Origin of the sequence: Thiomicrorhabdus sediminis (assembly GCF_005885815.1) — a bacterium.
Taxonomy (GTDB): Bacteria; Pseudomonadota; Gammaproteobacteria; order Thiomicrospirales; family Thiomicrospiraceae; genus Thiomicrorhabdus; species Thiomicrorhabdus sediminis.
Map to the genome: position 1 here is coordinate 1,038,089 of NZ_CP040602.1, position 57,671 is coordinate 1,095,759.

The window sequence follows — 57,671 nt, forward strand, 5'->3', positions numbered from 1 at the left end:
GCAAGGATTCGCAATCGATTATCAAGGCATAGATTTATCGGCGGATATGGTACAAAGCGCCAAGTTCCAGCATAAAACCATCAAGGTCGAGCAGGGCGACCTATTCGATTTCAATCCTGCAGAGCAAAGTTACGATTATATATTGCTATCCGGTGCTTTGAATGAGGTGGTTGAATCCACAACTGAACAAGAGACCGAATCAAGCGGTGAATATGCCAAAGCGGTGATTAAGCGAATGTACCAGAGCTGTCGCAAAGCGGTAGCGTTTAATCTGTTGGATGCTCGCCATGAATGGATTAGGTCACGCGTTGATCTACAAAGTTTTAAACCGGAAGAAATTGTCGAGTATTGCCGGATTTTTGCTGATAAAGTCACTTGGCAGGACGATTATCTGGATAATGATTTTACGGTATTTCTTTATAAGGATTGAATCACTATGATACGTTTGGGTGTGGATTTAGGCGGCACTAAAATAGAAATCATCGCTTTATTAGTCGATGAATCGCAGCCATTGCACAAAGCCCAAGAGGTGTATCGCAAACGTATCGATACGCCGCAAGGTGATTATCGGGCAACGCTGAACGCCATTACTCAACTGGTTTTGCAAGCCGAACGTGATCTGCATAACCATGATGAGTTCGATATGAAAGGGATGCAGACGCGAATCGGTATCGGTATTCCCGGAGCCATCTCATCGAAAACCGGTCTGATTAAAAACGCCAACTCGGTCTGTTTGATTGGTCAGGATTTACAGGGCGATTTGCAACGAAGTTTGCGCCAGACGGTACGCCTGGCGAATGATGCCAACTGTTTTACCCTATCAGAGGCCACCGATGGTGCCGCGCAAGGGTTTAATAGTGTATTCGGTGTCATTATAGGTACCGGTTGCGGTGGTGGCATGGTGCTCAATGGTGAGATTCTCAATGGTGCCAATGCCATCGGTGGAGAATGGGGGCATAACCCGTTGCCTTGGGCAACAGCAGACGATACTCCTTTAGAGTGTTACTGTGGGCTCAAGGGCTGTTTGGAGACCTATGTGTCCGGCTCGGGTTTGCAACGTCATTACCAACAGCGTCAAAACCAGTCTTTAAATGCCAAGCAGATCGAGCAATTGGCTCTGGATGGTGATGAGCACGCCAATCAGCTGTTAGAGGACTATTGCGTTTGGCTGGCAAAAGGTCTGGCGAGCGTGGTCAATATTTATGATCCGGAAGTTATTGTACTTGGCGGCGGCATGTCGAATCTGGATCTGATTTATCAGCGTGTGCCGCATATCTGGCAGCAGTGGATATTTAGTGATGAGGTCAATACTTTATTGAAGCCGCCGATGTATGGCGACTCCAGTGGTGTCAGGGGAGCCGCCTGGTTGTAGAGCGGATTACTGTTTTTCGCTATCGGCAGTATTATCACTGCGCTTGTAACCGTAAATCATCGCTCTGGGCAGGTTCTGTTTTTCATGTACGCTGCTAAATAGCACTCCAGCAATATGCAGCAATACCAGAAATACGCTGAAGTTGGCAAACAACTCGTGGATTTCTTCGAGCCATTCGTTTTCATCGTCTTCTTTGCCCTTATGTTCTTCATGCTCATCGTCATCCGCTTGCGCATCGCTGATCAGGTTCGGCGCTTGTAATTCGAGAGTTTTAATCGAAGCCAAAGGCCCGTGACCTTGTTCTCCGTAAACCATTAACCCGGTCACCCCCGTTACGCTAATGCTGCTTAATAGAGCAATGACCATCCAACCCCCCAGCGGGTTATGTCCTATGTAGTGTTTGGCTGTGCCCCCAAGTACACTTTTGGCGTAATTGATGGTGGTTGTTGGAGAATAGATAAATTGACTGAAACGGGCATATTTCGAACCGATGAGCCCCCAAATAAGCCGTAATGTGATTAAGCTCAAAATCACATAACCGGAATAAGCATGAATCTCGTCCCATTCGTCACCACTGAGGTAGGAGATTACAAAAAATGTCACTAGGGACCAGTGAAAGGTTCTCACAAATAGATCCCAAACCTTAACTTGATTGTCAGCTGTCATTTCAGTTCTCCTTTTAACAAAGACGGTTGGCCTAACCCGCAGATAATAGATAGTTTTGTAGAACATAGCCGGTTAAAAAAGCCAAGCTGGCAGCACTGCCACCGGTCAGCAAGGTTTTGATACCGGATTTGAAGATTGGTTGGTGGACATAAAAGCCTTTGACGCTGCCAATCATAAAAAACATCATTGCCGCCAATAAGGAGCTGTAGAGAAATTGCATATGGATATTTAAACTGGTGATAAACAGCGGTATAAGTGGAATGGTTCCGACCATGACAAACGCGATGAAAGTCGCCAGGGCGGCTTGTCTGGGGGATTTATCAACGGCTTGTAAGCCATACTCTTCGCGCAGCATGGTTTCGATCCAAAGGTTATCATCGGCGGTAATGGTTGCGACAATTTCTTCCAATTGATTGCCACTAAAACCTTTTTGCGCGTAAATCTGGCGAACCTCTTCTTTTTCGCCTTCGGGAATCAGTTTGATGTGTTGGGCTTCGGTTTTTTTCAGATGTTCACGGTATTGCTGTTTGGCCTGATGGGCCTCATAGTTACTGACCGCCATACTAAAGCCATCGGCGATTAAATTGGCAAAACCGAGGATAATCGCGACTGTTGCGGAAAACCCGGCACCCACGGCTGCGGAAACTATGGCGAAAGTGGTGACACAGCCGTCAATCCCACCTAATACCGCATCAGAAAACACATTGTCCGCAGAGGTGTTTTGCAGACGTTGAGCCACCGCTTCGGGTTTGTGGCTATGTTCCAATTCGGGTGTTCGTTTTTTATCATTCATAAAATACGCTCACGGATAATGAGTTGTCTTTAAACCGATAACACATAAGGTTTCGTGTCAGTTTATATAAAAAACGTTTAAAAAACCCGACAACCTAATTTATTAAATTGCGTTTAATCAATAAAACCGGTTTTTGTTTCGTAACTTTAGCGCGATTGTTAGAATACGGCTTTAATTTTTGAATCGGTCGAGAATAGATATGAAAGACGTGCATACGCTGGAAGAGCTGGAAACGCTTAAATATGAGCAGGACGCTTTATTGGTGTTATATGGCGGTAAAGAGTGCGGTGTTTGCCACACGATTAAGCCCAAGTTGATTGAGTTGGTCAGTGAGCATTATCCGAAGATTCAGATGGTCTATATCGACTGTCATGCCGATACCGGTATCTGTTCTCAGAATTCAGTTTTCACCTTGCCGGTGGTGCAGGTGTTTTTTGGCGGGCAGCGTTTTATTGAAGAAGTGCGAAGCTTTAGCGTGCAGAAATTGGTCGATGATATCCAACGACCTTATTCTATGATGTTCGATTAAAGCCTTTTGACGATTTAGCGTTTGCCATCACCACCGGCTTTGATTAATAAAGTATCCAGCCAGCGGGTCGGTAATATACGCTTGAGAACAGCAAAGACTTTGGTGGGGACGGTGACTCTGTAACGGATTTTCGCTTTGGGTTTTTGCAGTCCGTGTATTAAGCAATCACATACCGCATCGGGACCGAGGGTAAAAGGAGCGCTCGGGCCAACCGTTTCCAAGCGCTCAATCATCGTCTGATAATTGTTGGCGTGAGCTGACTTGCGCCAGCTAATCCACTGTTTGAATTGCGCATAGGCGTTTTTTCTAAAATCTGACAGTATCGGACCCGGTTCAATCAAACTTACCTGGATATTGTCTTGTTTCACCTCTATTCGTAAGGTGTCGGCAAAGCCTTCAATGGCAAATTTACTGGCATTATAAGCACCGCGATACTGCATGGCGGCAAAGCCGAGAATGGACGAGTTATAAAAAATCTTACCGAAGCCTTGTTCGCGCATTTGCGCCACCGCCAGATTGGTCAGCTCCTGAGTACCGAATACATTGGTTTCAAATTGGTGGCGCATCGCATCACGGCTTAAATCTTCCACGGCACCGGGCAAGCCGAAAGCGCCATTATTGAAGAGCGCATCTAAGTGTCCATCGGCCAATGCTAAAGCGGCTTGAAAACCCTGCTGAATCGAATCGCTACTGGCCAGATTAATCTCTACCGCTTGCAGGCCTTGTTGCTGAAGTTTTTCTACATCCGCCGGACGGCGACAGCTGGCTATGACTTGATAACCGAGTGTTTGCAGGTGCTGGGCGCAATACAATCCAATCCCCGAAGAGCAGCCAGTGATTAAAATGGAACTGGGCGGCATTAAGCGGTGATTGATCTGGCTCATATAAAATCCTGTCTACAAAGTGATAAATGAATGACTGAGATTATAACTTAGTTGCTGGAATACTGAGTTAAACAGCGCTGTAAATTTGCAGTAGGAATAAAATTGATGGGTAAGGGCAGAGGGGGATTCGCTTCAAACCTTTGTCAGAAGTGACGGCTAAGGTATTGAAGCGAAAAGAAATGGTATCAAATCAGCCGTTGAATTAGCTTTGTTGTTCAGCTTGAGCGGCAGCTAGATCCGCGTGAACTTTTTCCATATCCAGTTTGATTAATTCGCCAATTGCTTCTTCAAATGCATTGCCAGGAATTGCGCCTGGGTTTGAGAAAACCACGACTTTTTCACGCATAAATACCAAGGTAGGAATTGAACGAACCTGGAACATATTGGCCAGTTGTTCTTCTTCTTCAACATTGACTTTGCAGAACGCAATCTCTGGGAATTTTTCTGAAACTTCTTCAAAGACTGGGCCAAACTGTTTACAAGGACCACACCATTCAGCCCAAAAGTCGAAAATGACGATGTCATTGTTGTTAATTGTATCTTCGAATTGTTCAGTTTTTAGATTGATGACAGCCATTTGTCTTCCTTTGTTGATTTTTGGGTTGTTGGTTTATTGCACTGCTATTGCCGGGATAACGGCAGGCTTCCAATGATTTTATCGAAAGCCTGTGAGATAGATATCAGACCGAAGGATTGCCGCCTTCGGTTAATAGCGCCGGGTTCAGGTATTGTTTTAGGGTATCTTCATCAAGATCGGTCATCTCCAATGCCACCTCTAAAACAGGTCGACCACTGGCATAGGCCTCTTTGGCAATGGCAGCGCCTTTCTCATAGCCTACCACAGTGTTAAGGGCGGTTACCAATATTGGGTTAACATCAAGTGCTTTTTTGATATTGTCCTGATTGACGCTAAAGCCTTTGATTGCCAAGTCGGCCAGCTGAACCGCGCTGGTTGAGGCAATGTGCAGGCTTTGCGACAGGTTATAAGCAACCATTGGCAGCATAACATTCAACTGGAAGTTACCCGCCTGAGCACCCACCGTGATTGCGGTGTGGTTACCCATGATCTGTGCCGCAACCATGGCAACCGCTTCCGGAATTACCGGATTGACTTTACCGGGCATAATCGAGCTGCCAGGCTGTAGTGCCGGTAATTGAATTTCACCAAGACCGGCAAGCGGGCCAGAATTCATCCAACGCAGATCGTTGGCGATTTTCATTAAGCTGGCAGCCAAGACATTTAATTGTCCACTTAATTCCAAAGCGCTGTCTTGCGAGCTTAAACCGATATAGAGGTTATTCATCGGTTTAAAATCGATATCGGTGGCCTGTTTCAAGAATTCGGCAACCTTCGGTCCAAACTCGGCTTCAGCATTGATGCCGGTACCGACGGCGGTTCCACCCTGCGGTAGCTTTTGAATACGTTTCTGACACTCCAGCAGGCGCTCGATATTGTCATCGATTTGCGCGCGCCAAGCGGAAAGTTCCTGGCTGAATTGAATCGGCATCGCATCCATCAGGTGGGTACGTCCGGTTTTCACAATGCCTGCCAGTTCCTGTTCTTTATCAGCCAGGGTAGAGCTCAGATGTTTTAGTGCCGGAAGCAATTGATTTTCTATCGCCAGTGCCGACGCCACGTGAATCGCCGTTGGAATGACATCATTCGAACTTTGGCTCATATTGATGTCGTCATTCGGGTGCACTTTGGTGCCGGTAAGCTGTTCGGCCAGATGAGACAGCACTTCATTGGCATTCATATTGGTACTGGTACCGGAACCGGTTTGAAACACATCGACAGGGAAGTGTTTCAGGTAATCACCATCAATCACCGCCTGCGACGCTTTTTCTATGGCCTCGGCCCGATCCTCGGACATTAGGCCTAATGCTTGGTTGGCTTGGGCGCAGGCTTTTTTAACATGACATAACGCCTTGATAAAACTTTCCGGCATCGGCATGCCGCTGATGGGAAAGTTATTGACCGCTCTTTGGGTTTGCGCGCCATATAAAGCATCGGCAGGTACTTCCAAGGTGCCCATGCTGTCTTTTTCAATTCTAAATTCTGTAGCTGTATTTTGAGACATAACCGCTGTATTCTTTTAATTGTGTCCGTCGAGTCAATCGAGGAAAGGAGTGCTAAATACGCCTGTGCAGAGTTAAATCATGGTTAAATAAACTCAGGCAAAAATTTTAGAGATATTTTACGCACTTTTGGGATAAAAATACAGGGATCAATCCAACCTATCAGCTATGAGAATTCCACGTAATATTTTGGCAAATCAGGTGTTTCACCATAGTTACTGGTGGACCTATTGTGTTCGAGACGGTAAGGAAGAGTTTGAAGTCTCTGAGCCGTTCACCGCTCTGATTCAGCAAAAGCCGCATACTTTAGAGCAGTTTTTCAATGTCTTGGAATGGCCGATGGTGCGCCATAAATTAAGCGAAGCCTTGCAAAAAAAGAATAAAAGCGAACTAGATATTCGTTTTATGACCACCTTCGATATTGGGGTTGAGCAGCGATTTTTCCAGAATTCCTTGCATATTATCGAGCAGAATGGTGTCGATGTGATTTGGGCGCAAGCCGTGGAAATCACCGAAATGGCGCGTTTTGAGAAAGAGATGGTTGATGCGCAGGGACGCTTGAGTGTGCAGCAGATTCAAGAGCAGCAAAACTTCCTGCAAGAGCAGAACAACCTGATCAGTTCATCTTACGATAAGCAGTCGCGTTTTTTAGGTTTACTCAGTCATGAATTGCGTTCTCCATTGTTAGGAATTCGCAGCCTGGTTAAACGTATCAAAGACAATCATCAGGTTTCCGATGACGTTCTTTTGATGCTTGCAACCATCAATATGACCGCCGAGCAGGCAAATTATCTGGTCAATGATATTTTGACCTATTCACAGACCCAGTTCGGCGCGGTAAGTCTCAGGCCTGTGAAAACCTCACTGGCGGAGTTGTTAAGCAATGTTAAGCGCCTGACCCAATCAATCGGTGCGGATAAGGGACTGATGATTGCATTGACGCAAATCAATCGTCACAACTGGGTCTATGTTGATAGTGTGCGCTTGACTCAGGTACTTATCAATCTGATTATCAATGCGATTAAATTCACCCAGTATGGCGGCGTCAATATCGAAGTCAGTGAACCGCATACAGGTGTGTTCCATTTTAAAGTGACCGACTCGGGAGAGGGGATCTCCGCAGAGGTTCAGCAGTCTATTTTTGAGCCTTTTGCGCAGATAGAAAGCAATGTCGGAGAAAGCAATACACGCTCTCTTGGCGCCGGTTTGGGGTTGTTTGTGGTCAAAGAGCTGGTTGCTTTGATGGGAGGGGATATTCGCGTTTCCTCAAAACCGGAAGTCGGCACCAGTTTCGAATTTGACCTAAAACTCGAATTGATGGATTCAGCCGAAATCGAATTGTTAGAGCAAGCCGAGCAAGATAAGCCGGTTGAGACTGAAACCTTGTCTGCTAAAGTGAAACCGATTGCGGCTTTCAAGCCACAGCAAAGTTCGGCGCAATCGCCATCTGAACCAACCGGCAAACAACAAAGGCCTCCCAAGACAAAAATCCTGATTGCCGATGATTCCGGTATCAACCGCATGGTATTGGCAGGTTATCTACACGATCTGCATTGTGATGTTTATGAAGCGGCCGATGGACGTCAGGCTTGGGATCTGTTCCAGCAAGGTGAGTTTGATTATGTGTTGTTGGATATTCAAATGCCGATTATGGACGGTTTACAGGTCGGGCAAAAAATTCTCCATGCAGATAAATCACTGAAAAAACGTCTCAAAGGGGTTTTTGCGATTACAGCAGGTGGCGAGACATCGGCTTTTGGCGATGAAGCCAAAAGCCCAAGTGAATACGGGTTTGACCGATGGTTAATCAAGCCGGTAGGAAAAGAACAGATCATTGAATTGATCAGCGAGAATTTCCGTAAAAAAGGTTCCAAGACAATCATCAAGCGGAGTGACTCTGAACTTAAAGCTTCTGGAGCATCTAATCAAGACTTGATTTATCACCCTAGCGATATTCCGCGGCAGTTTGAAAGCCTGATTCCTCGATTTATTGATGAGATGAAGCAAAGCCTTGAATTGCTATTGCAGTATAACGCGCAGAACGAAACAGAAAGCATAAAAAAAATGGCGCACTACCTGAAGGGTAATTGCATGCTGTTTCAGCTGGAAAACTGGAGTATGCAATTAAAAACATTAGAAAATTTGCAATCAAAGCAAGCAAAAACGCGGGTAAAAACAGGTGAAGAAATTATCACTAATCTGCTTGAAGCGGTGAAATTTCTTGAGAAGTCGTTATGAATTAGTCATAATATGTGTAGGGATAAATTACAACTCCTTATTTTATAAGTAAAATTAACAGGTTAGGTGGCGACGAATATGTCAGAAAAAATCACTGTACTATTGGCTGAAGACCATGCGCTTGTTCGCGCAGGTTTCAAATCTATTCTTGAAAATGATAGCGACTTTGAAGTTGTTGCTGAAGCAGAAGATGGCCTTGAGTGTTTAGAGCTTATTCGTGCTAAGTCGCCAAATGTGGTGTTACTTGACTTGTCTATGCCCAAGCTAAGTGGCCTAAACGCCATTACGCACATTCAAAAACGTTATTCTGAAACCAAGGTTATTGTTTTAACCGCGGCGGAAACTTTGAATGTTTGGCGAGAAGTGTTGGATATGGGAATTGATGGTCTAGCAATGAAATCGGTTTCACCAGATGAGTTGGTAGCCGGTATTAAAAAGGTCATGGCTGGTGAGACCTTTATCCACTCTGAAATCAAACCGATTTTGGATGCGGAAAGCGATCTTAATAGCAAACGTCTGTCTGTTCGTGAAAAGCAGGTGGTGAAGCTGGTCGCGGAAGGTTATAAGACCAAAGAGATTGCAGAAATGCTCGATATTAGTGATCGTACCGTTTCAAAACACCGTGAAAACCTAATGACCAAAATGGGCATTACTTCAACAGCTGAGTTGACCAACTATGCGAATGAGTCTGGTTTAACTAAGGTAGGATTGGAAGAGATTGAATAACTCTTAAAGTTCAGAGTCAGAAAAAGGCGCCAATTGGCGCCTTTTTTGTTTTTAATCCACTCTGTCTTAAGCAATGACTAGGATTTATCTTCCGTTGTTGCAACCGATTCTGTTTCAGTCGCTACGGTTGTCTCTGCACTATTGTCTAGTGTGGGTTCAATTCCTAAAAACTGGTTTCTAAAAATCGTCAATCGATCCTGTAGTAAGCCATAGGTTCTGTCGATATTATTGGCGACTTCGCCTTCGAGTACATTTAAGTCTCCGAGAATATCACGTGCTTCGTCAAACCCGGAGGTTAGGCCGCCACCGACCACATCCAAAAAGTGGTTGATCAACTCTTCTCCTTCCAGTTCCGGGTTGGCTCTTTGAAAGCCCGGTAAAAACGCAATCGCACCATCGGCGATACGCTTAGCGGTATTTTCCGGAGTCCAGTAATCCAAGCCACCCTGTGACTTCAAGGCCTCTTCACTAATAGGAGCCGGTTGATTTTCATTCGGTGTAATCTGCATCTGTTCGGAAAGAATTTCATTAAGCTTTTCAATGGCTGCTTGATAGGTAATCTTTAAGGTGTTTTGCTGGGTTAGCGTGCCATCTCCGAATAAATGGGCAACCAAGCTGGCTTGACGCTCATTGCGAATTTCCATCTGACTGGCTTTGATTGAGGCCTGTTCAGGCAGTTCGCGGTTTTGCTGGGCATTACTGTGAATAGCCGCTTGCTCACTGCGTTTGTTGAGAGCATGTTGCGATGGGTGAGAATAATCGTTTTGATTTTTCAGGGCGTTTAACACCCCCAATGCTTTGTTATCAATAGCCATCATCAATTCCTTTTGCTGGTCGTTATGCTCTAGCGCATTGATATTTATAGTTTTATGCTAACATGTTTAACACTGTTTTTTTCATTGTTAAAGCAAATATAGAGCTGGTAATGAGTTTATCGGCAGGATGACTGAAAAGTTAATAGCTGGATTGAAAATAATTTTCGCCTAATTTGACGACGATAGATTCAGTGCTCTTAAATACTGTCGTTTTGCCTGCCCAATAAAGCCTGTTTTTATTAGATAAATTAAGCAGAAATGGACGTTTCCTGTTATTATGCGCACTAAATTTTTTAAGCTTAACAAACGGATGGTTAGATGGAACTGAATCCAATTTACAGTCGTATTGAAGATTACCAGGCACGCAGTGATGTGCTTAGGGGGTATCTTTGACTATGAGAGCAAGGCAGAACGTTTAGAAGAGGTCTCCAAGGAGCTTGAAGACCCAAATATCTGGAACGATCCAGAAAAAGCCCAAGCTTTGGGTAAAGAGAAGTCTCAGCTGGAAAATATCGTCAATACTCTGCAAGAGTTGGCCGACGGTACCGAAGCCACCAAAGAGTTGTTGGAAATGGCAGAGATGGACGAAGACCAGGAAATGGTCGATGAAGTGGTTTCTGAATTGGACCGTTTGGGTGAAAGCCTCGATAAACTTGAGTTCCAGCGTATGTTCTCTGGCGAAATGGATGCCAATAACGCCTACTTGGAAATTCAGTCCGGTTCAGGTGGAACCGAGGCGCAAGACTGGGCCAATATGATCCTGCGTATGTATTTACGTTGGGCGGACGGTCACGGTTTTAAAGCGGAAATCACTGAAATTTCGGATGGTGATGTCGCCGGTATCAAAGGGGCAACCATCCATGTTCAGGGGGATTACGCCTATGGTTGGTTAAGAACCGAATTGGGTGTGCATCGTCTGGTGCGTAAATCGCCGTTTGATTCCAATGCCAAACGCCATACTTCGTTTGCATCGGTGTTTGTTTCGCCGGAAATCGATGACAGTTTCGAAATCGATATCAACCCGGCCGATTTGCGAATCGATGTGTACCGCGCCAGTGGTGCCGGTGGTCAGCACGTTAACCGAACCGAGTCAGCGGTGCGTATTACCCACTTGCCGACCAATACGGTTACTCAGTGTCAGAACGGTCGTTCCCAGCATCAGAACAAAGCCGAGGCGATGAAACAGTTACGCGCCAAGCTTTATGAGTTGGAAATGTTAAACCGCAGTGCGGAAAAACAAGCGTTGGAAGATTCCAAGTCGGATATCGGTTGGGGCAGTCAGATTCGTTCTTATGTATTGGATTCAGGACGAATCAAGGATTTGCGTACCGGTGTCGAAACCGGTAATACTCAGGCGGTGCTTGATGGTGCTTTGGACCAGTTTATTGTCGCCAGTCTAAAAGCCGGTATTTAATTGGCTTTTAGGCTAGAGTTTCACTAGCGAAAGCCGTAAAATATCGGCTTTAATTTCAACCGTTGGTCAGCTCAAAAAGCCAGCGGTGTGCTACAAAATTTACAGAATTTAAGAGAGAAAGTTCATGTCGGAAACACAAAATACTGTGCCTGAAGTTGATGAGAATAAAATTATTGCCGAACGTCGGGCGAAATTGACTTCACTAAGAGAAGAAGGGCACTCTTACCCTAACAGTTTCCGTCGTGAGAACAGTGCCGCCGATTTACAGGCTGAATACAGTGGTTTTGAGAAAGAGGCGTTGGCTGAGATGGAGCCGGTACGTGTTAAGGTTGCCGGTCGTATGATGTTGCGTCGTATTATGGGTAAGGCCAGTTTTGCGACTTTGCAAGACCACACAGGCCGTATCCAGGTCTATGTGACTCGTGATGAATTGCCGGAAGGTTTCTATAACACTCAATTCAAGAAATGGGATTTGGGTGATATTATCGGTGCCGAAGGTTACCTGTTCAAAACCAATACTGGTGAGCTGTCTATCCATGTTGAAAGCATCGAGTTGATTACCAAATCGATCCGTCCATTACCGGATAAGTTTCACGGTCTGCAAGACCAGGAAATGCGATACCGCCAGCGTTATGTGGATTTGATCGTTAACCAGGAAAGCCGCGAAACGTTCATGCTGCGTTCAAAAATCGTCCAGCACGTGCGTAACTTCCTAATCCGTAAAGAGTTTATGGAAGTGGAAACGCCGATGATGCATGTTATCCCCGGGGGGGCCACAGCCAAGCCGTTTGCCACACACCACAATGCTTTGGATATGCCATTGTTCTTGCGTATCGCGCCGGAACTTTATCTAAAGCGTCTGGTTGTTGGTGGCTTTGAGCGTGTTTTCGAAATCAACCGTTCTTTCCGTAACGAAGGGCTATCGACGCGTCACAATCCGGAGTTCACTATGGTTGAATTCTACGCGGCCTATACCGATTACCACCAGTTGATGGACTACACCGAAGAACTGTTGAAAGAATTGGCAGAACTGGCTCTGGGTTCAACCAAGGTGCCATACCAAGGTCAGGAGTTCGATTTCGGTAAGCCGTTCGCACGTTTAACCATGAAAGATGCGATCATGCAGTACAACCCAGATATCACTGCTGAGCAGTTGGATTCACTTGAGTCTGCAACGGCAATCGCACAGTCTTTGCATATTAAGCTACCGGAAGGTGCTGGCCTTGGCAAGGTAATGACCGAGATCTTTGAGGAGACCGTTGAAGAAAAACTGATGGATCCGACTTTCATTACCGAGTATCCGGCGGAAGTTTCTCCATTGGCGCGTCGTAATGATGAAAACCCGTTTATCACCGACCGTTTCGAACTGTTTATCGGAGGTCGTGAATTGGCTAACGGTTTCAACGAGTTGAACGATGCTGAAGATCAGGCAGAGCGTTTCAAGGCTCAGGTAGAAGCTAAAGATGCCGGTGATGATGAAGCGATGCACTTCGATGAAGACTACATCACCGCGCTAGAGCACGGTATGCCACCAACAGCGGGTGAAGGTATCGGTATCGACCGTTTGGTGATGCTATTCACCGATTCGGCCTCTATCCGTGATGTTCTATTGTTCCCGCATATGCGTCAAAACTAATTTCCTCGCCGATTTAGTTTACACAAAAGCCACTTTCTTAAAGTTAGGAAAGTGGCTTTTTTATTTGTAAATGCAGAGAGTTATAAGAGCTTGTTATGTTGCAGATTGTATTAACCGATTATCAAGAACCGAATCGTTCATTGATGAATCAAATCCGCTTTACGGTTTTCTGTGACGAGCAGGGCGTTGATCCGGCTTTAGAGTTGGATGAGTTTGATGAAGTGTCTATTCATGCCTTGGCTTTTGTCGATGGTAAGCCAGTCGCTACAGGGCGAATGCAAGACGACGGACATATAGGTCGTATTGCGGTATTGAAGGCGTATCGTGGTCAGAACATTGGTTCGGCGGTGATGAATGCTTTAATTGATCAGGCTAAGAAAAAAGGACTTGATAGAGTCTATCTTGGTTCGCAATTAACTGCCATACCATTTTACCAAAAGCTTGGTTTTGCAGAGTATGGTGATATTTTTCTGGATGCGGATATTGAGCATAAGCATATGGAACTGGTTTTCTAAAGCCAATAAAAAACCCGCATTAAGCGGGTTTTTTATTTATCTGTTGAAAAAGAATTATTCTTCTTCTGTCACCAGATAAGGTAAGGGTTCAATACTGACTTTAGCGCCGTTTTCGCTTGTTAAGTCACCGGTCGCACCTTCCAGTGATTTTAAGGTGCCAACCGCCAAGCATAGGGTGCCGGTGAAGATGTCGCTGCTGGCGTTTAAAACGGTCAGCTTGTGAGTCTTGTCGGCTTCATCCTTAAGCTCCAAGCTATCGCCCGGATTTAGGTCTAGGTTTTCTGCCAGATGAAGGCGTAAAGTACGTTTGGTGACCTTGCCGCGGTAGTGAATACGGGCAATAATCTCTTGTCCCGGGAAACAGCCTTTCTGGAAGTTGATGGCATCCAATTTATCCAGGTTGAGGAACTGTGCAGTGAATTGCCCTGTAGTGGCTTCGGTGATGTGAGCGACACCGCTGGCGATATCGAGTAAACGCCAGTCATAGCTATTGGTGACATCACTGTTATCGCGGATTTTTTTCCACGCTTCTTTCATCTGCTCAGCAGGGCCGAATAGCGCATATTTGTGGTAAGGACCCGGTACCTTGATAACCAAAACATCTTTCATATGACGGCTTGAGATAAAGCCGGATTCGAAGTCGTGCTTAACCTTGGTGTTTAAGCGGCGCTGGATATCCAGGTCACCAAACTCTCCGGCAAAACCGATGTGGATCAGCTCCTGTGAAACTTCAGTCAGTTGCACATCGGAACGCAAGACAAACATCTGCAGGCGCTTGAGAATCGGTTCACGCAAAGAGCCGTCAAAGCTTAGATAAAAATCACCTTGGTATTTAAATACCAAAAAGTCTGCCAGCACATTACCTTGCGGATCGCAGTAAGCGGAAATCTGTGCGTGGTGATCATCGACCTTGTTAATGTCACTGGTTAACTGCGCCTGCAAAAACTGTTGCGCTTCAGAACCTGCCACCTTGATCAAGGCTTGGTGGGTCAGGCTGGTAACCACAGGCCCGTTTTTAATGAGAATACGCTCTAGTTCGGCATGACCAAAAGTGGTGATTTTGCCGTGTTCGTCAAATTGTGCATTTTGTTCGGCCAGATGTTCTGCCCAGATTGGATCTAGTTGCGTATTTGCTGTCATGTTTGTAGACCTTTTGAAGACCATTAGGATTACGATTTTTTAATTTGTGCGTGATGATACCTAACTGACGTTAAATAACAAGTTATCTATCTTTAAGTCGTTGCCGTTTCATCATTTTGTAGAATTTTTTATAGGGATAAAATATTTTTTCTCAAGAGTTTGAAGGCATTTAGTTGTCATGTCGGTTTAAATTTCATTGAATTTAATGGGTGTACTCAGTAATATGGATAAATATTATTTGACGGCTTTGCCAAACAGAAAACTAGCCCTAGGCTTAATTGGACAATAGTGGCGTCAAGTTCTGGTTTTATTATGGAGAATGCTTGTGGCAACGACTAAGCAAGAGTTTTTGACCTTTATCTTGGGTAAAGAAGAGTTCGGTGTAGAGATTCAGCGAGTTCAGGAAATCCGTGGCTGGGAAAAGCCGAGACCTTTACCTAATGTACCGGTTTATGTAAAAGGGGTGATCGACCTGCGCGGTACGGTTGTTCCGATTATCGATTTGCGTGAACGTTTTAAGTTACCTGCCAGTTATGGCGGTACCACGGTTGTTATCGTTGTCCATGTGATTACCTCTTTGGGAGAGCGTATTGTCGGTTTGGTGGTTGATGCCGTTTCTGATGTGCACAGCTTCGATATGAGCAGTCTGCAGCCGCCACCGGATATCTCAGCGTCATTGGATAACCAGTTTATGTTGGGGTTAACCTCGATTAAGCCGGAAGAAGCGCAAAGTGCCGCCGGCAATGTCAATTCCAATGCCGAAGATAAGCCGACCAAGTCAAGAATGGTGATTCTGGTTGATTTGGATAAGTTGGCATCGGATGGTCTGATTGAAAAGATCGACGAGAATGAAGAGGATGAGAATCTGCCGGTTAGAAACGGCTAAAGTTGTTTTCTTATTCAATACAAAAAAACCGGCTTATGCCGGTTTTTTTGTCTGTCGATTGGCTTGTTGCCTAATCGTTTGAGTAGGTAACGCAGTTACGGTCGTTTTCCCAAACGGTAATGCTGTGCATGGCAACCGCGTCTGTACTGATGCGTTTATTGATTTCATCAAACAGGTAAACCGCGATGTTCTCAGCGGTAGGGTTAACTTCTTGGAAGTGCTCATGATCATTTAAAAAGCTATGATCGAGTTCTTTGATCACTTCTTTGGCGTGGCGTTTGATCTCTTTAAAATCGATAACCATACCGATCTCGTTCAGTTTTTCACCTCTGACCTGAACTTCGATTTTCCAGTTATGTCCATGCAGTTTTGCACAATCACCCGGATAACCTCTTAGGCTATGGGCGGAAGCAAAATCTAACAAGGTTTTTAAAACAAAGCGTTGAGCCATAACTGTTTCTATCTCTTAAGTAAGTCAAGCAAGCCGATTAATTTGCCAGCTTAGAATATTTAGCGCCTTATTCAACGGTTTTGCAAATGTATTGATTGGCAAGCTCTCGTCGATTGGAGTACTAAAGCATGTGTTGTCATTAAAGGCCACGGATTATAATGAAATCCACGGGGGATGCAAGTTTAAACTCCCTAAGTGGCTGAAAAATTTATTGTTTTATCGTGGTTTTTACGCTTTATTTCAAGCATCTAGCCGATCAATGATCGCGCGAGCCGATATAGTCGATCAGATCGGCAATAAATGGATGTTTGAAAGCGCTGTTGCTCAATAAGTTTTTCGCTTCATTAAGCAGCTCATCACGATACTGCTTGGCCTTGTCTAAGCCCATCAGTTTTGGATAGGTCGATTTATCGTTGAGCTGGTCGCTGCCTTGCGGTTTGCCAAGGGTTTCGGTGCTTGATTCAATGTCGATAATATCGTCGTGTACCTGAAAGGCCAGACCAATCAGCTCGCCGAGCTGCCATAAAGCCGGTTTCAGGGTCGCATAATCTTGATGATGAATGGCACCAATCAGTAAAGCACACTGGATGAGGCGGGCGGTTTTCAAAATATGCAGCGTTTTCAGCTGCTGCAGATCAACAGGCTGTTCTTCGGCACGAAGATCGAGCATCTGCCCGCCAATCATACCTAAGGGGCCACTGGTCGCGCTGAGTAGATGCAGGATTTCAACCTTGTGTTCCGCATCGAGTGTTTCATCCTCGCTGACCAATTGGAAAGCCAGGCTCTGCTGCGCATCACCAACCAATATCGCCGTGGCTTCGTCAAACTGAATATGGCAGGTTGGTTGACCTCTGCGCAGATCATCGTCATCCATCGCCGGCAAGTCGTCATGAACCAAAGAGTAGCTATGAATCAGTTCCAAAGCGGCGGCGGCACTATCGATGTATTGCAATTCAATCTGTAAAGCGTCGGCAATAGCATAAGCCAAAGCGGGTCTGACACGTTTACCATTGTTCATGGTGGCGTAACGAATCGCATCAAACAGCGGGTGTCGGTCACCGATTTGGCGTTCTGAGAATTGGCTGATGGCTCTTTCCAGAACCAGATTGATACGCATTTGATAGGCGCTTAATTGTGTTTGCAACGCTAAACTCCATTTACAATAAAAAAGGCCGTCAAAGACGGCCTTTTAAATCCAGTCAGCAATGCTGACCTGTGGGCAGATAGCATTATTTTAGCCTTTAAAGCGAGCTAAATAAATAGCCGTGGGTTGAGCGCATTGATGTAAGCTTTATAGCGCGGTTTGTGTCAGGGTTTAAAAAACAAATTTGACTATCAAGTTATTCGACTATCATTATGAAAATTAAAGCTTTAGCATTTTCTAGCCGATAATACTAATATGGTATGGTGAATATATGGGTTATCGAACGTTTTTCGATGAACGCTCTATAACCGTTGCTAAAATTGGTCATTTATTTCGGCAGGTAAGCGAATGTTTATGGTTTATAGCCCAGAAGGGCAAAGCTTTATTGGCGCAGCGCAAAATCTGCCGGTATTGAAGGTGGATCCCGCTAAGCGCATTAACCGGGTGGAAGACACTGAACTGGGGGGCGTCAAGGTCGATGTTAAGGGTTCTAATAGCAGCCAGAAAAAAGAAGCCTTGAACGCCTATAAAAAGAATCAGCAAAACAGCGGTGAGCGCCGTGTCATTGTCAGAGTGGCTGAGATCATGAGCACGCCTGTCATTAGCGTTCAATCCAATGCTAGCCTGGAGAATGCTTGGGCATTGATGCAAAAGCACAATATTAAACATTTACCGGTATTGGATGTCGATTCACTGGTCGGGATTTGTTCGCAGACCGATTTGCTGGCGCGTATGCTGGTCGATCGAGACGGGCAGATAGAAGGGGTCAAACGAGAGACGGTGGCGCAGGTTATGCATCCGCAGGTCATTACCACCACTGCAGAAACCGAAATTCGCCATGTCGCCCAGGTGTTGACCGAGTTTGATGTCGATTCACTGGTGATTTTGAATGACTATCAAAAGTTACTGGGAATTGTCACCGAAAAGGATTTGATCACCCGACTGGCACAAGAACCACCCATTGAAATCTATACCTAGGATGACGCCAAAGCGCCAATATCAGCGTGCGGAGTTGTTCTTTAAAATGGTTGGGCGAGGGTTTTTCTGCAGGTGCGGATAATCCAGGTTGTAGTGTAAACCACGGCTTTCTTTACGGCGTTGTGCACTCATTACCATTAATTCGGCAACCAATACCAGGTTACGCAGTTCGAGAAGGTCACGGGTCAAGGTGTGCTGGCGAAAATATTCGTGTACTTCCTTGTGCAGGTTGCGGATACGCTGACGCGCTCTTTTCAAACGGGTATTGGTTCTGACAATACCAACATAGTCCCACATCACACGGCGCAACTCATCCCAGTCGTGGCTAACCAGAATCTTTTCCCGCGGATCGGTGATTCGGCTGGTATCCCAGGCACGAATGGGCAGGTGTTTATATTGGTTTTCCGCCAAGTCGTTATGCGCCAAGGTGTTTTCAATGCTTTTGTGCGCCATTTTGGCAAACACCAAGCCTTCGGCCAACGAGTTGCTTGCCAAACGGTTGGCACCGTGTAAACCGGTGTAAGCCGCTTCACCGATTGCATAAAGGCCGTCTAAAGTGGTTTTGCCTTCCAGGTCGGTAAGAATGCCCCCACAGGTGTAGTGCGCGGCTGGCACTACCGGGATCTGCTCTTTACTGATGTCGATGCCAACGTTTTTACAGCGCTGATAGATGGTCGGAAAGTGTGCTTTAATGAATTTGGCAGGTTTATGGCTGATATCCAAATAGACGCAGTCGATACCGTGCTTTTTCATTTCCTGGTCAATCGCGCGGGCCACAATGTCTCTCGGTGCCAAATCGGCACGTTCATCATAATCCTGCATAAAGGCGTAGCCGTTTGGTAAGCGCAAGATACCGCCTTCGCCGCGCACCGCTTCACTGATCAAAAAGGAACGGTCTTTTGGGTGAAATAGACAGGTCGGGTGGAATTGATTGAATTCCATATTGGCGACACTACAACCGGCACGCCATGCCATGGCAATACCATCACCGGTAGAGGTGTCCGGGTTGCTGGTATAAAGATAGGCCTTACTGGCGCCACCGGTTGCCAAAACGGTAAACAGAGATGAAATGGCATAGACCTGTTTTTCAGTCTGGTTCAGTGCATAGGCGCCAATACAACGGTTGCCTTTGGCGTTTTTAACCAAATCGATGCTGATATGATCGGGTAATAGGGTGATGTTTGGGTGTTCACTGACGCGTTGCACCAGTGTGCTCAGTACCGATTGGCCGGTATGATCGGCTGCGTGGATAATGCGTCGGTGACTGTGACCGCCTTCCTTGGTCAAGTGAAACGGGAATTTTTCGGCATTATCTTCATTGTATTCTTTACTGAAAGGCACACCCAGTTCAATCAGCTCTTGAATGGTCTCGGCGGCATGAGAGGCCACTACTGCAACCGCTTTCGGGTCGCACAGGCCTGCCCCGGCGGTTTGCGTATCGTCGATATGCGCTTCGATACTGTCGAACGGATCGAGCACTCCGGCAATACCGCCTTGTGCATAATTGGTGCTGCCATCGGTCAAAGAGCCTTTAGCAAGGATGGTGATTTGATGGTTTTTGGCCAATTTCAGGGCGATCGATAAGCCGGCAATGCCACTGCCAATAACAAGAATATCGGTCTGAATATGGTGCTGGTTATCTTTCAAGGTGGTGTCCTAAAATGCTAAGTCAATGAATTAGAAGAATTTGCGTGAGTGAATATCGGGTTGCCGTCTGCTGTGCAGCTGACTATCGTCAAACTTTATTCAGGTTTTTTCAATATCTATTCAGCTTCTTGGCTTGAAACTTCGTCTGAATAGTACCATATTATAAGCCATATTTAATGAAATCCCCCTGATAAATAAAGGGCTGTTGCTTTAAATTCGACCGTTTTAGCGCCAGCGGCTAACAAAACTTAACTGGAGATGACTTTGTCAGAATTGGATTCCAAAAACAGCCCAGAGTCTGCTGCGGAAAATCACGCCAATCTTTTGATTGAATCGGGCGTTGTGCTTGCGGTCGATGAAAGCCATGTTTGGGTGCAGACGCAAAGAGCCTCGGCGTGCGGCGGTTGTGCCAATAAATCTTGCGGCACTTCGGCGCTTTCACAGCTGTTTGGCGGTACAACCAAACCGATTCAGGTGGAAAAAAACACGGCTTGCCATGTGGGTGACCGAGTAGAGTTGATCCTGGATGAATCACAACTGCTTAAACATACCTTTATGGCTTATGGTTTGCCATTATTGGGAATGTTTGTCGGGGCTATATTGTTAAGTTGGATTTTTAAACAGCAGTTCAGTGAAGACCTGTTGGCGGTTGTGGGCGGCGGAGCAGGTTTGTTAGTAGGCTGGTGGTTTACCCGCAGGTTCTATCGGCCGGCTCGACCTAAACTGGGTCGGGTTTGGCCAGCAGGTGAGTAAAGGCTCGGTGACCGTGTAGAGCATTGCCTTGAATTGAAATGTGCAAAACCCTATAAACCGATACAAATCGATACAAATTCTGATCAAGTTTATAAAGCGATAGTTATTCATAATATATCTAAATATCTAAGGAGTAGACGACCATGAAAAAAGCGGTGTTAATTACAAGCTTGTTGCTAAGTGCTTGGCTGTTGTATCCGCTCAATGCCTATGCGGCTCAGCCTAATAAGTATGGCTTGCCCGATTTCAGCGCGCTGGTGGAACAGACCAATCCGATTGTCGTCAATATCAGTACTACCAAAAACATTGATGCACAACAGCAGATTCCGCCGCAGTTCAGAGGCATGCCGGAAGAGATGTTGCGTTACTTCTTCGGCATTCCGCAACCTCGGAGTGGTGAAGGCGAAACTAAGCAACAGCACTCGCTTGGCTCGGGGTTCATTATCAGTGAGGACGGGTATATTTTGACTAATAACCACGTGGTTGAAGGCGCTGATGAAGTGATTGTGCGTTTACGCAATCGCAAAGAAATGGTCGCCCAAGTGGTTGGTTCGGACAAAAGAACCGATGTCGCTCTATTGAAGATTGACGGTGAAGATTTACCCTATGCCAAAATCGGCAGTTCCGCTGATTTAAAGGTCGGGCAGTGGGTATTGGCAATCGGGGAACCTTTCGGACTCGATTTTACCGCGACCCACGGCATTATCTCCGCACTGGGGCGTGCTTTGCCGGATGATACCTATGTCCCGTTTATCCAATCGGATGTGCCGATCAATCCGGGGAATTCGGGGGGGCCTTTGTTTAACCTAGATGGTGAAGTGGTTGGTATCAACTCGCAGATTTACAGCAAAAGCGGTGGCTCAATGGGCTTGTCGTTCTCGATTCCAATCGATATCGCCATGACCGTTGCCAACCAGATCAAGGCCGACGGTAAGGTGACCCGTGGTTATCTAGGGGTACAGATTCAAGAGGTGACTAGCGATTTGGCGCAGTCGTTTGGTTTGGATAAGCCTTATGGTGCGTTGGTGGGGGAAACCTATCCCGATACGGCTGCACAGGAGGCGGGCATTGAAGCCGGTGATATTATTCTTGAATTCAATGGTCAAAAAGTCGAGAAGTCGACCGACTTACCGCCAATGGTAGGGGTTGCGCCAATTGATAAGCCCATCGCGTTGAAGATTCTTCGTCAAGGCAAAACCAAGCGTATCAAGGTGCGTTTGAAGTCACTGGATGAAGCCAATCAAGTAGCCAGCTCAGGTGGTTCGGATAGTGGCTCGGCTGGCAACCGTTTAGGTGCTTATGTGCAGACCTTGGACAAGGAGGCTCTGCAAGCGCTTGATCTACCATTTGGTGTGGCGATTACCAAAGTGTTTGGCGGACCGGCTAAAAAGGCCGGTTTGAGACAGGGGGATGTCATCGTCAGTATCGATTTCAAACCGGTGAAGGATGTCGCCAGTTTGAAAAAGCTATTGAAGAAGTTACCCGAAGGGCGTTCGTTACCGCTGCGAATTATTCGTAATAAACGTTCCATGTTTATACCGATTACTTTGGAAGATTAAATTGTTCGCTGAATGGGGCGGATTCAATGCTTTTAAAATCACTAATTTGCAATGCGAAATCTGACAAATTAGCGTAGAATAAGCGCCATTCATTGATAACCAATACAACTTGCTATGCAGGTGAGCGAAAACGCCGCAAAGAAAGTCAAAAACAAGTTGTATAAAAAGGGGCAGTGGCCCCTTTTTTTATGGTGGTTTTTTGACTACTTTTTTGCAGCAGATTGCCGGAAAAAAGCAAGCCAAATACCACCAAACTGCTAACGGATTTGGAGCTGAAATGTCAGACAGTTTAAAAAATATTCGAAATTTTTCGATTATTGCCCACATCGACCATGGTAAATCGACTATTGCCGACCGCTTTATTCAACACTGCGGTGGTTTGACCGACCGAGAAATGGCCGCACAGGTTTTGGATTCAATGGATCTGGAACGTGAGCGTGGTATTACCATCAAGGCGCAAAGTGTGACTTTGAACTATAAGGCTGACGACGGTGAAACCTACCAGCTGAACTTTATCGATACTCCGGGACATGTTGACTTCTCCTATGAAGTCTCTCGTTCTTTGGCGGCTTGTGAAGGGGCGCTATTAGTAGTCGATGCGTCTCAGGGGGTTGAGGCGCAAACGGTTGCTAACTGTTATACCGCGATCGAGCAGGGGCTCGAAGTCTTGGCTGTCTTGAACAAGATCGACCTGCCGGCGGCGGATCCGGAGCGCGTTATCGAAGAAGTCGAAGATATTATCGGTATCGAAGCCACCGATGCGGTGCGCGCTTCGGCCAAATCGGGTATCGGTATCAAAGAGACCTTGGAAGATATCGTGAATAAGATTCCACCACCAGAAGGTGATCCGGATGCGCCGTTAAAAGCCCTGATTATCGACTCATGGTTCGATAATTACCTGGGTGTTGTCTCGTTGGTACGAGTGATAGACGGTAAAATCGGCAAAAAGACCAAAATGAAAGTGATGTCGACCAAGGAAGAATATTTGGTTGACGATGTAGGGATCTTCTCGCCAAAGCGTACCTCCAAGCCGTTTTTGCAAGCCGGTGAAGTCGGGTATGTTATTTCCGGTATCAAAGATATTGACGGTGCGCCGGTTGGTGATACCTTGGCCGATGCAACCAAACCTGAAATCGAGGCTTTGCCAGGATTCAAGCCGGCACAACCGCGCGTATTTGCCGGGTTATTCCCAATCTCCTCGGAAGACTATGAAGATCTGCGTGAGTCATTACGTAAACTGCGTCTGAACGATGCGGCGCTGCATTTTGAGCCGGAAACTTCGGAAGCCTTAGGTTTCGGTTTCCGTTGTGGTTTCCTGGGTATGTTGCATATGGAAATCATTCAGGAGCGTCTTGAGCGTGAATACAATCTGGACTTGATCACCACTGCACCGACCGTTGTCTATGAGGTGGAAACCAAGGCCGGTGATGTGATTAAGATCGACAACCCTTCGGAATTGCCCGATCCGGCGACCATTGCAGAGGTGCGTGAGCCGATTATTCAGGCCAATATCCTAGTGCCGAACGAGTATGTCGGTGCGGTAATGAAGCTGTGTATTGAAAAGCGCGGTGTGCAAAAAGATATGCAGTATTCCGGTGGTCAGGTTTCAATCAACTATGAAATGCCGCTTAACGAAGTGGTATTGGACTTCTTCGACCGTCTGAAATCTTGCAGTCGTGGTTATGCATCGATGGATTATGAGTTCAAACGTTTCCAGGCTGATGATTTGATTCGCGTCGACTTCTTGGTCAACGGTGAAAAAGTCGATGCATTGGCGTTGATTGTGCACAGAAGTTTTGCGGTACAGCGTGCTAAGGTGATTATCGAAAAATTGCGAGAAGTCATTCCTCGCCAAATGTTTGATGTTGCCATTCAGGCCGCTATCGGTGGTAAGATTATCGGACGTTCGAATGTCAAAGCCTTGCGTAAGAACGTAACAGCCAAATGTTACGGTGGTGACGTTTCTCGTAAGAAGAAACTGTTGCAGAAACAGAAAGAAGGTAAAAAGCGTATGAAGTCGATTGGTAGCGTTGAACTGCCGCAAGAGGCTTTCTTGGCAATTCTAGATACAGGAGAGTCCTAATCCATGAGTTTTGAATTAATCTTGGTAATGGTCACCGCTATTACCGGTGTGATTTATTTTGTTGACCGCATTGTTTGGCGCCCAAAACGTGAAGCCGCGATGATGCCGGATAAAGAACCGATCATTATCGAATATGCGCGCTCGTTGTTTCCGGTTTTTCTGGTGGTTTTGATTCTACGTTCGTTTATTATCGAACCCTTTAGAATCCCATCGGGATCGATGTATCCGACTTTGGAAATCGGTGATTTCATCGCCGTAAACAAGTTCTCATACGGGGTCAAGCTGCCGGTAACACAAACCAAGATTCTGCCGATCTCGTTACCGCAACGCGGTGATGTCGTTGTATTCAAATATCCTGATGATCCGGATGTCGATTATATTAAACGTGTTGTCGGTTTACCGGGGGACCGTATCACCTATATCGGCCGTACCCTGTTTATCAACGACAAGCCTGTTAGCCAGACTTATCTGGGTAAATATAAGGGCGTTGAGTCCGGTGCCATTATGAATGGTGCTTCGGTGGTAGAAGAGACTTTCCCGGATGGTCAGGCTCATCAGGTTTTACTGGATATGGAAAAAGGTTCTAAAGACATGGATACGGTCGTGGTTCCGGATGGCCACTATTTTATGATGGGTGATAACCGAGACCACAGTAATGACAGCCGTTTTTGGGGCTTTGTGCCGGAGCGTAACCTGAAAGGTAAAGCATTCGGTATCTGGATGAACTGGGACAATGGTTTACATTTTGATCGAATCGGAAAAGGGATCGATTAGTCATGGCTAAGGCGACTAAATTGACACAGGAACGTATCGCAAAACTGCAACAGTTGGCTAACAAACTGGGTTATCAATATCAGGATATCGGTTTTCTGCAGCACGCTTTAACGCACCGCAGTATGGGGGCGAGAAACAATGAGCGTCTTGAATTCCTCGGCGATAGCCTGGTTAACTTCGTGATTGCCGATGTCCTGTTCCATCAGTTTGCCAAGTTGCCCGAAGGTGATATGAGCCGTGTTCGCGCCCATTTGGTCAAGGGTGATACGCTGGCGGTAATCGGCCGAGAATATGATTTAAGCGATTATTTGGTATTGGGGCCGGGCGAGCTGAAAAGCGGTGGTTACCGTCGTGATTCCATTATTGCCGATGCGGTCGAAGCGATTATCGCCTCGGTTTATGAAGACGGTGGTCTGGAAGCTTGCCGTGCCATGGTTATGCGTTTTTACGATAAACGCTTGCAAGAGCTTGATCCGAAAAAAGTCGGTAAGGACCCTAAAACCCGTTTGCAGGAGTTCCTACAATCGCGCAATGAGGCTTTACCGGAATACTCCATTATCAGTGTCAATGGTGCCGCACATGCGCAGGAGTTTACCGTGTCATGTTTTGTCGCCAAATTAAACAGTAAGTTTGAAGCGGTTGCTTCAAGCCGTCGTAAAGCCGAACAAAAAGCCGCCGAAATTGCCTTGGAAGCATTGGACCAGTTATAAAAGCGGTCAGTCGCACTTGTGCTCGACAGGGCTTGTTCGGCATATGCAATTAAGAGAAATCTATGTCAGATAAAGAATTATCATTAGAAGAGATTCTAGCTGCCGGGCAAGACGAACAGTCTGCTGTCAGTAGCGATTACCAATCCGGTTTTGCGGCGGTTATCGGTCGCCCCAATGTCGGTAAATCCACCATTATGAATGAGATGCTTGGGCAGAAGCTGAGCATCACCTCGCCTAAACCGCAAACCACTCGTCACCGTATTCACGGTATTCATACCACCGACAGTCATCAGATTATTTTTGTCGATACACCGGGTATGCACCTGGGAGGACAGAAATCCATCAACACCTATATGAACCGTACTGCCAACAGCGCTTTTGCCGATGTCGATGTGGTGTTGTTTGTGGTGGAAGCCGGGCGTTGGACCAAAGAAGATCAGGCGGTTGCCAAAAAACTGCAGCACCTTGAGCTGCCGGTGATTGTTTTGGTCAATAAGGTGGATAAGTTCAAAGACAAGCAGGAGCTGTTTCCGTTTATTCAACAGCTTTCCGAAGAAGTTAAAATGGATGCGTTAATTCCGGTTTCCGCCTATAAGAAAATCGGCCTGAGCGATATTGAAGCCGAAGTACTGAAGTACCTGCCAAAGCAGCCGCCGATTTTCGCCGATGATTATATTACCGACCGTTCGACCCGTTTTCTGGCGGCGGAAATCATTCGTGAAAAATTGATGCGTACCTTGGGTGAAGAAGTGCCTTACGGCTCTACCGTTGAAATCGAACGCTTCGAGTTTGATGAAGAAGAAGGGCGTTGGTTGATCAACGCTTTGATTTTGGTTGAACGCGCTGGTCAAAAACAGATCGTCATCGGTAAAAAAGGCGAATTGATTAAAAAAATGGGGACGCAGGCACGTAAAGACCTGATCCATCTATTGGATGCCCGTGTTCACCTTGAACTTTGGGTTAAGGTCAAAGAAAACTGGTCGGATGATGCACGTGCTTTAGCCAGTCTGGGATATGACGACAACCATAGCCGTTAATTTTATGGCCATGCTGGATTAGCGCCGGCAAACGCCAATGAAACGCTGTGTAAAGTCGAAAAGAGGTGACAGGTTTTTTAGCTATGCAGATACAACAAAGCGCCTATGTATTGCATTCACGACCTTATAAGGAAACCAGTGCCTTGGTGACTTTTTTGACCGAGGACTACGGCAAAATCAATGCGGTGGTTCGCGGTGTTCGCGGCGGACGCAAGCCGAGCGCTCAGAAAATGGCGATGTTACAACCGTTTCAGCAAGTCGTGATTCAGTGGCGCGAGCGTAATCAAGCCAGTGACCTTTTCAGTATCCAAGAGTTGGAAATGGCGGCACTGCGTTTTCCCCTGCAGGGCGAAGCCAATATCTGCGGACTCTATCTGAATGAACTGTTATATCGTTTATTGTTTCCGCAAGTGGCTATTGAGGGACTGGTTGATGATTATCAGCAGGCGCTTTACCAATTGAGCCGTACACCGCAACGCGAACAGCAGGCCTGGGCGTTACGCCAGTTTGAATATCAATTATTGCAGTATATGGGTGAAGGTTTGCAGTGTGAACTGGATTACTATCAACAGCCTATAGATGAAGATTCAGAATATTTTTATTATCCTCAACAGGGTGCGATTTTGGCGTCGCAAGATAAATTAAGAAACGGCATAGCGCTGCAGGGCAAATGTTTATTGGCGCTGGCGCGAATGCATTATGAACCGGACTGTTTAAGCAGTCTGAAACGCCTTTTTCGTCAGGTTTTGGCGCTATATTTAGGCAATAAACCGATTATGGCCAGAGAGTTATTTGCAAAAGGTCGTTAAACCCTCACGGTGAAACGACTATTTTGTGAAGACTTTCATTAAACATTAATTTGCTTTTATCACTAAAGGACACAAGCAATGAATCCGATTTTTTTAGGTTTGAATATTGATCACGTCGCCACTTTACGTCAGGCTCGCGGAACACGTTATCCGGATCCGATCAAAGCGGCGTTGGATGCTGAAATGGCCGGAGCCGACAGCATTACCTTGCACTTGCGAGAAGATCGTCGTCATATTCAGGATGAAGATGTGCTGCGTATCGCACAGGTTCGTCAAACCAAAGTGAATCTGGAAATGGCCGCCACTGAAGAGATGGTGCAGATTGCTTGTGCGGTTCAGCCGGAAGATATCTGCCTGGTGCCGGAAAAACGAGAAGAGCTGACCACCGAAGGCGGTTTGGATGTACTAGGACAAAAAGAGTGGTTGACCAAGGTTTGTGCACGATTGGCAGAAGCTGGATGTCGAGTCTCTTTGTTTATTGATCCGGATGAAGCGCAGATTGAAGCGGCCAAAGAAGTTGGGGCGCCTGTGATTGAGTTGCATACCGGTACCTATGCCGAATTGGAAAAGCCAGCTGAAGTGGCCGCCGAGCTTGAACGCATTCGTCATGCGGCCGAATATGCTCATCGTTTGGGACTTGTGGTCAATGCCGGTCACGGTCTGCATTATCACAATGTACAGCCGATTGCCGCGATTAAGGTAATCGAAGAGCTCAATATCGGTCATGCCATTATCGCGCAAGCCATCTATTCCGGACTGCCGGAAGCGGTCAAAGAGATGAAACGTCTAATGGTTGAAGCGCGTCAGCAGGCCTATCTGCAAGATTGCTGTTCGACGCAATCTGAGGATTGTTGTTCAACAGATAAATCATCTTGTTGCTGAGGTAGTCGATATGATTGTCGGTATCGGTACGGATATTGTCGATGTCGAGCGCATCGCCAAAGTTTATCAAAAGCAATCACAAGCCTTTGCAGAACGTTTGCTGTCCGAAACGGAATTGCTGGAATTTCAACACCAGTTGCATCCGGAAAATTATCTCTCGAAGCGTTGGGCGTTAAAAGAAGCGGTTTCCAAAGCTTTGGGTACCGGTATTGCTCAAGGCGTGCGGTTTAAAGATATGACCATCGCCCATAAAGACAGTGGTCAACCCTATCTGGTTTTAGCCGGCACCACCCTGGATAAGTCCAATGAACTGGGCATTAGCGACTGGGCGATAAGTGTCAGTGATGAGAAACACCACACGGTAGCATTCGTAATCGCTGAGTCTCGATAGGGCTACTGCGAAACTCTGCAGCGTTGTTAAAACCTTGTTCAAAGGAATCATTTACTATCAGTAAATTCATCCTTTTCACAAGCTTTTTGCCTAGCTACCGAACTTCTCGCTACGCTCTGAAATATCAACAAAATGAGGCACGTAAGCTGTTTTTAACTTTCATGGATTAAAAAAATGAATAAATCTCAATTAACGAATCTTTTATCTCTGGCTCTATTGGCAGTTGGTGTTGCGATAGAAAACGATATTGTTTTAATGGTTGGTCTATTCGCGTTATCCGGTGCCTTAACCAACTGGCTGGCCGTGCACATGTTGTTTGAAAAGGTGCCGGGCCTGGTCGGTTCCGGTGTGATTCCTGCGCGTTTTGAAGAATTCAAAAATGCGATTCAAAACTTGATGATGGAACAGTTTTTCAATCAGGAAAATATCGACCGGTTTGTTGCCAATTCTACCGAAAAATCGCATTTTAATTTGCAGCCTGTGATTGAAAAGGTCGATCTGTCTCCGGCTTATGACCGTTTGGTGGAAGTGATTATGAACTCTTCTTTCGGTTCCATGCTCGGTATGTTTGGTGGTGCCGGGGCGTTGGAGCCTTTAAAAGAGCCGTTTATCGAGAATATGCAGGCCTCATTGATTGAAATGACGCAGCAGGATTCTTTTCATCAATTGTTGCAGGATGAAATCGACCAGCCGGATGTGATGGCGGATATTCGATCTCAAGTCGAACAGATTGTCGAAGCTCGTTTAGAGGAATTGACACCGCAATTGGTCAAGCAAATGGTACAACAGATGATCAGTGAGCATTTGGGCTGGCTGGTCGTCTGGGGTGGTGTATTCGGTGGTTTGATCGGTCTGATTTCCGCTCTAGTCATTCCTCTGGTGTAACTCGACTTTATGCTTATTGTGCGCAGTTTTCCCATTTTAGCGTTGCTTGCTGCGGTGCTCGGTTTTTGGTTTGCCGAACTGTTTGCCGCTTTAAAGTCTTGGATTGTACCATTGCTGACGCTGGTCATGCTCGGCATGGGGCTAAGTCTGAAATGGCACGACTTTGTCGCCGTCTGGCAGAAAAAACAGCTGGTTGCAATCGGTGTCGGTTTGCAGTTTGTGATTATGCCTTTATCCGCTTGGTTGTTGTCGCTAGCGTTCAATCTATCGACTGAATGGATGATCGGCATGATTCTGGTCGGTGCGACAGCAGGCGGCACCGCATCCAATGTGATGGCGTATCTGGCCAAAGGTGATGTCGCCTTATCGGTGAGTATGACCTTGATTTCCACTTTGGCCGCAGTGGTATTGTTACCTATGCTGACATGGCTTTATCTCGATCAGACGGTCGATGTTCCGGCAGGTTCGATGCTCTGGATGATGGTGAAAATCGTATTGTTGCCACTGATTATCGGTATGATCATCAACCGCTTTTTCCATAGGCAGAGTGAAGTCGCCTTGAAGCTGTTCCCCTTGATTTCGGTGGCAACGATCCTATTGATCATCGCCATAGTCGTGGCATTGAATGCCAACAATATGGCGAATATCGGTATCGCTCTGCTATTGGCGGTAATGCTGCATAATCTGATCGGTTTGGCAGCGGGGTATTTTGTCAGTATCCAACTAGGCTATGATTCGGTGGTTGCCAGAACCGTGGCGATAGAAGTGGCAATGCAAAACTCCGGTTTAAGTGTCGCGCTAGCGATTAAATATTTCGGTGCCGCCAGTGCCTTGCCGGGAGCAATATTCAGCGTTTGGCACAATATCTCAGGTTCGATTTTTGCCGCCTTTTGGCAAAGGTACTCGCAAAGGCACTCGCAAAACCCTTAGCAAGATTTAGCGACTCGTTCCAAATAACGCAAGCAAAGGATTCTTTATGTTCTTCAACCGTGCTTTCCGTTCGTTTTTCTTAGCAGGTGGCCTGTTCTCGGCTTTGGCAATGTTTTTCTGGTGGCTGAGTTATCAGCAGCAGGTGAGTTTTTCCGGTATCGACAGCATGATTTGGCATGGTCATGAAATGATTTATGGTTATGCATTAGCGACCATCACAGGTTTTTTACTGACCGCAGTGATGAATTGGACCGGATTAAACTCTGCCTCGGGAATCAGATTGGCAGCACTGTTTCTGCTTTGGCTGGCTGCTCGTATAGGCTATTTTTTCGATGTTGATTTGTTTGCGCTCATGCTGATTGATATCGCTTTCAATATCGGTCTTTGGCTACACTTCTCCATACCGATTATTAAAACCAAGCAATGGCAGCAGAGCGGCTTGTCGATTAAGTTTTTGTTATTGATTCTGACCAATGCTCTGTTCTATGGCAGTGCCTTGGGTTATTTGCAGATTGATGTGTTGACTAGCCTAGTTGCCGGACTGTTTTTGATTTTAGCCATTAACCTGACGATGATGCGCCGTCTGATGCCATTTTTTACCGAAAAGGCCTTTGCTCTAGCAGAGTTTAAAAACCCGAAATGGTTGGATCGTTTGGCGATTGCCGGTTTTCTTTTATTGATGGTTGCGTTGTTACTGCAAAGCTGGCTGCCTGCTTGGATGGTTTCTGTAATTGCGTTTCCGTTGGCTGTCTTTCATTCACTGCGCTGGTATAACTGGTATCACGCTAAAATTTGGACGGTATTGCTGATCTGGCCGTTGTATCTGTCCTATGGTTTTATGATTATCGGCATGCTGTTATTCGGTTTCTATGGCTTAGGTATGGTTACCTTGTCATTAGCGATTCACGCGCTGGCGGCAGGAGGCATCGGTTTGCTATGCTCATCCATTATGGCCAGAATCTCTTTAGGCCATACCAACCGTAATGTGTTTGAACCGCCGCGCGCTTTGTTGCTCGTATTTGTGTTGTTGGTTGTTGCTGCCCTTTTTAGAGTGTTGTTGCCATTGCTAGATGCTGCGAATTATTCACTCTGGATTCAGGTTAGCCAGTGGGGTTGGATACTGGGCTTCTTGTTACTGTCGGTAATTTATTGGCCGATTCTAACTCGAGTTAATCCGCTTAAAGACCACGGCATTCGTTTATGATTTTGCCGCGCTAGGGATCGAGAGTGTCTCGATTAAGAGCTACAGCAACTGGTTTTCATTTGTGATTTAGTATTTTTCGCTTCTGCCAGAATTCTAAAGCCACCGCGAATTACCAGCGCGGCGATAATGCCGCCGATAATCAAATCCGGATAACGGCTGGCAAACAGGGCCACCAATGCACCGGAAACCATGACGCCCAGGTTGGCGATGACATCGTTGGTGGAGAATATCCATGAAGCACGCATATGCACCTCGCCATTGCGATGTTTGGCAATCAATGCCATACAAGTAAGGTTGGCAAGTAGGGCGATAAAGGCGACAATCATAATCAGGTCGCTTTGCGGCTCGCTACCAAACCACCAGCGGCGCAATACTTCTAATATCACTCCAAGGCCCAATAATATTTGCAGATAACCGCTGAGTTGTGCTGCATTGGCTTTCATGGTCAGGCTTTTGCCGACAGCATAGAGCGACAGGCCATAGACCATGGCATCGGCAAGCATATCCAAGGAGTCGGCGATCAAACCGGTAGATTGGGCATACCAGCCCAAACCCAGTTCAACGACAAACATGACGGCGTTGATAGCCAATAACCACAGTAAAGTGTGGCGTTCCAAACTATCCGATTGTTCACTGCCGCAATTGCAAGACATAATCATTCCTCAGAGTTTTGTCCTCTTTAATCGATGCGTATTAATTCGTTAATCTGATCTGGATAGCCGTACCGTCTTCGATGGCTTCACTTGGGTGGTTGATAATGGTTTGATTTTCATTTAAGCCCTCAAGTATTTGCACACTTAAGCCATTACGTTGACCAATGCTGACAACTTGGCGTTTTGCCGTATTGTTATCGATGGCAAATACCGCCCAACCGTCTTGGTAACGGAACAGGGCGCTTGATGGCACCTGTAAAACTTCATCATCCTGCCAAAGAATGAATTTAGCCTCGACACTGTAGCCATCACCCAAACTTTGCCATTGTTCGGCAGGCGAGATGAAATCGGAAATCACCAACACGCGCTGCTCTTCAACACCCAAAGCGGAGACTTTGGTGAAGCCGATCGGTTCTACCTGACGAACTACCGCTTCAAGTGTATTCTCTCCTCCCCAGCGTTCCAGTAATACTTTCATGCCCGGATGAATTTTCACCGCATCGGCGGATAAAACATCGACGACGATTTCCAATGCTTGCGGATTGCCGACTTCAAGCAAGGCTTCACCTGTGGCAACCGGACCTTCGCATTCACGTGAGACCTTCAAAATCTTGCCGTTAATCGGTGATTTGATTGCCAGCTTTTCATTGCTATCGGTGGTTTTGTTGCTGCCTGAATATTGCAATGAGGTCAACGCCGATTGCAATTCGTAATTAGCAACCTCTACCTGAAAATCTGCCGAGCGCTGTTGTGCCTGAGCGGTTTGCGATTGGGTCTTGGCGCGATCAAAGCTGTCTTGAGAGACCAGACCTTTTTGTAATAAAGACTGATAACGTTGAAATTCGGCAAACGCCAATTCGGCATTGGCTTTGGCGGCTTGGGCTTGCTGTTTGCTGGATTTTAAGGCCGCTTTTGCCGCCGCCACCTGAGCCTCGGCCTGAGCGCGACTGCGTGAATCCAATACCGGTGATTCCAATGGGGTGATATTGAGCAATGTCTGCTCACTTTGTACCGTATCACCTACATTTAAGTGCATGCGACAGGTCATGCCGGCAACCGGTGCGCGAATGATATAACGGTCAATAACACGGGTTTGTCCGTCTTCCTCGATATTGACTTGTAAAGGCGCGGTTTTCACATGAACACTTTCCACCAGCACCGGTTTAGGCCAGAAGCCCCAAACCAACAAGCCGATAATCAGTAGACTGGTCCAAAAAATGCCAGGATGATTTTTTAAGGTGGTAAACATCGCTTTGCCTTTGTTTAACGATAACCCTAGGGTTATTCTTTTGCCTTTAATACCGCTACCATATCAAGATGCGCCAGATTGCGCCATATCATGACAGCAGAAACCATTGAAGAAACTATCACTACCGATGCGGCGAATGCGTAGACCTCTTTTTCGAGAATAAGAGGGATGCGATAAAGATCGCTATCAAAACTGACCGCGAGATAACCACATAGACCATAGCCGACCACAAAGCCGAGTGGAATGGCGATGAGCGTCAATAAGGCCTGCTCGCCGAGCAAGATATAGGCAACCTCACTACGATGCAGCCCTAAAACCCGCAAACTTGCCAATTCGCGGTTACGTTCCGATAGGGCTATGCGCAGACTGTTATAGATGACCCCAAAGGCGATACTGGCACCGAGCAGGGTGCTGATAAACGAAAAGAACAGAATAGTGTCTTCCATGGTCTCGTAGAAACCTTCTATGGCCGATTGTTGCACCACGACCCCGGCTATACGCGGCATCTCCTTGAGCTTGGCGTAAGCCGATTTATGGTGCAGTTTATCTACCTTGAGATAAGCGCCGGAGATGACATTGCCTTCTTTTAAGAGACGGTTAAGGGTAGAGCGGCGCAGATAGACATTGATTCCCAGATACTGTTTGGCGGTGCCGACAACCGGTATCTGCAAAATCTGACGGCGACCTTCAAGCACCTCAATGGTGAGCATGTCACCGGGCTTTATCTGTAGAAGCTTGGCGAGATAGTTGGTGATAATGACACCTTCTTCGGGCAGGGTGATGCTATTGAGCTCATTATCGAGCAGACGGGTAAGCTTGGCATTATCGGGCATACCGTTGACATTGGTGCGGTATTCTCGATGCTCAAAGCGGATATTGGCATTAACACTACGGAACCCTTCGGCATAATCGATGCCTTGCAAGGCTTGTAGTGAATGCAGCGAATTCTGGCTGGCCGGCTCGGAATAAAGCACCATAAAGTCTTCGCGCTGACTGAGTTTATATTGCACATCGATCATTTCGTTGATGGCGCTCTCCTGAAAATGGCTGACCATCATAATGCCGCACGCCATACTGATGCCGATAGTGGTCAATAAGGCTTTCACAGGGCGGCGTTCGAGATGACGCAACACCATACGAGTCGGTTGTGATAAGCGTTTTTGCAAGCCTAAACGTTCGATGATCGTCGGTTTATAGTCTGCCGGCTGTTCCGGACGCATCGCTTGCGCAGGTGGCATTTGCGAGGCATTTTTAACCGCATAGAGGGTGCCGATAATGCCGAGTGCAAAACTGATGAAGGCCGCCCAGGCAATAATGTCGGCATTGAGTTGGTAATGCATAAACGGTAGGCTGTAGATATCTTGATACAGCTGGCTTAAGCCTTTGCCCATCCAGATGCCGACCATCACCCCCAGTACAACCCCCATAGCGACAATCATCATCACCAGTTTGCTGTAATGCAGACCGACTTCGAAATTGGAATAACCGAAAGCTTTCAAGGTGGCGATCTGTTCACGTTCAAGTGCAATCAGGCGACTGATCACGACATTCAATAAAAACGCGGCAACGGCAAAAAAGATGATTGGAAACATGGTCGCCATATTTTTCAGCTGCTTCAGCTCTTCGCTGAGGAAACGGTTGGAGAGTTGGTCTCTGCGCGCATAGGCGCCGATACCGCCGTAATCGGCAAGCAGATTATCGAGACGGTCAATGACATCTTGGGGATTGGTGCCACGAGTCAGCGTCAGCGAGACATTGTTAAAAGCGCCTTGCATATCGTAGGCGCTTGCCAGCGGTTTGCGATTCATCCACATGACGCCATAGCTTTTATAGTCGGGAAACATCGCACCGGGAGCAATCTGGTAGATATATTCCGGTGACAGGGCGGTACCTACCAAGTTGAGTGACTTTTGCCGTCCATTGATGGTGGCACGAATTTTATCGCCTTGTTTGAGTTTATGGGCGGCGGCGAATTCTTCGCTGACGATTATTTCGTTGTCACGACCCTGTTCGGTAAGGCGTCCATCACGCAGATAAATGCGATTAAGTTTGCCGCGACTTTGTGCCGGAATGGAAATCAAATGGCCGCTGACCGGTTCATCATAGCCATCGATCTGTAGATTGACATAGGTGACCACACGGGTTTCCACCTTGTCCACACCGGGGATTTCGGCAATGCGTTTTTCCAGCGATTGTGGCGCACGTTTGAGCGAGGCGAAGACTTCGGCGAAGTTGTGTTGCTGATAATAATTGGCGCGCGTTTCATAGAGCGAGTCATAGGTGCTCAGCGACATAATGAAAATCGATACGCCACTGATTATAACCATAACAATGGCGATCGCTTGCATGCGCATATTCCAAAGTTGTCGCCATAATTTAATGTCTATCGCCTGCATGCGCTCACCAACTCAACTCTTTGGCCGCCAAACGATGGTCATTGCTTTGAATATGGGTGATTTGCCCGTCGGACAACTGAATCACTCGGTTTGCCATTTGGGCAATGCCGGCATTATGGGTAATGATGGCGGTGGTGGTACCAAGCTCGTGATTGACGTGTTCAAGAGCTTCCAAGACCTTGATGCCGGTTTGTGAGTCCAAGGCACCGGTGGGTTCATCACAAAGCAAAACATCGGGGTTTTTAGCAATGGCGCGGGCAATCGCCACGCGTTGTTGCTCACCACCGGAGAGTTGTGCCGGGAAGTGATCGAGTCGCTCGCTTAGGCCCACCAATGACAGCGCTTGTTCCGGTGTCATCGGTTGTTTGGCGATTTCGGTGACGATGGCGACGTTCTCGCGCGCGGTCAGGCTGGGAATCAGATTATAGAACTGAAACACAAAACCGACATTGAAACGGCGGTATTCGGTAAGTTCGTACTCGCTCGCTTGTGTCAGTTCAATGCTTTGCGCCGGGGTGGTTTGATTGTTGTAATAGCACACTTCACCCGATGTCGGTGTATCCAAACCACCGAGAATATTCAATAGTGTCGATTTGCCGCTACCGGATGCGCCTAATAATACCGCCAGTTCACCTTGGTATAGGGATAAATCAATACCACGCAGCGCGTGTACCTGCACTTCACCCATCTGATAGATTTTGGTGACGGCCTGCATTTGAAAGACTGTTGCCGCTGTATCTGTCATACCACTCCAACCTAGCTTTGTCTGCTTTCAGTATAGCGAAACAGGCTAAAAAAACCATAGTTTATGTGGTGTTGGTCAGGGCTTAGAGCGACAAATCAAAAAGGCTTCATAAATTAAGTGTTGAATAAAACCTTTAAAAGATGATATTTATTAGAAAGTATTCAGCAATCGCCGCACTTTGCGATGATTGCTGAAAGCTGTTCAGGTTGGAGGCAGGCGAAATAGACAAAAGAGTGCCTATACCACCAGATCGATTTGTTGAATGGAGCCGACTTTACCATCTTCCTGCAGATAGATGCCAGTGTCGGTGACTCGGCCATGTTGTTGGTTGTTTTCATCCTTTAAAGCAAACGGGGTGGCGGCGTGCTCCAAGGAGATGGCACCAATATTCAGTTCCAGCAACCCGGAGAGTTGCTTGTAACCCTGTGTGGTTTGATGCCAAATCTGCAGTTGTGAGAAAACCGCATCGTTTTCATCAATCCAGCCGTTATTATCATCATCATAAGCGGACAGTTCTTCAAACCCCTGACCGCTTAAGGCACCAAACAGCTCGGCACCGTTATTGATTTGACCATCTTGGTTTTTATCCAAAGCCAAAAAACCGGACTCCTTAGCGACAAAAGAGACGGCTTCACTGTTGCCGTCCGCATCGATATCAAATGCGAATTTGTCAACGGTAAGTTGCGCCGGTTGACCGCCGAAGTTGACCACTAAAGGGTCTTTAAAAACCACGCCTTGTTCGATAGTGAGGGATTGTTTATCGATAAATTGGCGCTGCATCAGCATGTCCATATTAAAATCGATTTGACGTCCATCGGCGGTGGTAACATGGCCTTTTGCTTGAAAACGACTGGTTTCCAGTTCTTGATAGGTCTGTTGAAATTGCAGGCGCTGCCCCGAGGTCGTTGCGAGCTGTCGTTGTCCATTGATGTCGAAATTCTGATCCAGCTTTTGCGCTGCTTGCTTAAATTGCGCATAAAACTCGCGACTGCCTATCCATGAGTGTTTGTGATTTGATTGCGCACTGTCACTGCGTTCATAGCCATATACCGAAATTTTAAAAGGTTTACCGGTAAAACGTTCCATCATCGCCTCAACCACCTCAAGCATTTTTACCAGATGTGCTGGAAGACGAGGTTTGTCGGTGTCCGTTTTTTCGCTTGTATGGTTTGTGCTCTGCAGTGTCAGATGAGTGCTGGACTGAGTCTGATCACGTTGAATGCGCAGCCCGGCACTGTTTAGGTTATCAAAGCGGTTTTCTTTGCCGGCAAACCATTCTGGCTGCTTCTCTTTGAGCCAACGCCACTCGGGGATGCTGTCGCTGAGCTTTTGCGTGCCTTGGCTTTTTGACAAGGCACTTTGTTGCGCCGCGTTTTGCTGTTGTTGTAATTCGTTTCTCTCAACAAGTTGGCCGTTAATAAAACGCTCGCGGCTGACATGCTGATAGAGTTGTTGTGATGCTGAGTGCTGGGCACTCATATTGAGGTTCTGGTCGAGAATTTTCATAAGAAACCATCCGTTTTTAATAAGATTAAAAAAGAATAATTTCCCTAGTGGTCGATGCTTGTTTTATTGTTTTTATCTGTTTTTATTTTTTGCGATACTGAATTTGGCGAGAGAGTTGATTCGCTAAATTCATTTACATATAGGGTTAACGACCGATTTGACAAAAAATGAATATTGATAATTATTTAGAGGGCGAATTTGTTTTTATTTCGAACTGGCATCGTCTTTTAATTGTTGCAGCTTGACCATGATTTGGCTTTTGTATTTGTGCCATAGTTTTTTGCCCAGTACCCAGATCGCTATATAAAAAAGCACCTCGGCGACAACGATCAAAGTCGCGATAATCCAGGCGCTGTCGGTCAAGCTGTAGTCGAGAAATGGAATCGCTAAGGCGATCAGCCAAAGTAGGGTGGATAAAGCCATTAGGCCAAAAGCGATAATTTTATGGCGTTTATCCGTCTGTTCTGTAGAGTCGGTCATGGAGTGTTTGCCTTAAGTCTGAAAATGAAAGTGTTTAACTGGATTGAGCGCTATTCTAAGGAATTTATCGGCCGTTTGCAGAAACTAAATCGTGCATACTCAATGCTATCTACATAATGTTTTCGGTGTTGGGCTTGCCAGTGCTTGGAAAGGGTCTTAAACTGGAAGCGTACAATTTTAAGGAAAGTTGTTAGTAATCTTAGCAATTGACCTGATTTGCTACGAGCTTTAAAGATAACTGATATGTAATCTGGCGCTGTGATCCATGCCTTTATTATGTTTGTGCAATAGGCGCAAATCAAAAGGGGTTGCCTATTCGGGGACAGCTTAAAATATTTTGCCATGACTGGTGATTGGCCGGGTGAAGATCGGACTCCAATATGAATCACTTAATCAAGTTGATTAGCATGAATGATTAAAAAAGGATACGACATGAAAACGCGTTTTAATGTAACAGCAGGTTCTACACTGGCAATGCTTCTGCTTAGCGGAAGTTTAGTTTTAAGCGGTTGCTCTGGCGACAATGACGATGCACAAAAAGCGGCAGAAACCTCACAAAGTTCACAAAACACCATGGCCGTCAAACAGCCTGAACCTGAGGCAACCCCTAAAGCGACATTAGAGCCTGAAGTGGTTATCGAAAAGGTTGAAGAGCAAGTCAAACAAGCTGAAGAAGCGGTAGCGGAAACGGTCGAAAAAGCCGAAGCCATGACCAAAGAAGTGGTTGAAGATGCGCAAGCGGCTGTTGAAGCTTCAACCGAAACGGCTTCTGCTGGTGTCAATGGACAGCAAGCCTATTCAACTTGTATCGGTTGTCATGGTGCTAATGGCGAAGGTGGTGTTGGGCCGCAACTGAATAATCAGGCTCCGGCAGATATTGTCGCGAAACTGGAAAAGTATAAAGCCGGTGAGCAAATGGGGCCTATGACAGGAATGATGGCACCAATGGCTCAAGGTTTGAGTTCGGAGCAGATGGAAGCGATTGCCGCTTTTATCGGTGCGAAATAAAACGATTATAATAATTACACAAAGCCCAAAGTGGTTTTATAAAATGCAGTCGGTTTGACTGTGTGCAGTGAAAAGGCCGTTTTATGCGGCCTTTTTCATATACGACTTTTATAGACAAGCTAAATGGAATATTTTGCATCCAATAGATCACCGTTAATGTGGTCAGGTTTTTAAGGCGTTTTTCGCTTCAATCCATTGCGCCATGTACTGCGTGCTTTTGTGATGGTGATGATTGAGCATGGCACCAATGAAATTGGCTTGTCGGTGTTGTTGCAGGTTGCTTTGGATACTTGTCAGCTGCTGCCAGAATTGTTCACTGGGTGTTTTATCTAAAAAACGTTGGCTGAAGAGTTGATAGCCATTACTTTGCGACTTGTGCCATAGTGTTTTGTCGCCATAAAGCGCAATGGCTTTTTGGGCAAAATCCTCCGCCTGGTTGGCAATGGCGCCCGGCCAAGAGATGTCATGAGATTGCATCGCTTCGCTGCCGATCAAGGTGGTCACAGAAGGCGTTCCGCAACGCATGGCATCAGCCAGTTTGCCTTTTATGCCGGCGCCAAAGCGCAGCGGTGCCACACAGACACGAGCTTGGCGCATCACTTTTTCGGCATCTTTGACCCAGCCTTTAATCAAGAACCCTTGTTGGTCATTATGTAATGCACTTGCTTTGGGCGGTAAATAGGCGCCATAGATATGCAGTTGCGCTTGCGGCAGCTGTTGACGAATCAATGGCCAGATTTCCTGCTTGAGCCAGAGTACCGCATCCCAGTTAGGCGCATGGCGAAAATTACCGATACTGATAAAGTGATCGCGCTGTTCAAAACCGTCATTGACACGGCTAGTCGAACTGCCTTTGGCAAATTGAAAAGGCAGGTAATTGAGAAACGGTTCAGCTACGCCAAAACGTTGTAGCAATAACTGCAGTTCAAATTCTGAAATCATCAGCGTTAAATCACTGCGATAAATCGCGGCGATTTCTCGCTTTGCCAAGTCACTTGTGGCAAATAGAGGCATCAGTTGGTCAGGGGTGTCTAATCCCAGTGTCGATAAATCGATATTGAGATTCGGGGCGGTCTGCGCTGATAACCGCTTTTTTAGCAGTTTATGGCGAATGTCGCGCAAACTGTGCAGGTCTTCCGTATTGAGAATTCGTATTGCTTTCGGACAATGTTCGGCAACACGCCAGCCAAATTGCTCTTCCATCATAAAACGATCGAAAATGACTACGTCGGGTTTTAGGTCTTTGATGAAATCATCAAAGGCACTGTCGTTGACGGTTATTTGCTGTTCCGTTATGTCAAGGGCGCCTAAATCATGGCGGTGCTCGCCTAGGTTGGCCGGGCTGGCGAAAATAATCTGCCACTGGTTTTGCTGAAACAGTTCTATTAGCTGCATCATACGTTTGCCGGCGGCGGAAGAGTTCGGTTCAGGCCAAACATAACCGATAATCAGTAGCTTATTATTGTGACTCAAAGTATTCTCGAATGTTTTGATAAAAATTAACGATGTCAAAGTACATTAAAAGGTATGTATGACAATGCTCCCTCCAATGGCTTATTGTAACGGTGTTTTAAAACTTGATGGCTTGTTAATTTGCTCTTATGGGGTAAGATAAAACCATTGTTTTGTAGCGCTAGGAGCAAATAATGGCTGTTAAACAGAAACCATTTGATAAAAAAATAAAGTCTTTCAAAAGCTTGTCGGCAGTAATGCTGTTGGGCCTATGTTTGGTACCGACCGCACAGGCGGATTGGTGGGATAAAACCAAGGAAGTGGCAGCTGACGCTTGGAGTGCGACCAAAGAGGGCGCTTCCGATGCCTGGGATGCTACTAAGGATGCCGCCTCTGATGGATCACAAAGCGTTAAACAGGAATGGAATAGAGAAGATAACCCTGATGAAGCGCAATTGTCTGATGTGAAAAAATTGGCCGATAAAGAGACTTATGTCAAAGCCTGGGAAGATATCAAACAAAGCGCGAAAAACCCCGAACAACCGTCATCGGATGAACACGGTATTCCAGATTAATGAATGAATCGGTTCTATTGCGTTATAGAGTTGCCGCCGATAATTGGAGCGAATTTATGAAATCTCAAAAGGCTTTAGCAAACCCTTTTTTACAAACAGCGCTGGTCCTTACGGCCTTAATTTCGGTATCGTTATTAAGTGGTTGTGAGAAGGTTGCCAATAGTGCGAAAAACATCCAATCCGACTGGGTTGGCCTAGATCGAAGCGTTGAGCTTTATAGCTGTATGACCGGACAATTGATCAAGGTCTATCGTGGTGATGTGCGTTTGAATATCGAGGATGTTAACGGTACGTCATTTTTGGTCGATGGCAAGAAAGTGCATACCAATCTTTGTTATGTGATTGCCGAAATCGGCACCAAAGAAGAGAAAATTCTCAAAAGCAAATAATACCCTTTGAATTCGCATTTTGAATTAGCATCGGGTGCCAATTCTGCTATGATTAAGGCCGCTAGTGAATATAGTTAGCTTAATATGGCTGGCTTAGCCTGTATTGAACAGTGCGATTAACAATATCAAACCAATAAAGAGTGTCTAAATGCTAACCAACACTTTAAAAACTGGAATTCTTATCAGTCTTTTTTCAGGTGCAGCACTGAGTTTAAGTGCTTGTTCAACCGTTACCAGCGGTATTGATTCAGTCGGGCATGGTGTCGTTTCCGTGGGGGAATCGATGCAACGAAAAATTGCCGATGTCGAGGTTAAGCAGTTAAAGCAGGATCAGTTTTTCCTAGCGCAAAGTTTTGATGAACCGGTTAATAGTCTGGACAGTTGGGCACTGCGTATCGAGTCACGTGAAGTCTGTCCGCAGGGCTATATCTACCTTTCAAGAAATGCGCGTAAAATGGGCAAATTTGCCTACTCCGCCGAGCAATGTTATGGCGAGATGAACTGTAGCTATAAGTTGGAATGGCAAATTCAATGCGCCGATGTGCCGGAAGAGCCATTCAGTCTTTTCGGTAAAAGCTAATTCACCTTGACGATGTCGATAAGCGCTATAGATCAATGTGACAGCCTTGTCGACAATGTTTGTGTTTCGATTGGTTGTAAAGAGATCCGCTTATTAATATTCTAACTCGCCACTATCTTTGGATGGTTTTGCTCAGTGGTCTAGCCATTTGGCAAAGTTTCGCCATGCTCAAATGGCCACAAACCTGGCTGTCTTTAATTGAATTCGCTCCCTATGCAATGATTTTCGTTGCCGCTTTTATCAGTATCTGGCTTAACCGAATGCAGCCGTTATTGATACTGCTGTCCTTATTGGCCTTGCACACGCTATTTACTCTATTCAACCTGAGTGAGCCGACATCAATCGGGCAAACTCTGATGTTGGCCCTGTTGAGTTTTCTGTTACCGCTTAATCTCCTGCTTTGGTTATTATTGCCGGAAAGAGGAGTGCAGCATCTGGGTTATAACTTTTTTATCGCCGGGTTAGTTGGCGCACAAGCGCTTACTGTCTATTGGTTGATGACGGAACTGCCACTGGCTTGGGTGGAATGGCTGACACTACCGGTGATGGCCGGACAGCAAATCTATCATTTGAGCTTTGCCGCTTCTTTGATGTTTCTATTGGCCGGTTTTGTGATTTCACTACAGTTATATCTGCAAAACAGTTTGCGGGTCTTTACTCATGTTTGTCTGTTTGCCGTGCTGTTGAGCGCTTTTGCCATCAATCAATCAATGCAGCCCGGGTTGTTGGCTTGGGTGTTGACACTGGTCGCATTTATGGTGCTGTTGGCTTTGATATTCGATGCTCATCATATTGCTTATACCGATGAACTGACCGGTTTGCGCGGGCGCCGTGCCTTAATGGAATCCTTTATGGGGCTTGGTAAACGCTATAGTCTGGCAATGGTTGATATCGATCACTTCAAACAGTTTAACGATACCTATGGGCATGATATTGGTGACAAGGTGTTGAAAATGGTCGCCCAGACGTTGGATACGGTGCAAGGCGGTAAAGCCTATCGTTACGGGGGGGAGGAATTCACCTTGCTGTTTCCGCGCAAAACGCCGGAGCAGGTCTTGCCTGAGCTGGATCGACTGCGTTTGGCGGTGGCTCATCAAGTGGTGACAATCGATAATAAAGATAAAAAATCGAAAAAAGCGCCGAAAACGGTCAATGTCCACATCAGTATGGGCGTGGCCGAACCGGATGGGCAGCATCAGACCCCGCAACAGGTGATGAAGTTCGCCGATGAAGGACTTTATAGAGCCAAGCGTACAGGTCGAAATCGAGTGGTGGTTTCCAAAGCGAAAGCGGCGGCTAAAACCAGCAAGGCGAAAACGGCAAAGAGCAAAGCATAAATCAAATTGGAAAAGGGCTGAACAATGACTCAATTACCTGTAGTTGGTGAAAATAGCGATATCGCCATCAGTTTTAAATTGGAACTTGCAGACGGGACTTTGGTGGAGGAATCGGAACCAGGTCAACCGTTTCGCTTTACTATCGGTGACGGTACTTTTGTCTCTAACCTAGAACAGCTTCTGGTCGGTCTGGAGTTGGGTACTCAAGCTAAATTGAGCTTATCGCCGGAACGTGCTTTCGGTATGCCTGATCCGGACAATGTGCAAACCATGAGTCGTGGTGATTTTCCGGCGGATATGGCTTTGGAAGTCGGTCATGTTATCGGTTTCAATACCCCAACCGGTGAAGAGATTCCCGGAACCGTGCATGAAGTTCAGGATGACAAGGTGTTGATTGATTTCAATCATCCATTGGCCGGTGCAACGGTAATCTTTACCGTGACCATCGAGGCGATTTATAACGATTGATTGTTAAGAGCGATTGATTGTCAGAGCGAAAGGTCCTGCTCAGAATATGGCTGCTCAGGATTGATGCTCATGATGGTAAGCCTTCATATGGCCTTCACTGCAAAAGGTATCCTTGCCGTCATAATAGGCTTCGGATTGCGGTAGGTGCACACCGCATTGCGCGCAGCGTACCATTTCACCATTGGCAGAGGACTGGCTTGAGTTGTTCTGATTTTCATTCCCAGCCTGATTTTCACGGTTTTGTTGTTCACGAATGGCAATGATCCGGTTGAGCGTAAAACGCACAATCAAAAACACCAAAACGACCAATAATAGAAATACGACTGCTCTCACTGTAGCGACCTTAAATTAAGCTGAAAAATTATTAAAAGCGACAATGGCTTTCGCTTTATTTCCAATTTTAACGTAATTTGCAGCTTTCTGGTTGCATACTTGATGCAATCAGCCCCTAAAAATCATACAATAAACGCAATTTTCACAAAGCCGGTCAATACCCATCGACAAGGCCAAAAATCAGACTTTTACTGATCCAGCGTAAAGCCGAAACAGGAATCCAGTCAAGCCCGAGCCTAAGTGCTTTATTGGAACTGTTTTATGATGCCGGAGACAAGAGATAACACAATGAATTTACATGAATACCAATCCAAGGCGTTATTTAGCGACTACGGTATTGCCGTACCTAAAGGCGAACTTATTACTGATTTAAATCAACTGCAGCAGGCGTTGACCAATGTTGGTGGCGATGCTTGGGTAGTCAAGGCGCAGATTCATGCCGGAGCCCGTGGTAAGGCAGGTGGCGTTAAGTTGGTCAAATCCGCAGACGAAGCCAAGCAAGTGGCCTCAGAGTTATTGGGGAGCTCGCTGGCGACGATCCAGACCGCGGGTAAAAAACTGCCGATTAACAGCCTTTTGATTGAGCAGACATTGGATATTCAGGCCGAACTCTATTTAAGCCTATTGGTCGACCGTGTTAGCCGTACTCATACCTTTGTGATTTCCGCAGCCGGTGGTATGGACATTGAAGAGGTAGCGGAAAAAACGCCGGAAAAAATCATTAGTGTTCATATCGATCCTACCGTCGGGGTTATGCCTTATCAGTGTCGTGAAGTCGGTTTTGCGTTGGGGCTGAAAGCCAGTGCCTTCAAACAGTTGGGACAGATGATGCAGGCTTTCTATAAGCTCGCTTTGGATAAGGATGTGTCGCAGCTGGAGATCAACCCATTGGTGTTAACCGGCGATAATGAATTGTTTGCGCTGGATGCCAAGGTCAATATCGATTCCAATGCCTTATACCGTCAACCGGCGTTGGTGGAAATGCGCGATTTCTCGCAAGAAGACGAGCGTGAAGCGAAAGCCTCGGAGCACCAATTGAACTATATCGCTCTCGATGGTGATATCGGTTGTATGGTAAATGGTGCCGGTCTGGCGATGGCGACCATGGATTTGATCAAGCTCAACGGCGGTAATCCAGCCAATTTCTTGGATGTGGGCGGTGGCGCGACACCAGCGCGTGTTGCCGAAGCCTTTAAATTGATTTTGTCTTCTGAAGATGTCAAATCGATTCTGGTCAATATCTTTGGTGGTATTGTGCGTTGTGATTTGATTGCCGAAGGGATTATCCAAGCGGTACAGGAAGTCGGTTTGAGTATTCCGGTAGTCGTGCGTCTGGAAGGTACCAATGTCGAGCTTGGTAAGCAGAAGTTGGCGCAGAGTGGTTTAGACATTATTACCGCCGACGGTTTGGCCGATGCGGCGAAAAAAGTTGTTGAAGTGGCAGGAGCATAGGCATGAGTATTTTAATTAACAGCGATACTAAAGTAATCTGCCAAGGCTTTACCGGTAAGCAGGGAACCTTTCACTCGGAACAGGCGATTGCCTATGGCACCAAAATGGTTGGTGGGGTGACGCCTGGTAAGGGCGGTCAGACCCATTTGGGACTGCCGGTATTTAATACTGTCGCGGAAGCGGTTGCCCAGACCGGTGCCGATGCTTCGATGATTTATGTACCACCGGCATTTGCCGCCGACTCGATTATCGAAGCGATCGATGCCGGAATCAAAGTGATTACCTGTATCACCGAAGGCATTCCGGTTGCCGATATGCTTAAAGTGCGCGCCGTTTTGGATAAATCCGATGCCTATTTGATCGGACCTAATTGCCCGGGGTTGATTACTCCGGCCAATGACGGCAATGGCTGTAAGATCGGAATCATGCCGGGGCATATCCATCTGCCGGGCAAAATCGGTATTGTATCGCGTTCAGGTACCTTGACCTATGAAGCGGTGCACCAGACCACACAAAACGGTCTGGGACAGTCGACCTGTGTCGGTATTGGTGGTGACCCGATTCAAGGCATGAACTTTATCGATTGTTTGACACTGTTCCAGGAAGACCCGCAGACCGAAGGGATTATTATGGTCGGTGAAATCGGTGGTCAGGCCGAGGAAGACGCGGCCGAATTTATTAAAGCCTATGTCACCAAACCGGTGGTCGCTTATATTGCCGGTGTGACCGCTCCTGCCGGTAAGCGAATGGGTCATGCCGGTGCCATTGTCAGCGGTGGTAAAGGCACGGCCGAGGCCAAGTTCGCCGCGCTGGAAGCCGCAGGCGTGAAAATCGTTTCTTCTCCGGCCGATCTCGGTGCGGCAATGCAGTCGATGATGGCATAAGTCTTGGTGCGTGCACAAGCATCAAGCTTGAGGTCTTTTCTTTTAACGGTTTCAGTGCAACGCATGGACTGAGCCGTTAACTCAGTAATACAGTGAATAGGTGAGTCATGACTGAAGCAGTCACAGTGGTAATGGGACAAATCGATCCGGTTGTCGGTGATATCGATGGCAATGTACATCGTATTATCAAAGCAGCCGAGCAGGCCAAGGATCAGTTTCATGCCGATATTATCGTCTTTCCGGAAATGACGCTGCTGGGGTACCCGCCAGAAGACCTATTGTTGCGCAATGGTTTATACCCGCAAATAGAGCAAGCGCTCGGCAAGTTGTGCGATGAGCTGAATGATATTGTTTGTGTTGTCGGCTACCCGATGATGGATGACCTGGGTGAGCGATTCAATATGGCGGCCTGGATCCATAAAGGCACCATCAAAGCCAGCTATATCAAACAGAATCTGCCGAATTACAGCGTATTCGATGAACAGCGTTACTTCACCGAAGGTCACCAGCCTTGTGTTATCGAATATAAAGGAATTCGTTTCGGTTTATTGATTTGTGAAGATATCTGGAAAATCTCACCTTGTACACAGGCAAAAGAGGCTGGTGCCGAGGTGATTCTCAATCTGAACGCCTCACCGTTTTCGGAAGAAAAACATCAAGACCGCATCGCCACCTTGCAGCGTCGTGTCGATGAGATTAAACGCCCGATTATCTATGTCAACCAAGTTGGTGGGCAGGACGATTTGGTGTTTGATGGCGGCTCTTTTGCGATTTCATCTACGGGTGAAGTCATGGTGCAAAGTCCGCAATTCGAAAAGGCCTTAACGGCGGTTAAACTTGAAAAACAGGTTGACTCGGTTGAGGTGATGCAAGGAGAGCAAGCGCAAATTTTTCATGGCGAAGCGCGCATTTATGAAGCCTTGAAACTGGGTGTCTATGACTATGTCAGCAAGAATGGCTTTCCGGGGGTGTTGTTAGGTCTATCCGGTGGTATCGATTCGGCACTGACTTTAGCCATTGCCGTGGATGCGTTGGGAGCGGACAAGGTCGAGGCGGTAATGATGCCGTTTCGTTATACCGCGGATATCTCCAAAGAAGATGCCGCCAAACAGGCCGAAACCATGCAGGTGTCCTATCATACCGTGCCGATCGAACCGATGTATGAAGCTTTCGAGCAATCTTTGGCTCCGCTGTTTGCCGGTAAGTCCGAAGACCTCACCGAGGAGAACCTGCAAGCGCGTATCCGTGGAACCCTATTGATGGCTTTGTCGAATAAAAACGGCAAAATGGTGCTTGCCACCAGCAATAAAAGTGAGGTTTCGGTCGGTTACTCAACGCTGTATGGCGACATGGTCGGTGGTTTCTCGCCACTAAAAGATGTACCGAAAACCTTGGTGTATCGTTTGGCTAAATACCGCAACAGTCTTTCACCTGTGATTCCGGAACGCGTTATCACACGTCCACCTTCGGCCGAATTACGACCGGATCAGGTCGATCAGGACAGCCTACCGGATTATGATGTATTGGATGAGATTATTCGTCTATTCGTTAAGCAGGACAAAACCCCGCAACAGATTATCGAGCTGGGCTTTGACCCGGAAGAGGTCAATAAGGTGATTCGTCTGATCAATGTTAGCGAATACAAGCGTCGTCAGTCGGCACCGGGCATCAAGATCACGCAAAGGGCTTATGGCCGTGACCGCCGTTATCCGATCACTTCCCGATATAGCGAATAAAGCGGTCGAATTGGATGGTGAACTCTTGCAATAGCAGACATTAAAAAACCCGCATTAAGCGGGTTTTTTAATGAGTTATGAAAGGTTTGCAATCTAGGTGAGATCGAGTCTTAGAGTCGATCTTAAGTCAATCTTAAAATAGATCGCTAACCCAGCTTGTCATGCTCGACCACCAGGATTCATCCTGTTTTTTCGACTGTTTGTCAGCATTGCCAGCGCTCGCTGGTGGCTCGGTTTTAAAGTCGGCATCTATGACATAGATGTCATCACTCTGGTTGATTTCATATACCTTCTGCACATCGGCAAGGTTATCGGTCATCCCCAGTTTTGCATAAGCTAGCTGCATCATCTGCAAGGTTTTCATGGTGACCGCCGCTTGCGGATAGTTTTCCAGAATGTATTTACCGCGATTAGCCGCTGCCAGATAGGCTTGCTTGTCCATATAGAACTGCGCCACCTTATATTCATGGCGCGCCATCTGGTTACGCAAGATAATCAGGCGTTTGCTCGAGACGGTGGCGTATTGGCTGTCGGGAAAACGGTTTAGCACATCGGTGTAGTACTGATAAGCACGTTTTGCGGATTTGACATCACGCGTTGCCGGATCGGTAATGAAATTATCCAACCAACTGCGCACCACCGAATCGGCCGCCAAAGCTTTCAGATAATAAGCGTAGGCAAGCTGCTTGTGTTTCGGAAAGATGCGGATAAACTCTTCCAGTTCCAAAATCGCTGATTCAGGCTCGTCATAGCGATAATAGGCGTAGGCCAGCTCCAAATGGGTCTGTTCGGCATAAGGGCCGTAAGGGTAGAAAGACTTCAGTTTTTCATAGTTGAGAATGGCGATTTCCCAATCCTGATTCTGAAAAGCTTCGGTAGCGTCAACATAGAACTCTTCTACGGTCTTTTCTTCATCGGGTTTCTCGATCAGGGAGCTTAGAGAGGAACAGCCTTGCAGGCCAAGAGCAGCAATAAATATTAGCGGTAATAGCGTTTTTTTCATGTTTGTTCGGTACTCTTCGGTACAATAAGCGTTTCAGGTAAAATACCTGATTATTTAGCATGGAATTGGCATGATTGTATCATAAAGCGTGTTCTACACGAGTCCTGCTACGAAAAATTCCCAAAAAACTTTTTTGCTCATGCTTAAGCCTTGATTTATCAGGCTTTGCCTCCATATTAATTGAGTATTCATTTTTAAAAAGGTGTCATTTTGACTCAGCAACTTTTAAGCGCACAAATTCCACATGATGCAATGGGACAACGACTTGATGTTGCCTTAGCGCCGCTATTTTCCGATTATTCGCGTAACCGTATCCAGCAGTGGATCAAAGACGGTAATGTCACGCTTGACGGTGTTATCTGTAAGAAACCTCGTCATGCGGTCTTGGGGGGCGAAAAAGTCGAGCTGCTTGCTGAACTGGAAAATGCCACCGAAGTCGAGGCGCAGGCTATCAGTATCGATGTGCTGCATGAAGACGATGCGGTGCTGGTGATCAACAAGCCGCCCGGTTTGGTCGTGCATCCGGGAGCGGGTAATCCGGACGGAACCCTAATGAATGCTTTGTTGTATCATTATCCGCAATTGCGTGAAGTTCCGCGTGCCGGTATTGTCCATCGCCTGGATAAGGATACCTCCGGTTTGATGGTGGTGGCGAAAACGGTTCCGGCGCAGACACATCTGGTCGAGCAGCTGCAGCGTCATGCGGTGGAACGTATCTATGATGCGGTTTTGGTCGGCATTATGAAGCAAGGCGGTAGTGTCGATAAACCGATCGGGCGTAACCCGAATGACCGCAAGAAAATGGCGGTACGTGCGATGGGTGGTAAACCGGCGGTTTCCCACTATCGTGTGTTGGAGCATTTTAGAGAACATACCCGTGTTCGCGTCAAGCTTGAAACCGGACGTACTCATCAGATTCGCGTGCATATGTCGCATCTTGGTTATCCTCTGGTAGGTGATCCGGTTTATGGCTCGCGTTTCCGAATTCCACGCAAGATGTTGCCGGAATTTGTCGAGGTGTTGCGTGGTTTCGATCGTCAGGCGCTGCACGCCGGTGCTTTGAGTTTTACCCATCCAACCACCGGTAAAACCATGAAATGGAAAGCGCCGATGCCGGAAGATATGCTTGAGCTGATCGATGTATTGCGTGAAGACGTCGAGGAGTTCCATGCACAGCAGTGGGGTTATGATGAATTTGATTATGACTACGGTGTTGAAGTAGAGTGGGTGACAGATGAGGATATTCCCGATTAATTTCGATTAAGCGCAAGTTTAAAGAGTACCCACTGTATGCATGAATTTGAAAAATCCATTATCCGAGCGCAATGGTCGGCACCGCAAAATATCAAAGCTCTCTGTACCACACGCCTTGCTGCAGGGCATAGTGACAAACCTTACGATCATTTCAATCTAGCCACTCATGTAGGTGATGAACCCGGCTCGGTGCAGGCCAACCGTGAAATCCTCTCTGAGCAATTGGCTTTACCTGCAGAACCGGTCTGGTTGGATCAACAACACACCCCTAACGCCATTCAATTAAACCGGTTGCTGGAGTTTTCCTGCCCGCCGATTGCCGATGCCAGCTGGACCACGGAAAGCGGGGTGGTTTGTTGTGTGATGACCGCGGACTGTTTGCCGATTCTGGTCACGGATGTGGACGGCAGTTGTGTCGCCGCCATTCATGCCGGCTGGAAAGGGCTGGCGAATGGGATTGTCAGCAAAACATTGATGCAATTACCGGTTGCACCAAGCAAGTTGTTGGTGTGGATTGGTCCGGCTATTTCGCAACAGTTTTTTGAAGTCGGCGAAGAGGTGTATGCCGCCTTTGTGGAAAAATCAGCCGACAATGGCCAATGTTTTTTTAAGCTTGATGGCGACAATAACCAAGATGAAATCAAATATATGGCCGATCTGCCCAGGCTTGCCGAGCAGGAATTGTTGAGTTTGGGGGTTGGCGCTGAAGCAATCAGTCAAAGTGGGCTATGCAGCTTTGGCGACAAGCGTTTTTATTCTTATCGCCAGCACGGGCGCACCGGGCGTATGGCAAGTTTGATCTGGCTGGAAAACTAGTTTAAAGCACCATAAAACCGTCACACCAAAGCAATAACGTCTTAATCAAACCTCAGCGCAATCAAAGCGCGTATTTAGCGTGGGATTTCTTGGTGTATTTACCGGTCTTAATGAACTTCTCGGCACGCTTGATGTCTTCCGGCAAGCCACTGATTACCAAGTGATCGTTCAAGCGCAAAGTGGTCTCTGAAGATGGGTTCTCACCACGGACATGTCCGCGCTTGATCGCATCGACATTGACATCGAAACGCTTCAATTTCAAAGTCTTCAGTTTTTTCGCCACCGCATAGGTCGATTCATCAAGATGGATACTGTGAATAATCCCTTTCATGACCTGATGCTGTTCCAGCGGATTATCCCCTTCACCCGGATAGAAGTTAGCCAGAGTCTGATAGCGGTTTTTACGGATGTTACGGGTCTGTTTCAACACTTGGCTGGGCGGATGTCCAATCATCAGCAGCAGGTGTGAAGCCAGCATAATGCTCGATTCAAAGGTATCCGGCACCACTTCATTGGCACCGGCTTCGGTCAGTTCATTGACATGTTGGTCATCAAGGGTTCGCACCAGCACCGGAATGTCCGGGTCCATGGAGCGAATGGTCTTGAGGATTTTCATCGAGGCGTGAAAATCACTAAAGGTGATAATGACGATTTTACTTTTACGTAAAGCGGCGGCTTCAAGAATGGTTTGTTTGGAAGCGTCGCCATAATAGACTCGTTCACCGGCGGCACGCGCTTCATGGACACGTTTGATATCCATATCCAAAGCGAGAAAAGCGCGGTTTGATGAATGCAGAAAACGACCTACTGTTTGACCGACACGACCGAAACCACAGAGAATGACATGGTCACTGATGTGTTTGTTATCTTCGGAGATGGTGGTGGCAATCTCATTGTGGTCGGCCTTATAGGAGTCCTTATGCAGCATTCTGGCGATATGGCCGTTGAACTTAACCATAAATGGCGCTATGGCCATGCTGATGACCGCAGCGGTGAGCAAAATATTGCCTTCTTCTTCGGGTAACAGCTTGTAGGTAAATGCCAGCGTCATCAATACCAGACCGAATTCACCAACCTGAGAAAGCGACAGCGAAATACGTGCTGAAACGCCGGGTTCTTTATCGAAAACACGGGAGATGCTGTAAAGGATGACCCCTTTGACGAAAATGATCGCCACGGTCAGGCCGATAATCATCAGGAAGTTATTAAACAGAATCTCCAGTGAGATAATCATGCCGACGGTGACAAAGAACAGGCCAAGTAAAATATCCTGGAAAGGGCGGATATCGGATTCGATCTGATGGCGGTATTCGGTTTCACTTAACATCATACCGGCCAAAAATGCGCCCAGAGTCATCGATAAGCCCATCTCTTCGGTAAAGGCGGCGGCACTGATGGCAACGGTTAAAACGGTCAGGGTAAAAAGCTCTTGAGACTTGGCCGATGCCACTTCATGAAATAGCGGGCGCAGCATGTATTTACCGATCACGTGCATAATAATGACCACCAAAACGCCTTTGAAGAAAGCGATACCCAAAGCCCAGGTCAAAGCGTTTTCTTCACCACCGGACATGGCGAGTGTCGGAATCAGAATCAATAACGGAATCGCCATAATATCCTGGAAAATCAGGATACCGACAGTCGAGCGGCCGTGGCGCGAGTGTATCTCGGACTGTTCGGTAAGCTGCTTGATAACAATCGCGGTGGAAGAAAGCGCGAAGGCACCGGCAATGACGATACTGGTATTGGCATCCAATCCGGCGAAGTGGCCAATAAGGTAGATAACCACTGCGGTGGTTAAAACCTGTGCGGTACCCAGGCCGAACACCTGTTTACGCATCGCGACCATTTGTGAAAAAGAGAATTCAAGCCCGATACCGAAGAGCAAAAACACGATACCGAATTCGGCAAGCAGTTCAATGTTTTCCTCTTTATCGATCCAACCGAAAGCGTGGGGCCCGACGATAATCCCGACAATGATATAGCCAAGAATAGGCGGGAAGTGGAGTCGGCGTGATATGGAAACTGTAATAACGGCGGCAATCAGCAGTAAAACAATATTTATCAGCAGGTGGTCTTGCACACTATTCTCTCTATGGTCGAATAAGTTGACGATAATGACCGGTGCTTTTAAGGCGGCCGGTCATTATTTGTCATTATTGAATGGAATAATTTCTTTCTATAGCACTAGTTTATAGAAACGCTGCGCAAAAATCAGGCTTTTGACATTTTAAATCGCATTGATAGGTCGATTGCCTGCAAGTGCTTGGTAATCGCCCCGGTAGAGATATAGTCAACCTGGGTTTCGGCCAAAGTCGCCAAATGCATCAGCTCGACATTACCGGAGACTTCCAATTTGGCGCGACCATCGACCAGCTTGACTGCTTCATGCATCATTTCCAGCTCGAAATTGTCGAGCATAATGATGTCGGCACCACCTTCCAGCGCCTGCTGCACCTCTTCGAGGTTTTCGGTTTCGACTTCAACGGTCTTGCCCGGATGTTTGAATTTCGCCAAACCGATCGCTTCGGCAATGCCGCCGGCCGCGATAATATGGTTTTCCTTGATCAGAATCGCATCAAACAGGCCGATACGGTGGTTTTTTCCACCGCCGCAAACGACCGCATATTTTTGCGCCAAACGTAACCCCGGCAGTGTTTTACGTGTATCGAGCAGTTTGGTGTGTTGGCTATTCAAATGTTCGACATATTCGGCGGTAGTTGTTGCGGTGCCGGATAATGTCTGTAAAAAATTCAGTGCACTGCGTTCGGCAGTAAGGATGTTACGTGCCGAGCCGGTGATGGTGCAGATGTGTTGATTGGCATGCACCGCTTCGCCTTCTTCGCAAAGCCATTCGATATGCGCTTCTTCATCGATTTGGCGAAAGACTTCATCAAACCAGGGGCGACCACAGATAATGGCTTTCTCTTTGCAGATAATGTGTGCGGTGGCCTGAATGCCATCAGGAATTAAATCGGCGGTAAGATCGCCGGTTTTAATATCTTCTTTGAGTGCGGCGGCAACGGTGGCTTCAATGTTTTCGAAATAGTTAATATCGTTCATAATCGACTTATATCAGTTATATTGGTCTGTGATATGGGCGCGGTGTTTACATTGCGCCGATTTATTAATGGGGGGTATTATAACCACAGACAACCCGTTTGAGTAATCAACCAGACTTAGGAGCTAATTACCAGAATGAATAGCCAAGCCACGCTTTATGATGAAGAAGAACCGCAAATCGAGATTTCGCTAGATCCTAAAAACGGTTTATTGGCTCCCGGCTATGGTGTTCAGGTTCAATTAAGCCCGAATTGTGATGACAGGCCTAGCGACAATGTCCCGGAGCTGGTTGTGGTCCACGGTATCAGTTTGCCGCCGAATCAGTTTGGCGGTGCGGGTGTCGAGCAGTTGTTCCATAACCTATTGGATGGTGATGAGCACCCGTATTATGAAGCGATTAAGGATTTGCGTGTTTCTGCTCACGCTTTTATTCGTCGTGACGGCTCGGTGATTCAGTTTGTTCCTTTTTATCAGCGCGCCTGGCATGCCGGAGTTTCTCAGTTTCAAGGCCGTCAGCGCTGTAATGATTTTTCCATCGGTATCGAGCTGGAGGGCACCGATCACACTCCTTATACCGCATCACAATATGACTCTCTGGCGAAGTTGATTAGGGCTTTATGGCAAGCTTATCCCAGTTTGCATGAGCATTTTGTGGTCGGCCACAGTCATATCGCTCCGGGACGCAAGACCGATCCGGGTGAGTATTTTATGTGGAACTCTTTGGCTCGCTTAGTCGCGGAACCAAAGATTGCAAGACCTGAACTACTGGTATAAATCCCAAGCCGGTTTTATACCCCGGTTAACATCAAGGCGATGACATCATTGTCATAGCCGTCTCCGTTTTTGTACTCGCGATAACCTTCACTGACTTTAAAGCCGATGATGTAAGGTTTGTCATCCCAGTTGTAAGAAATGGTATCGCTGACGCCATTTTCGGCAGCCAATATTCCAGGTGGTAGCTTGAGTTGTTGACCGATTTTGATATCGTCGTTGCTGCTGGCGATAACCATGCCGGCGCGATCTACCAAAATACTGAAAGTGGTTTCATTGAGTGCCTCATTGATGTATTTCGGTTCGGTGTCATCAAGCATCGCGCGGAATTCCGGTTCCGAGTCAAACACCAGAGCAATACCGCCAACATTGGTGTCCATGTTATCCCAGCTTTTCACCGCGGCATGATAGATATAGGTATAACGGTCTTCATAAAGTGAGGATTTATGAAAATCCGAAACCACATAATGCTGGGTGTCTTTTAAGCCTAAACAGCGCGTGGTGTCATTGCCTCGTGGGATATTGGTTCCGACAAGGTGGCCTTCGGCCTGATTGGAAACCGCAAGAATCACACCGTTTTTGTCATACAGAATGATATTGGTATAAACGGTATAGAGGCTATTGATATAAGACAGGATATCGGTCAATTTTTGTACTTCGGTCGATTCCAAGCTGCCGCTGGAGAGTTTTTTGGTCAGCAGTTGCCTAAAGGTGCTGTTGAGCGCCCACCAGCGGCAATCGTTGGCTCTTTCATAAAGGTTTCTGTCCATGATTTCCACGGCAAGCGCGGCACTGAAAGCGGCTTTTTTCTGGATGGTATCAACCAGAACCTGATGGATATGGTGGATAAAGCGGGTAAAGATATTCTGGATATCGAAACTGATATTCTGGAAGCTGTCGAGAATCGGTAAAAACGCCTTGACATCTCGTTTCAACGACATGATCTTACCATTGAGGATGACGATTAACAGCAAGGTACTGACCTTGACGATAGACTCCTCCAAATCTCTAAGGTAAAGGTGGGAATCCGGTTGGATCTTAACCCCTAGATCCTGGTTGTTATCGCCGTAATCAAACGCTTTTTGGTTGTTGATTTTGACATAACCGAACCACGGCAGACCATAGAAGCCTTGGTAACCGTTGGTTTTGGTACCGTAATGCAGTTGTTGGCCAATGCGCATCGGGCGATCAAACTGTTCAATGTGATTCGACATTCTACTGCCAACGCGGTTGACATCCGGATGATTGGAGGAAAGGATGGTGCCTTGGTCATCAAGAATCATCAGTTCATATAGGTTGCTGCTGTCCAAGGTTTTATAGACACCGTTCATCTCTTCTTCGAAATTAAAGCTCAGGCATAAAACGCCAACCACTTCATCTTTACCTTGAACATTAGGTTTGATGATTTTTTTCGCATACATCAGGCTGTTTTTCTGTTGATTGAACAGATCGGTAGGACGGTACTGCTCTACATAATCATCATTGGTGGTCAACGCGGTTTGAATAATCGGGTCATGGCTATGGCTAACAGGGTTGTTTAAATCGAGCTTGGCTTTGATGTCGCCATTCGGTTTAATCAAAAGCACATCGT

Annotated in this window: 56 protein-coding genes (2 of these 56 running past the window's edge); 34 read left to right on the top strand and 22 right to left on the bottom strand. The window is 46.7% G+C overall.

Features of this window, described 5'->3' with window-relative positions:
• Together FE785_RS04690 and FE785_RS04695 are read left to right on the top strand one after the other, a co-directional pair.
• Nucleotides 1-430 carry the 3' portion of a class I SAM-dependent methyltransferase gene (locus FE785_RS04690; protein WP_138564656.1) on the top strand. Its footprint begins 239 nt before the window's first position, so only the last 430 of its 669 coding nucleotides appear in the window; its start codon lies beyond the left edge, outside the window; the stop codon is at nt 428-430.
• Between the two features lie 6 nt (nt 431-436).
• The gene (locus FE785_RS04695) at nt 437-1,372 is read left to right on the top strand and encodes an ROK family protein (protein WP_202978326.1); all 936 of its coding nucleotides are present in this window, start codon (nt 437-439) and stop codon (nt 1,370-1,372) included.
• 6 nt (nt 1,373-1,378) lie between these two features.
• Here FE785_RS04695 and FE785_RS04700 read toward each other — a convergent pair whose 3' ends face one another.
• Together FE785_RS04700 and FE785_RS04705 are read right to left on the bottom strand one after the other, a co-directional pair.
• Entirely contained in the window at nt 1,379-2,038 is a 660-nt protein-coding gene (locus tag FE785_RS04700) for a cytochrome b/b6 domain-containing protein (RefSeq protein WP_138564657.1), read from the bottom strand.
• A gap of 31 nt (nt 2,039-2,069) precedes the next feature.
• Complete coding sequence (locus FE785_RS04705; RefSeq protein WP_138564658.1) at nt 2,070-2,831, bottom strand: VIT1/CCC1 transporter family protein; 762 nt, start codon at nt 2,829-2,831, stop codon at nt 2,070-2,072.
• Between the two features lie 199 nt (nt 2,832-3,030).
• Between FE785_RS04705 and FE785_RS04710 the strand changes: the two genes are divergently transcribed.
• The gene (locus FE785_RS04710; protein ID WP_138564659.1) at nt 3,031-3,360 is read left to right on the top strand and encodes a thioredoxin family protein; all 330 of its coding nucleotides are present in this window, start codon (nt 3,031-3,033) and stop codon (nt 3,358-3,360) included.
• Nucleotides 3,361-3,374: 14 nt separating this feature from the next.
• Here FE785_RS04710 and FE785_RS04715 read toward each other — a convergent pair whose 3' ends face one another.
• From FE785_RS04715 to FE785_RS04725, 3 genes are all read right to left on the bottom strand, one after another.
• On the bottom strand, nt 3,375-4,244 hold the full coding sequence (locus FE785_RS04715; RefSeq protein ID WP_238696375.1) for an SDR family NAD(P)-dependent oxidoreductase: 870 nt from the start codon (nt 4,242-4,244) through the stop codon (nt 3,375-3,377).
• Between the two features lie 202 nt (nt 4,245-4,446).
• On the bottom strand, nt 4,447-4,821 hold the full coding sequence (trxA, locus tag FE785_RS04720; RefSeq protein ID WP_138564660.1) for a thioredoxin: 375 nt from the start codon (nt 4,819-4,821) through the stop codon (nt 4,447-4,449).
• A gap of 103 nt (nt 4,822-4,924) precedes the next feature.
• A complete protein-coding gene (locus tag FE785_RS04725; protein WP_138564661.1) occupies nt 4,925-6,325 on the bottom strand; it encodes a class II fumarate hydratase in 1,401 nt (466 codons plus the stop codon).
• 166 nt (nt 6,326-6,491) lie between these two features.
• Between FE785_RS04725 and FE785_RS04730 the strand changes: the two genes are divergently transcribed.
• Together FE785_RS04730 and FE785_RS04735 are read left to right on the top strand one after the other, a co-directional pair.
• Complete coding sequence (locus FE785_RS04730) at nt 6,492-8,561, top strand: ATP-binding protein (protein ID WP_138564662.1); 2,070 nt, start codon at nt 6,492-6,494, stop codon at nt 8,559-8,561.
• A 78-nt stretch (nt 8,562-8,639) separates the two neighbouring features.
• On the top strand, nt 8,640-9,287 hold the full coding sequence (locus FE785_RS04735; RefSeq protein WP_138564663.1) for a response regulator: 648 nt from the start codon (nt 8,640-8,642) through the stop codon (nt 9,285-9,287).
• A 77-nt stretch (nt 9,288-9,364) separates the two neighbouring features.
• Here the strand turns inward: FE785_RS04735 and FE785_RS04740 are convergent, their stop codons facing one another.
• A complete protein-coding gene (locus FE785_RS04740) occupies nt 9,365-10,102 on the bottom strand; it encodes a DUF5610 domain-containing protein (RefSeq protein ID WP_168188912.1) in 738 nt (245 codons plus the stop codon).
• Between the two features lie 318 nt (nt 10,103-10,420).
• Here FE785_RS04740 and prfB point away from each other — a divergent pair.
• The 3 genes from prfB to FE785_RS04755 all read left to right on the top strand — a co-directional run bounded on the left by prfB (nt 10,421) and on the right by FE785_RS04755 (nt 13,667).
• Nucleotides 10,421-11,516 (top strand): peptide chain release factor 2 gene (gene prfB, locus FE785_RS04745; protein ID WP_138564664.1). Its coding sequence is split into 2 segments (ribosomal slippage): nt 10,421-10,492 and nt 10,494-11,516, totalling 1,095 coding nucleotides; the frame shifts between segments, so codons are not numbered across the junction.
• Nucleotides 11,517-11,640: 124 nt separating this feature from the next.
• A complete protein-coding gene (gene lysS, locus FE785_RS04750) occupies nt 11,641-13,152 on the top strand; it encodes a lysine--tRNA ligase (protein ID WP_138564665.1) in 1,512 nt (503 codons plus the stop codon).
• 95 nt (nt 13,153-13,247) lie between these two features.
• Nucleotides 13,248-13,667, top strand: a complete 420-nt coding sequence (locus FE785_RS04755) for a GNAT family N-acetyltransferase (protein WP_138564666.1) — start codon at nt 13,248-13,250, stop codon at nt 13,665-13,667.
• Nucleotides 13,668-13,721: 54 nt separating this feature from the next.
• On the opposite strand, the gene ygfZ is transcribed toward FE785_RS04755, so the two are convergent.
• Nucleotides 13,722-14,807 carry a CAF17-like 4Fe-4S cluster assembly/insertion protein YgfZ gene (ygfZ, locus tag FE785_RS04760; RefSeq protein ID WP_138564667.1) on the bottom strand — a complete coding sequence of 362 codons (1,086 nt, stop codon included), beginning with the start codon at nt 14,805-14,807 and terminating at the stop codon, nt 13,722-13,724.
• A gap of 319 nt (nt 14,808-15,126) precedes the next feature.
• Between ygfZ and FE785_RS04765 the strand changes: the two genes are divergently transcribed.
• The gene (locus tag FE785_RS04765; RefSeq protein WP_138564668.1) at nt 15,127-15,693 is read left to right on the top strand and encodes a chemotaxis protein CheW; all 567 of its coding nucleotides are present in this window, start codon (nt 15,127-15,129) and stop codon (nt 15,691-15,693) included.
• 70 nt (nt 15,694-15,763) lie between these two features.
• Here the strand turns inward: FE785_RS04765 and queD are convergent, their stop codons facing one another.
• Complete coding sequence (gene queD, locus FE785_RS04770) at nt 15,764-16,144, bottom strand: 6-carboxytetrahydropterin synthase QueD (protein WP_138564669.1); 381 nt, start codon at nt 16,142-16,144, stop codon at nt 15,764-15,766.
• 256 nt (nt 16,145-16,400) lie between these two features.
• Complete coding sequence (locus FE785_RS04775; RefSeq protein ID WP_138564670.1) at nt 16,401-17,288, bottom strand: polyprenyl synthetase family protein; 888 nt, start codon at nt 17,286-17,288, stop codon at nt 16,401-16,403.
• 348 nt (nt 17,289-17,636) lie between these two features.
• Here FE785_RS04775 and FE785_RS04780 point away from each other — a divergent pair, with 348 nt between their 5' ends.
• A complete protein-coding gene (locus tag FE785_RS04780) occupies nt 17,637-18,266 on the top strand; it encodes a CBS domain-containing protein (protein WP_138564671.1) in 630 nt (209 codons plus the stop codon).
• Nucleotides 18,267-18,287: 21 nt separating this feature from the next.
• On the opposite strand, the gene nadB is transcribed toward FE785_RS04780, so the two are convergent.
• The gene (gene nadB, locus FE785_RS04785) at nt 18,288-19,913 is read right to left on the bottom strand and encodes an L-aspartate oxidase (RefSeq protein ID WP_238696376.1); all 1,626 of its coding nucleotides are present in this window, start codon (nt 19,911-19,913) and stop codon (nt 18,288-18,290) included.
• Between the two features lie 264 nt (nt 19,914-20,177).
• On the opposite strand from nadB, the gene FE785_RS04790 reads away from it, so the two are divergent.
• The 12 genes from FE785_RS04790 (at nt 20,178) to FE785_RS04845 (ending at nt 31,930) form a co-directional block, all read left to right on the top strand.
• Nucleotides 20,178-20,666: a SoxR reducing system RseC family protein gene (locus FE785_RS04790; RefSeq protein ID WP_168188913.1), complete on the top strand. Its 489-nt coding sequence runs from the start codon at nt 20,178-20,180 to the stop codon at nt 20,664-20,666.
• A gap of 143 nt (nt 20,667-20,809) precedes the next feature.
• Nucleotides 20,810-22,225 (top strand): DegQ family serine endoprotease, encoded by a 1,416-nt coding sequence (locus FE785_RS04795; protein WP_138564673.1) that lies wholly within the window; start codon nt 20,810-20,812, stop codon nt 22,223-22,225.
• A 277-nt stretch (nt 22,226-22,502) separates the two neighbouring features.
• Entirely contained in the window at nt 22,503-24,308 is a 1,806-nt protein-coding gene (gene lepA / locus FE785_RS04800) for a translation elongation factor 4 (RefSeq protein ID WP_138564674.1), read from the top strand.
• A 3-nt stretch (nt 24,309-24,311) separates the two neighbouring features.
• Nucleotides 24,312-25,082, top strand: coding sequence for a signal peptidase I (gene lepB / locus FE785_RS04805; protein WP_138564675.1), 771 nt, complete (start codon nt 24,312-24,314; stop codon nt 25,080-25,082).
• Nucleotides 25,083-25,084: 2 nt separating this feature from the next.
• Nucleotides 25,085-25,792: a ribonuclease III gene (gene rnc, locus FE785_RS04810; protein ID WP_138564676.1), complete on the top strand. Its 708-nt coding sequence runs from the start codon at nt 25,085-25,087 to the stop codon at nt 25,790-25,792.
• Nucleotides 25,793-25,854: 62 nt separating this feature from the next.
• Nucleotides 25,855-26,829 carry a GTPase Era gene (gene era, locus FE785_RS04815; protein WP_138564677.1) on the top strand — a complete coding sequence of 325 codons (975 nt, stop codon included), beginning with the start codon at nt 25,855-25,857 and terminating at the stop codon, nt 26,827-26,829.
• Nucleotides 26,830-26,912: 83 nt separating this feature from the next.
• Nucleotides 26,913-27,638 carry a DNA repair protein RecO gene (recO, locus tag FE785_RS04820; RefSeq protein ID WP_138564678.1) on the top strand — a complete coding sequence of 242 codons (726 nt, stop codon included), beginning with the start codon at nt 26,913-26,915 and terminating at the stop codon, nt 27,636-27,638.
• A gap of 78 nt (nt 27,639-27,716) precedes the next feature.
• Complete coding sequence (gene pdxJ, locus FE785_RS04825; protein WP_138564679.1) at nt 27,717-28,520, top strand: pyridoxine 5'-phosphate synthase; 804 nt, start codon at nt 27,717-27,719, stop codon at nt 28,518-28,520.
• Nucleotides 28,521-28,530: 10 nt separating this feature from the next.
• Entirely contained in the window at nt 28,531-28,911 is a 381-nt protein-coding gene (gene acpS / locus FE785_RS04830) for a holo-ACP synthase (RefSeq protein ID WP_138564680.1), read from the top strand.
• Nucleotides 28,912-29,085: 174 nt separating this feature from the next.
• Nucleotides 29,086-29,796, top strand: a complete 711-nt coding sequence (locus FE785_RS04835) for a DUF445 domain-containing protein (RefSeq protein WP_138564681.1) — start codon at nt 29,086-29,088, stop codon at nt 29,794-29,796.
• A gap of 9 nt (nt 29,797-29,805) precedes the next feature.
• Nucleotides 29,806-30,726 carry a bile acid:sodium symporter family protein gene (locus FE785_RS04840; RefSeq protein WP_138564682.1) on the top strand — a complete coding sequence of 307 codons (921 nt, stop codon included), beginning with the start codon at nt 29,806-29,808 and terminating at the stop codon, nt 30,724-30,726.
• 46 nt (nt 30,727-30,772) lie between these two features.
• A complete protein-coding gene (locus tag FE785_RS04845; protein WP_138564683.1) occupies nt 30,773-31,930 on the top strand; it encodes an NnrS family protein in 1,158 nt (385 codons plus the stop codon).
• A 32-nt stretch (nt 31,931-31,962) separates the two neighbouring features.
• Here FE785_RS04845 and FE785_RS04850 read toward each other — a convergent pair whose 3' ends face one another.
• The 6 genes from FE785_RS04850 to FE785_RS04875 form a co-directional block, all read right to left on the bottom strand.
• A complete protein-coding gene (locus FE785_RS04850) occupies nt 31,963-32,583 on the bottom strand; it encodes a cation efflux transmembrane domain-containing protein (protein ID WP_138564684.1) in 621 nt (206 codons plus the stop codon).
• A gap of 40 nt (nt 32,584-32,623) precedes the next feature.
• Nucleotides 32,624-33,832: an efflux RND transporter periplasmic adaptor subunit gene (locus FE785_RS04855; RefSeq protein ID WP_138564685.1), complete on the bottom strand. Its 1,209-nt coding sequence runs from the start codon at nt 33,830-33,832 to the stop codon at nt 32,624-32,626.
• A gap of 32 nt (nt 33,833-33,864) precedes the next feature.
• A complete protein-coding gene (locus FE785_RS04860; RefSeq protein WP_138564686.1) occupies nt 33,865-36,228 on the bottom strand; it encodes an ABC transporter permease in 2,364 nt (787 codons plus the stop codon).
• 4 nt (nt 36,229-36,232) lie between these two features.
• The gene (locus FE785_RS04865; RefSeq protein ID WP_138564687.1) at nt 36,233-36,973 is read right to left on the bottom strand and encodes an ABC transporter ATP-binding protein; all 741 of its coding nucleotides are present in this window, start codon (nt 36,971-36,973) and stop codon (nt 36,233-36,235) included.
• A gap of 237 nt (nt 36,974-37,210) precedes the next feature.
• A complete protein-coding gene (locus tag FE785_RS04870; RefSeq protein ID WP_138564688.1) occupies nt 37,211-38,479 on the bottom strand; it encodes a hypothetical protein in 1,269 nt (422 codons plus the stop codon).
• Nucleotides 38,480-38,683: 204 nt separating this feature from the next.
• The gene (locus tag FE785_RS04875; protein WP_138564689.1) at nt 38,684-38,959 is read right to left on the bottom strand and encodes a transporter suffix domain-containing protein; all 276 of its coding nucleotides are present in this window, start codon (nt 38,957-38,959) and stop codon (nt 38,684-38,686) included.
• Nucleotides 38,960-39,391: 432 nt separating this feature from the next.
• Between FE785_RS04875 and FE785_RS10870 the strand changes: the two genes are divergently transcribed.
• Nucleotides 39,392-39,967 carry a c-type cytochrome gene (locus tag FE785_RS10870; protein WP_238696378.1) on the top strand — a complete coding sequence of 192 codons (576 nt, stop codon included), beginning with the start codon at nt 39,392-39,394 and terminating at the stop codon, nt 39,965-39,967.
• Between the two features lie 162 nt (nt 39,968-40,129).
• Here FE785_RS10870 and FE785_RS04885 read toward each other — a convergent pair whose 3' ends face one another.
• Nucleotides 40,130-41,440 carry a glycosyltransferase gene (locus tag FE785_RS04885; protein WP_238696380.1) on the bottom strand — a complete coding sequence of 437 codons (1,311 nt, stop codon included), beginning with the start codon at nt 41,438-41,440 and terminating at the stop codon, nt 40,130-40,132.
• A 173-nt stretch (nt 41,441-41,613) separates the two neighbouring features.
• Between FE785_RS04885 and FE785_RS04890 the strand changes: the two genes are divergently transcribed.
• The 5 genes from FE785_RS04890 to FE785_RS04910 all read left to right on the top strand — a co-directional run bounded on the left by FE785_RS04890 (nt 41,614) and on the right by FE785_RS04910 (nt 44,768).
• On the top strand, nt 41,614-41,994 hold the full coding sequence (locus tag FE785_RS04890; protein WP_138564690.1) for a hypothetical protein: 381 nt from the start codon (nt 41,614-41,616) through the stop codon (nt 41,992-41,994).
• Between the two features lie 56 nt (nt 41,995-42,050).
• Nucleotides 42,051-42,383 carry a hypothetical protein gene (locus FE785_RS04895; protein ID WP_138564691.1) on the top strand — a complete coding sequence of 111 codons (333 nt, stop codon included), beginning with the start codon at nt 42,051-42,053 and terminating at the stop codon, nt 42,381-42,383.
• 148 nt (nt 42,384-42,531) lie between these two features.
• Nucleotides 42,532-42,963 (top strand): hypothetical protein, encoded by a 432-nt coding sequence (locus tag FE785_RS04900; RefSeq protein WP_138564692.1) that lies wholly within the window; start codon nt 42,532-42,534, stop codon nt 42,961-42,963.
• A gap of 164 nt (nt 42,964-43,127) precedes the next feature.
• Nucleotides 43,128-44,300 carry a GGDEF domain-containing protein gene (locus FE785_RS04905; RefSeq protein ID WP_168188914.1) on the top strand — a complete coding sequence of 391 codons (1,173 nt, stop codon included), beginning with the start codon at nt 43,128-43,130 and terminating at the stop codon, nt 44,298-44,300.
• Between the two features lie 24 nt (nt 44,301-44,324).
• Nucleotides 44,325-44,768, top strand: a complete 444-nt coding sequence (locus FE785_RS04910) for an FKBP-type peptidyl-prolyl cis-trans isomerase (protein ID WP_138564694.1) — start codon at nt 44,325-44,327, stop codon at nt 44,766-44,768.
• A 54-nt stretch (nt 44,769-44,822) separates the two neighbouring features.
• Here the strand turns inward: FE785_RS04910 and FE785_RS04915 are convergent, their stop codons facing one another.
• Nucleotides 44,823-45,101 carry a PP0621 family protein gene (locus FE785_RS04915; RefSeq protein ID WP_138564695.1) on the bottom strand — a complete coding sequence of 93 codons (279 nt, stop codon included), beginning with the start codon at nt 45,099-45,101 and terminating at the stop codon, nt 44,823-44,825.
• Nucleotides 45,102-45,389: 288 nt separating this feature from the next.
• Here FE785_RS04915 and sucC point away from each other — a divergent pair, with 288 nt between their 5' ends.
• From sucC to FE785_RS04930, 3 genes are all read left to right on the top strand, one after another.
• A complete protein-coding gene (sucC, locus tag FE785_RS04920) occupies nt 45,390-46,553 on the top strand; it encodes an ADP-forming succinate--CoA ligase subunit beta (protein ID WP_138564696.1) in 1,164 nt (387 codons plus the stop codon).
• A 2-nt stretch (nt 46,554-46,555) separates the two neighbouring features.
• The gene (sucD, locus tag FE785_RS04925) at nt 46,556-47,437 is read left to right on the top strand and encodes a succinate--CoA ligase subunit alpha (RefSeq protein WP_138564697.1); all 882 of its coding nucleotides are present in this window, start codon (nt 46,556-46,558) and stop codon (nt 47,435-47,437) included.
• Between the two features lie 107 nt (nt 47,438-47,544).
• Nucleotides 47,545-49,173 carry an NAD+ synthase gene (locus FE785_RS04930; protein ID WP_138564698.1) on the top strand — a complete coding sequence of 543 codons (1,629 nt, stop codon included), beginning with the start codon at nt 47,545-47,547 and terminating at the stop codon, nt 49,171-49,173.
• A gap of 133 nt (nt 49,174-49,306) precedes the next feature.
• Here FE785_RS04930 and FE785_RS04935 read toward each other — a convergent pair whose 3' ends face one another.
• On the bottom strand, nt 49,307-50,176 hold the full coding sequence (locus tag FE785_RS04935; protein WP_138564699.1) for an outer membrane protein assembly factor BamD: 870 nt from the start codon (nt 50,174-50,176) through the stop codon (nt 49,307-49,309).
• Nucleotides 50,177-50,386: 210 nt separating this feature from the next.
• Here FE785_RS04935 and rluD point away from each other — a divergent pair, with 210 nt between their 5' ends.
• Both rluD and pgeF read left to right on the top strand, forming a co-directional pair.
• On the top strand, nt 50,387-51,430 hold the full coding sequence (gene rluD / locus FE785_RS04940; RefSeq protein WP_138564700.1) for a 23S rRNA pseudouridine(1911/1915/1917) synthase RluD: 1,044 nt from the start codon (nt 50,387-50,389) through the stop codon (nt 51,428-51,430).
• Nucleotides 51,431-51,466: 36 nt separating this feature from the next.
• Nucleotides 51,467-52,246, top strand: a complete 780-nt coding sequence (gene pgeF / locus FE785_RS04945) for a peptidoglycan editing factor PgeF (protein WP_138564701.1) — start codon at nt 51,467-51,469, stop codon at nt 52,244-52,246.
• A 61-nt stretch (nt 52,247-52,307) separates the two neighbouring features.
• Here pgeF and FE785_RS04950 read toward each other — a convergent pair whose 3' ends face one another.
• Both FE785_RS04950 and nadC read right to left on the bottom strand, forming a co-directional pair.
• Nucleotides 52,308-54,329: a monovalent cation:proton antiporter family protein gene (locus tag FE785_RS04950; protein WP_138564702.1), complete on the bottom strand. Its 2,022-nt coding sequence runs from the start codon at nt 54,327-54,329 to the stop codon at nt 52,308-52,310.
• Between the two features lie 131 nt (nt 54,330-54,460).
• Complete coding sequence (nadC, locus tag FE785_RS04955) at nt 54,461-55,309, bottom strand: carboxylating nicotinate-nucleotide diphosphorylase (protein WP_138564703.1); 849 nt, start codon at nt 55,307-55,309, stop codon at nt 54,461-54,463.
• Between the two features lie 135 nt (nt 55,310-55,444).
• Between nadC and ampD the strand changes: the two genes are divergently transcribed.
• Complete coding sequence (gene ampD, locus FE785_RS04960) at nt 55,445-56,083, top strand: 1,6-anhydro-N-acetylmuramyl-L-alanine amidase AmpD (RefSeq protein WP_138564704.1); 639 nt, start codon at nt 55,445-55,447, stop codon at nt 56,081-56,083.
• 14 nt (nt 56,084-56,097) lie between these two features.
• Here the strand turns inward: ampD and FE785_RS04965 are convergent, their stop codons facing one another.
• Nucleotides 56,098-57,671 carry the 3' portion of a cache domain-containing protein gene (locus FE785_RS04965; protein ID WP_138564705.1) on the bottom strand. Its footprint extends 442 nt past the window's final position, so 1,574 of the gene's 2,016 nt are visible here — the last part of the coding sequence; its start codon lies beyond the right edge, outside the window; it ends in the stop codon at nt 56,098-56,100.

Coding starts and splice junctions, on each gene's coding strand:
- FE785_RS04725 (WP_138564661.1), bottom strand. CDS start 6,325: ATGTCTCAAAATACAGCTACAGAATTTAGAATTGAAAAAGACAGCATG.
- recO (WP_138564678.1), top strand. CDS start 26,913: ATGCAGATACAACAAAGCGCCTATGTATTGCATTCACGACCTTATAAG.
- FE785_RS04700 (WP_138564657.1), bottom strand. CDS start 2,038: ATGACAGCTGACAATCAAGTTAAGGTTTGGGATCTATTTGTGAGAACC.
- FE785_RS04795 (WP_138564673.1), top strand. CDS start 20,810: ATGAAAAAAGCGGTGTTAATTACAAGCTTGTTGCTAAGTGCTTGGCTG.
- FE785_RS04730 (WP_138564662.1), top strand. CDS start 6,492: ATGAGAATTCCACGTAATATTTTGGCAAATCAGGTGTTTCACCATAGT.
- ampD (WP_138564704.1), top strand. CDS start 55,445: ATGAATAGCCAAGCCACGCTTTATGATGAAGAAGAACCGCAAATCGAG.
- acpS (WP_138564680.1), top strand. CDS start 28,531: ATGATTGTCGGTATCGGTACGGATATTGTCGATGTCGAGCGCATCGCC.
- FE785_RS04705 (WP_138564658.1), bottom strand. CDS start 2,831: ATGAATGATAAAAAACGAACACCCGAATTGGAACATAGCCACAAACCC.
- FE785_RS04890 (WP_138564690.1), top strand. CDS start 41,614: ATGGCTGTTAAACAGAAACCATTTGATAAAAAAATAAAGTCTTTCAAA.
- lepA (WP_138564674.1), top strand. CDS start 22,503: ATGTCAGACAGTTTAAAAAATATTCGAAATTTTTCGATTATTGCCCAC.
- FE785_RS04875 (WP_138564689.1), bottom strand. CDS start 38,959: ATGACCGACTCTACAGAACAGACGGATAAACGCCATAAAATTATCGCT.
- FE785_RS04850 (WP_138564684.1), bottom strand. CDS start 32,583: ATGTCTTGCAATTGCGGCAGTGAACAATCGGATAGTTTGGAACGCCAC.
- sucC (WP_138564696.1), top strand. CDS start 45,390: ATGAATTTACATGAATACCAATCCAAGGCGTTATTTAGCGACTACGGT.
- trxA (WP_138564660.1), bottom strand. CDS start 4,821: ATGGCTGTCATCAATCTAAAAACTGAACAATTCGAAGATACAATTAAC.
- lepB (WP_138564675.1), top strand. CDS start 24,312: ATGAGTTTTGAATTAATCTTGGTAATGGTCACCGCTATTACCGGTGTG.
- FE785_RS04870 (WP_138564688.1), bottom strand. CDS start 38,479: ATGAAAATTCTCGACCAGAACCTCAATATGAGTGCCCAGCACTCAGCA.
- FE785_RS04845 (WP_138564683.1), top strand. CDS start 30,773: ATGTTCTTCAACCGTGCTTTCCGTTCGTTTTTCTTAGCAGGTGGCCTG.
- rnc (WP_138564676.1), top strand. CDS start 25,085: ATGGCTAAGGCGACTAAATTGACACAGGAACGTATCGCAAAACTGCAA.
- FE785_RS10870 (WP_238696378.1), top strand. CDS start 39,392: ATGAAAACGCGTTTTAATGTAACAGCAGGTTCTACACTGGCAATGCTT.
- FE785_RS04765 (WP_138564668.1), top strand. CDS start 15,127: ATGCTTGTGGCAACGACTAAGCAAGAGTTTTTGACCTTTATCTTGGGT.
- pdxJ (WP_138564679.1), top strand. CDS start 27,717: ATGAATCCGATTTTTTTAGGTTTGAATATTGATCACGTCGCCACTTTA.
- FE785_RS04855 (WP_138564685.1), bottom strand. CDS start 33,832: ATGTTTACCACCTTAAAAAATCATCCTGGCATTTTTTGGACCAGTCTA.
- pgeF (WP_138564701.1), top strand. CDS start 51,467: ATGCATGAATTTGAAAAATCCATTATCCGAGCGCAATGGTCGGCACCG.
- FE785_RS04735 (WP_138564663.1), top strand. CDS start 8,640: ATGTCAGAAAAAATCACTGTACTATTGGCTGAAGACCATGCGCTTGTT.
- FE785_RS04710 (WP_138564659.1), top strand. CDS start 3,031: ATGAAAGACGTGCATACGCTGGAAGAGCTGGAAACGCTTAAATATGAG.
- ygfZ (WP_138564667.1), bottom strand. CDS start 14,807: ATGACAGCAAATACGCAACTAGATCCAATCTGGGCAGAACATCTGGCC.
- FE785_RS04695 (WP_202978326.1), top strand. CDS start 437: ATGATACGTTTGGGTGTGGATTTAGGCGGCACTAAAATAGAAATCATC.
- nadC (WP_138564703.1), bottom strand. CDS start 55,309: ATGAACGATATTAACTATTTCGAAAACATTGAAGCCACCGTTGCCGCC.
- FE785_RS04860 (WP_138564686.1), bottom strand. CDS start 36,228: ATGCAGGCGATAGACATTAAATTATGGCGACAACTTTGGAATATGCGC.
- FE785_RS04900 (WP_138564692.1), top strand. CDS start 42,532: ATGCTAACCAACACTTTAAAAACTGGAATTCTTATCAGTCTTTTTTCA.
- sucD (WP_138564697.1), top strand. CDS start 46,556: ATGAGTATTTTAATTAACAGCGATACTAAAGTAATCTGCCAAGGCTTT.
- FE785_RS04780 (WP_138564671.1), top strand. CDS start 17,637: ATGTTTATGGTTTATAGCCCAGAAGGGCAAAGCTTTATTGGCGCAGCG.
- FE785_RS04740 (WP_168188912.1), bottom strand. CDS start 10,102: ATGGCTATTGATAACAAAGCATTGGGGGTGTTAAACGCCCTGAAAAAT.
- FE785_RS04935 (WP_138564699.1), bottom strand. CDS start 50,176: ATGAAAAAAACGCTATTACCGCTAATATTTATTGCTGCTCTTGGCCTG.
- FE785_RS04715 (WP_238696375.1), bottom strand. CDS start 4,244: ATGAGCCAGATCAATCACCGCTTAATGCCGCCCAGTTCCATTTTAATC.
- FE785_RS04865 (WP_138564687.1), bottom strand. CDS start 36,973: ATGACAGATACAGCGGCAACAGTCTTTCAAATGCAGGCCGTCACCAAA.
- FE785_RS04930 (WP_138564698.1), top strand. CDS start 47,545: ATGACTGAAGCAGTCACAGTGGTAATGGGACAAATCGATCCGGTTGTC.
- FE785_RS04895 (WP_138564691.1), top strand. CDS start 42,051: ATGAAATCTCAAAAGGCTTTAGCAAACCCTTTTTTACAAACAGCGCTG.
- FE785_RS04835 (WP_138564681.1), top strand. CDS start 29,086: ATGAATAAATCTCAATTAACGAATCTTTTATCTCTGGCTCTATTGGCA.
- FE785_RS04755 (WP_138564666.1), top strand. CDS start 13,248: ATGTTGCAGATTGTATTAACCGATTATCAAGAACCGAATCGTTCATTG.
- FE785_RS04905 (WP_168188914.1), top strand. CDS start 43,128: ATGCTCAAATGGCCACAAACCTGGCTGTCTTTAATTGAATTCGCTCCC.
- lysS (WP_138564665.1), top strand. CDS start 11,641: ATGTCGGAAACACAAAATACTGTGCCTGAAGTTGATGAGAATAAAATT.
- FE785_RS04840 (WP_138564682.1), top strand. CDS start 29,806: ATGCTTATTGTGCGCAGTTTTCCCATTTTAGCGTTGCTTGCTGCGGTG.
- era (WP_138564677.1), top strand. CDS start 25,855: ATGTCAGATAAAGAATTATCATTAGAAGAGATTCTAGCTGCCGGGCAA.
- queD (WP_138564669.1), bottom strand. CDS start 16,144: ATGGCTCAACGCTTTGTTTTAAAAACCTTGTTAGATTTTGCTTCCGCC.
- FE785_RS04910 (WP_138564694.1), top strand. CDS start 44,325: ATGACTCAATTACCTGTAGTTGGTGAAAATAGCGATATCGCCATCAGT.